60 protein-coding genes and 2 pseudogenes (1 of these 62 running past the window's edge) are annotated in these 57,671 nt (G+C 42.4%); 50 read left to right on the forward strand and 12 right to left on the reverse strand.

Features of this window, described 5'->3' with window-relative positions; genetic code table 11:
• Positions 1-80 precede the first annotated feature (80 nt).
• From ALT761_RS11675 to ALT761_RS11775, 19 genes are all read left to right on the forward strand, one after another.
• Positions 81-626: a hypothetical protein gene (locus ALT761_RS11675; protein ID WP_129738885.1), complete on the forward strand. Its 546-nt coding sequence runs from the start codon at positions 81-83 to the stop codon at positions 624-626.
• A gap of 1,770 nt (positions 627-2,396) precedes the next feature.
• Positions 2,397-2,669 (forward strand): hypothetical protein, encoded by a 273-nt coding sequence (locus tag ALT761_RS11685; RefSeq protein WP_129738887.1) that lies wholly within the window; start codon positions 2,397-2,399, stop codon positions 2,667-2,669.
• Between the two features lie 147 nt (positions 2,670-2,816).
• The gene (locus ALT761_RS11690) at positions 2,817-3,278 is read left to right on the forward strand and encodes a hypothetical protein (RefSeq protein ID WP_129738889.1); all 462 of its coding nucleotides are present in this window, start codon (positions 2,817-2,819) and stop codon (positions 3,276-3,278) included.
• 62 nt (positions 3,279-3,340) lie between these two features.
• Entirely contained in the window at positions 3,341-3,727 is a 387-nt protein-coding gene (locus ALT761_RS11695) for a hypothetical protein (protein ID WP_129738891.1), read from the forward strand.
• A 543-nt stretch (positions 3,728-4,270) separates the two neighbouring features.
• Positions 4,271-4,822 (forward strand): hypothetical protein, encoded by a 552-nt coding sequence (locus ALT761_RS11700; protein ID WP_129738893.1) that lies wholly within the window; start codon positions 4,271-4,273, stop codon positions 4,820-4,822.
• A 120-nt stretch (positions 4,823-4,942) separates the two neighbouring features.
• Positions 4,943-5,452 (forward strand): hypothetical protein, encoded by a 510-nt coding sequence (locus ALT761_RS11705; RefSeq protein WP_129738895.1) that lies wholly within the window; start codon positions 4,943-4,945, stop codon positions 5,450-5,452.
• A gap of 145 nt (positions 5,453-5,597) precedes the next feature.
• Positions 5,598-6,350, forward strand: coding sequence for a hypothetical protein (locus ALT761_RS11710; protein WP_129738897.1), 753 nt, complete (start codon positions 5,598-5,600; stop codon positions 6,348-6,350).
• Between the two features lie 551 nt (positions 6,351-6,901).
• Entirely contained in the window at positions 6,902-7,183 is a 282-nt protein-coding gene (locus ALT761_RS11720; RefSeq protein ID WP_129738899.1) for a hypothetical protein, read from the forward strand.
• Positions 7,184-7,198: 15 nt separating this feature from the next.
• Positions 7,199-7,456: a hypothetical protein gene (locus ALT761_RS11725; protein WP_129738901.1), complete on the forward strand. Its 258-nt coding sequence runs from the start codon at positions 7,199-7,201 to the stop codon at positions 7,454-7,456.
• A gap of 142 nt (positions 7,457-7,598) precedes the next feature.
• Complete coding sequence (locus ALT761_RS11730) at positions 7,599-7,889, forward strand: hypothetical protein (protein ID WP_129738903.1); 291 nt, start codon at positions 7,599-7,601, stop codon at positions 7,887-7,889.
• 492 nt (positions 7,890-8,381) lie between these two features.
• Complete coding sequence (locus tag ALT761_RS11735) at positions 8,382-8,765, forward strand: hypothetical protein (protein WP_129738905.1); 384 nt, start codon at positions 8,382-8,384, stop codon at positions 8,763-8,765.
• 166 nt (positions 8,766-8,931) lie between these two features.
• Positions 8,932-9,210 carry a type II toxin-antitoxin system RelE/ParE family toxin gene (locus tag ALT761_RS11740; RefSeq protein WP_129738907.1) on the forward strand — a complete coding sequence of 93 codons (279 nt, stop codon included), beginning with the start codon at positions 8,932-8,934 and terminating at the stop codon, positions 9,208-9,210.
• Positions 9,210-9,506 (forward strand): HigA family addiction module antitoxin, encoded by a 297-nt coding sequence (locus tag ALT761_RS11745; RefSeq protein WP_129738909.1) that lies wholly within the window; start codon positions 9,210-9,212, stop codon positions 9,504-9,506. The genes ALT761_RS11740 and ALT761_RS11745 overlap by 1 nt, the downstream gene beginning before the upstream one ends.
• A gap of 134 nt (positions 9,507-9,640) precedes the next feature.
• Positions 9,641-10,069 carry a hypothetical protein gene (locus ALT761_RS11750; protein ID WP_129738911.1) on the forward strand — a complete coding sequence of 143 codons (429 nt, stop codon included), beginning with the start codon at positions 9,641-9,643 and terminating at the stop codon, positions 10,067-10,069.
• A gap of 63 nt (positions 10,070-10,132) precedes the next feature.
• Positions 10,133-10,672, forward strand: a complete 540-nt coding sequence (locus ALT761_RS11755) for a GNAT family N-acetyltransferase (protein WP_129738913.1) — start codon at positions 10,133-10,135, stop codon at positions 10,670-10,672.
• Positions 10,673-10,819: 147 nt separating this feature from the next.
• Complete coding sequence (locus ALT761_RS11760) at positions 10,820-11,239, forward strand: DUF6326 family protein (RefSeq protein WP_129738915.1); 420 nt, start codon at positions 10,820-10,822, stop codon at positions 11,237-11,239.
• Between the two features lie 105 nt (positions 11,240-11,344).
• Entirely contained in the window at positions 11,345-11,959 is a 615-nt protein-coding gene (locus tag ALT761_RS11765) for a DUF6988 family protein (protein WP_129738917.1), read from the forward strand.
• Between the two features lie 108 nt (positions 11,960-12,067).
• Positions 12,068-12,577 carry a hypothetical protein gene (locus ALT761_RS11770; protein ID WP_129738919.1) on the forward strand — a complete coding sequence of 170 codons (510 nt, stop codon included), beginning with the start codon at positions 12,068-12,070 and terminating at the stop codon, positions 12,575-12,577.
• Positions 12,578-12,671: 94 nt separating this feature from the next.
• Positions 12,672-12,992 (forward strand): hypothetical protein, encoded by a 321-nt coding sequence (locus ALT761_RS11775; protein ID WP_129738921.1) that lies wholly within the window; start codon positions 12,672-12,674, stop codon positions 12,990-12,992.
• 296 nt (positions 12,993-13,288) lie between these two features.
• Here ALT761_RS11775 and ALT761_RS20625 read toward each other — a convergent pair whose 3' ends face one another.
• On the reverse strand, positions 13,289-13,492 hold the full coding sequence (locus tag ALT761_RS20625; RefSeq protein ID WP_172602880.1) for a hypothetical protein: 204 nt from the start codon (positions 13,490-13,492) through the stop codon (positions 13,289-13,291).
• A 473-nt stretch (positions 13,493-13,965) separates the two neighbouring features.
• On the opposite strand from ALT761_RS20625, the gene ALT761_RS11785 reads away from it, so the two are divergent.
• From ALT761_RS11785 to ALT761_RS11800, 4 genes are all read left to right on the forward strand, one after another.
• Entirely contained in the window at positions 13,966-14,412 is a 447-nt protein-coding gene (locus tag ALT761_RS11785; RefSeq protein ID WP_129738923.1) for a hypothetical protein, read from the forward strand.
• 160 nt (positions 14,413-14,572) lie between these two features.
• Entirely contained in the window at positions 14,573-14,974 is a 402-nt protein-coding gene (locus tag ALT761_RS11790) for a hypothetical protein (RefSeq protein WP_129738925.1), read from the forward strand.
• Positions 14,975-15,126: 152 nt separating this feature from the next.
• Positions 15,127-15,921 (forward strand): trypsin-like serine protease, encoded by a 795-nt coding sequence (locus ALT761_RS11795; RefSeq protein ID WP_129738927.1) that lies wholly within the window; start codon positions 15,127-15,129, stop codon positions 15,919-15,921.
• A gap of 126 nt (positions 15,922-16,047) precedes the next feature.
• Positions 16,048-16,503, forward strand: a complete 456-nt coding sequence (locus ALT761_RS11800; RefSeq protein ID WP_129738929.1) for a hypothetical protein — start codon at positions 16,048-16,050, stop codon at positions 16,501-16,503.
• A gap of 412 nt (positions 16,504-16,915) precedes the next feature.
• Here ALT761_RS11800 and ALT761_RS11805 read toward each other — a convergent pair.
• Positions 16,916-17,470: pseudogene (locus tag ALT761_RS11805) on the reverse strand (transposase); the annotation flags it as partial.
• Positions 17,471-17,785: 315 nt separating this feature from the next.
• Positions 17,786-18,940, reverse strand: a pseudogene (locus tag ALT761_RS11810) (IS110 family transposase).
• Between the two features lie 114 nt (positions 18,941-19,054).
• Between ALT761_RS11810 and ALT761_RS20795 the strand changes: the two are divergent.
• The 18 genes from ALT761_RS20795 (at position 19,055) to ALT761_RS11900 (ending at position 29,572) form a co-directional block, all read left to right on the forward strand.
• Positions 19,055-19,402, forward strand: coding sequence for a hypothetical protein (locus ALT761_RS20795; RefSeq protein WP_232043443.1), 348 nt, complete (start codon positions 19,055-19,057; stop codon positions 19,400-19,402).
• A 127-nt stretch (positions 19,403-19,529) separates the two neighbouring features.
• Complete coding sequence (locus tag ALT761_RS11820) at positions 19,530-19,949, forward strand: hypothetical protein (RefSeq protein ID WP_126872735.1); 420 nt, start codon at positions 19,530-19,532, stop codon at positions 19,947-19,949.
• Positions 19,950-20,091: 142 nt separating this feature from the next.
• A complete protein-coding gene (locus tag ALT761_RS11825; RefSeq protein WP_129738933.1) occupies positions 20,092-20,289 on the forward strand; it encodes a hypothetical protein in 198 nt (65 codons plus the stop codon).
• Positions 20,290-20,351: 62 nt separating this feature from the next.
• Entirely contained in the window at positions 20,352-20,807 is a 456-nt protein-coding gene (locus tag ALT761_RS11830) for a DIP1984 family protein (RefSeq protein ID WP_129738935.1), read from the forward strand.
• Positions 20,808-21,136: 329 nt separating this feature from the next.
• Complete coding sequence (locus ALT761_RS11835) at positions 21,137-21,640, forward strand: hypothetical protein (protein WP_129738937.1); 504 nt, start codon at positions 21,137-21,139, stop codon at positions 21,638-21,640.
• A 99-nt stretch (positions 21,641-21,739) separates the two neighbouring features.
• On the forward strand, positions 21,740-22,045 hold the full coding sequence (locus ALT761_RS11840; RefSeq protein ID WP_197724977.1) for a hypothetical protein: 306 nt from the start codon (positions 21,740-21,742) through the stop codon (positions 22,043-22,045).
• Between the two features lie 159 nt (positions 22,046-22,204).
• On the forward strand, positions 22,205-22,468 hold the full coding sequence (locus ALT761_RS11845) for a hypothetical protein (protein WP_129738939.1): 264 nt from the start codon (positions 22,205-22,207) through the stop codon (positions 22,466-22,468).
• Entirely contained in the window at positions 22,465-22,902 is a 438-nt protein-coding gene (locus tag ALT761_RS11850; RefSeq protein ID WP_129738941.1) for a hypothetical protein, read from the forward strand. Before ALT761_RS11845 ends, ALT761_RS11850 begins: the two co-directional genes overlap by 4 nt.
• A gap of 51 nt (positions 22,903-22,953) precedes the next feature.
• Complete coding sequence (locus ALT761_RS11855) at positions 22,954-23,457, forward strand: zf-TFIIB domain-containing protein (protein ID WP_129738943.1); 504 nt, start codon at positions 22,954-22,956, stop codon at positions 23,455-23,457.
• 134 nt (positions 23,458-23,591) lie between these two features.
• Positions 23,592-24,620 (forward strand): serine hydrolase domain-containing protein, encoded by a 1,029-nt coding sequence (locus tag ALT761_RS11860; RefSeq protein ID WP_129738945.1) that lies wholly within the window; start codon positions 23,592-23,594, stop codon positions 24,618-24,620.
• Between the two features lie 101 nt (positions 24,621-24,721).
• Complete coding sequence (locus ALT761_RS11865) at positions 24,722-25,411, forward strand: VIT1/CCC1 transporter family protein (protein WP_129740625.1); 690 nt, start codon at positions 24,722-24,724, stop codon at positions 25,409-25,411.
• 223 nt (positions 25,412-25,634) lie between these two features.
• On the forward strand, positions 25,635-25,913 hold the full coding sequence (locus ALT761_RS11870) for a hypothetical protein (protein ID WP_129738947.1): 279 nt from the start codon (positions 25,635-25,637) through the stop codon (positions 25,911-25,913).
• A 33-nt stretch (positions 25,914-25,946) separates the two neighbouring features.
• Positions 25,947-26,183 carry a hypothetical protein gene (locus ALT761_RS11875; RefSeq protein WP_129738949.1) on the forward strand — a complete coding sequence of 79 codons (237 nt, stop codon included), beginning with the start codon at positions 25,947-25,949 and terminating at the stop codon, positions 26,181-26,183.
• A 76-nt stretch (positions 26,184-26,259) separates the two neighbouring features.
• Positions 26,260-26,499, forward strand: a complete 240-nt coding sequence (locus tag ALT761_RS11880; RefSeq protein WP_129738951.1) for a hypothetical protein — start codon at positions 26,260-26,262, stop codon at positions 26,497-26,499.
• 198 nt (positions 26,500-26,697) lie between these two features.
• Positions 26,698-27,531 (forward strand): acyl-CoA thioester hydrolase/BAAT C-terminal domain-containing protein, encoded by an 834-nt coding sequence (locus ALT761_RS11885; RefSeq protein ID WP_129738953.1) that lies wholly within the window; start codon positions 26,698-26,700, stop codon positions 27,529-27,531.
• A 157-nt stretch (positions 27,532-27,688) separates the two neighbouring features.
• Positions 27,689-28,030 (forward strand): hypothetical protein, encoded by a 342-nt coding sequence (locus ALT761_RS11890; protein WP_129738955.1) that lies wholly within the window; start codon positions 27,689-27,691, stop codon positions 28,028-28,030.
• 19 nt (positions 28,031-28,049) lie between these two features.
• Positions 28,050-28,781, forward strand: a complete 732-nt coding sequence (locus tag ALT761_RS11895) for an SDR family oxidoreductase (RefSeq protein ID WP_129738957.1) — start codon at positions 28,050-28,052, stop codon at positions 28,779-28,781.
• Between the two features lie 326 nt (positions 28,782-29,107).
• A complete protein-coding gene (locus tag ALT761_RS11900) occupies positions 29,108-29,572 on the forward strand; it encodes a hypothetical protein (protein WP_129738959.1) in 465 nt (154 codons plus the stop codon).
• A gap of 69 nt (positions 29,573-29,641) precedes the next feature.
• Here the strand turns inward: ALT761_RS11900 and ALT761_RS11905 are convergent, their stop codons facing one another.
• Positions 29,642-29,941 (reverse strand): hypothetical protein, encoded by a 300-nt coding sequence (locus ALT761_RS11905; protein ID WP_129738961.1) that lies wholly within the window; start codon positions 29,939-29,941, stop codon positions 29,642-29,644.
• Positions 29,942-30,229: 288 nt separating this feature from the next.
• On the opposite strand from ALT761_RS11905, the gene ALT761_RS11910 reads away from it, so the two are divergent.
• From ALT761_RS11910 to ALT761_RS11920, 3 genes are read left to right on the forward strand one after another with little or no spacing between them, the layout of a single operon-like run.
• Positions 30,230-31,039 carry an SAM-dependent methyltransferase gene (locus ALT761_RS11910; protein ID WP_129738963.1) on the forward strand — a complete coding sequence of 270 codons (810 nt, stop codon included), beginning with the start codon at positions 30,230-30,232 and terminating at the stop codon, positions 31,037-31,039.
• Positions 31,040-31,078: 39 nt separating this feature from the next.
• Complete coding sequence (locus ALT761_RS11915) at positions 31,079-31,288, forward strand: hypothetical protein (RefSeq protein WP_129738965.1); 210 nt, start codon at positions 31,079-31,081, stop codon at positions 31,286-31,288.
• Between the two features lie 29 nt (positions 31,289-31,317).
• A complete protein-coding gene (locus tag ALT761_RS11920; protein ID WP_129738967.1) occupies positions 31,318-34,107 on the forward strand; it encodes a tetratricopeptide repeat-containing hybrid sensor histidine kinase/response regulator in 2,790 nt (929 codons plus the stop codon).
• Between the two features lie 205 nt (positions 34,108-34,312).
• Here ALT761_RS11920 and ALT761_RS11925 read toward each other — a convergent pair whose 3' ends face one another.
• Complete coding sequence (locus tag ALT761_RS11925) at positions 34,313-36,700, reverse strand: zinc-dependent metalloprotease (protein ID WP_232043592.1); 2,388 nt, start codon at positions 36,698-36,700, stop codon at positions 34,313-34,315.
• A gap of 419 nt (positions 36,701-37,119) precedes the next feature.
• On the opposite strand from ALT761_RS11925, the gene ALT761_RS11930 reads away from it, so the two are divergent.
• From ALT761_RS11930 to ALT761_RS11945, 4 genes are all read left to right on the forward strand, one after another.
• Entirely contained in the window at positions 37,120-38,328 is a 1,209-nt protein-coding gene (locus ALT761_RS11930; RefSeq protein ID WP_442858126.1) for an aminotransferase class I/II-fold pyridoxal phosphate-dependent enzyme, read from the forward strand.
• A gap of 193 nt (positions 38,329-38,521) precedes the next feature.
• Positions 38,522-39,697 (forward strand): saccharopine dehydrogenase family protein, encoded by a 1,176-nt coding sequence (locus ALT761_RS11935; RefSeq protein WP_129738971.1) that lies wholly within the window; start codon positions 38,522-38,524, stop codon positions 39,695-39,697.
• 393 nt (positions 39,698-40,090) lie between these two features.
• A complete protein-coding gene (locus ALT761_RS11940) occupies positions 40,091-41,935 on the forward strand; it encodes a peroxidase family protein (RefSeq protein ID WP_129738973.1) in 1,845 nt (614 codons plus the stop codon).
• 239 nt (positions 41,936-42,174) lie between these two features.
• A complete protein-coding gene (locus ALT761_RS11945; RefSeq protein ID WP_013783695.1) occupies positions 42,175-42,438 on the forward strand; it encodes a DUF7218 family protein in 264 nt (87 codons plus the stop codon).
• A 156-nt stretch (positions 42,439-42,594) separates the two neighbouring features.
• Here the strand turns inward: ALT761_RS11945 and ALT761_RS11950 are convergent, their stop codons facing one another.
• The 3 genes from ALT761_RS11950 to ALT761_RS20630 all read right to left on the reverse strand — a co-directional run bounded on the left by ALT761_RS11950 (position 42,595) and on the right by ALT761_RS20630 (position 44,865).
• Positions 42,595-43,779: a pyridoxal phosphate-dependent aminotransferase gene (locus ALT761_RS11950; RefSeq protein WP_129738975.1), complete on the reverse strand. Its 1,185-nt coding sequence runs from the start codon at positions 43,777-43,779 to the stop codon at positions 42,595-42,597.
• A gap of 317 nt (positions 43,780-44,096) precedes the next feature.
• A complete protein-coding gene (locus ALT761_RS11955; protein ID WP_129738977.1) occupies positions 44,097-44,618 on the reverse strand; it encodes a CPBP family intramembrane metalloprotease in 522 nt (173 codons plus the stop codon).
• 82 nt (positions 44,619-44,700) lie between these two features.
• Complete coding sequence (locus tag ALT761_RS20630; RefSeq protein WP_172602881.1) at positions 44,701-44,865, reverse strand: hypothetical protein; 165 nt, start codon at positions 44,863-44,865, stop codon at positions 44,701-44,703.
• A gap of 138 nt (positions 44,866-45,003) precedes the next feature.
• On the opposite strand from ALT761_RS20630, the gene ALT761_RS11960 reads away from it, so the two are divergent.
• Positions 45,004-45,531: a hypothetical protein gene (locus tag ALT761_RS11960; RefSeq protein WP_232043444.1), complete on the forward strand. Its 528-nt coding sequence runs from the start codon at positions 45,004-45,006 to the stop codon at positions 45,529-45,531.
• Between the two features lie 148 nt (positions 45,532-45,679).
• Here the strand turns inward: ALT761_RS11960 and recD are convergent, their stop codons facing one another.
• From recD to recC, 3 genes are read right to left on the reverse strand one after another with little or no spacing between them, the layout of a single operon-like run.
• Positions 45,680-47,863, reverse strand: a complete 2,184-nt coding sequence (gene recD, locus ALT761_RS11965; RefSeq protein WP_129738979.1) for an exodeoxyribonuclease V subunit alpha — start codon at positions 47,861-47,863, stop codon at positions 45,680-45,682.
• Positions 47,860-51,933: an exodeoxyribonuclease V subunit beta gene (recB, locus tag ALT761_RS11970; RefSeq protein ID WP_129738981.1), complete on the reverse strand. Its 4,074-nt coding sequence runs from the start codon at positions 51,931-51,933 to the stop codon at positions 47,860-47,862. The genes recD and recB overlap by 4 nt, the downstream gene beginning before the upstream one ends.
• Positions 51,930-55,541 (reverse strand): exodeoxyribonuclease V subunit gamma, encoded by a 3,612-nt coding sequence (gene recC, locus ALT761_RS11975; RefSeq protein ID WP_129738983.1) that lies wholly within the window; start codon positions 55,539-55,541, stop codon positions 51,930-51,932. The genes recB and recC overlap by 4 nt, the downstream gene beginning before the upstream one ends.
• 592 nt (positions 55,542-56,133) lie before the next feature.
• Here recC and ALT761_RS11980 point away from each other — a divergent pair.
• A complete protein-coding gene (locus ALT761_RS11980; RefSeq protein ID WP_129738985.1) occupies positions 56,134-56,787 on the forward strand; it encodes a dUTP diphosphatase in 654 nt (217 codons plus the stop codon).
• A gap of 107 nt (positions 56,788-56,894) precedes the next feature.
• Here ALT761_RS11980 and ALT761_RS11985 read toward each other — a convergent pair whose 3' ends face one another.
• Positions 56,895-57,671, reverse strand: partial view of an AMP-binding protein gene (locus ALT761_RS11985; RefSeq protein ID WP_129738987.1) — the 3' end only. The gene runs 903 nt beyond the window's last position; 777 of the gene's 1,680 nt are visible here — the last part of the coding sequence; its start codon lies beyond the right edge, outside the window; the stop codon is at positions 56,895-56,897.

Raw genomic sequence — 57,671 nt, forward strand, 5'->3', positions numbered from 1 at the left:
CCATTATGCCCCACGCAACTGCGCCGCTTAGCTTAAAGTTAGTTCGCACTTAAATTTCGTGGAATGGCAAAACTCAATAGATGAAAGTAGTAGCAATAAGTGGTATGTCTGGAAGTGGAAAAACTTCCCTTGTTAACCAGCTGTCTAATTCTCTGTCGTGTCCATCAATTCTCTTCGACGACTTTGTAGATGGACAGACATATCCCACAGATATGAAGAAATGGTTACTTGACGGTGCGAATATCTCAGATATTAAAACACCTAGAATGGATAAAGCATTACTGAATTTAGTATCAAGCTCCAAAGCTGAGTTCATCTTTGTAGAAGAACCATTTGGGAAATGCAGGGCACCTATTTCTTCACTAGTAGACAAGGTAGTATTGCTGGATATGCCTATTGATATCTGTCTTTCTCGCATTATTTCCAGAAATATAGCGCAGTCAGAAGAAGGCGCATTTAAAAATATAAGTCAGTACTTGGTCAAATATAATGAGTTTTTAAGGGATGTTTATATTGAGACAAACACCCAAACACGTGGTACAAGCGATTTAATTATTAATAAAGTGCTATCTGCACAGACGTTAGAGGATACTGTTATTCAGTGGCTCAGAGCAGGTGCGAACTAACAAGCCGCTGTAATCGGTCGCAAGCTCCCTGGGACAATAACACGTGGCCTCAGTCGCTTCGCTCCAAATTTTAGCCCACGTGTTATTGCCCCTAAGCGGGGTGTTAGAACGCGTCAGCCTAAACTACGTTTGGCTTTATAAAAATATCAGTTCAACCGCCCTCACCTACTGTTGCAAAAATCGCTCTGGCTTTTAGTGGTTTTAACTTCGCCGCATTAACTTCAAAGGTTGCGCAATAGGCGCTTTATCGCCAAATTCTTATTTTACTCGGTAAGCGCCATTGCGTTTGCTAGTTCAAATAGCGGCTTGCTTCAGTCAGAGCAGCAACATCACTGCGCTGGCATTTTGCTTGTTTGCTTTAACAATCAATCGTATGCTGGCTTTATTAGTTTTTAAAAAAGCCAATGGAACAGGCTCTGTTTCTAACAAAGCGCTTAAGCCTCTCCCTTCGGTCGCTGGGACGCCTATACGCGGGGCGGCTTCGCCATTATGCCCCACGTATCTGCGCCCCTTAGCTTAAAGTTAGGCGTCATTTACTTACAGCATTAAAATGTTGGTTCAGTTATGACATTCCAGCATCAAGGTTATTTCGCTAGGTTGTCTTTACGGCTTACTTTCTCATTAGTTTCAACGGCTTTAGCAACGCGCTTTTCATCAACTCAGCAACGCCAGCATTCTGCATCTCCAGTTGTTTAAACTCGCTCTTTTTTCCAGCATTACCGTTAACATCTAGCTTTTCGCACAGGGTTGTTTTATCTTAAATTCAATAATTTAAACGCGCGGCCTAATTGGCTAGTGGTGGCAGCAAAGCTGCGTACTTGCAGTTGTACGCCTAACAAAACGCTGTTGGCACTCCCTCCGGTCGCTGGGACGCTAACACGGGGCCGCTTCGCGATTATAGCCCCATGTTAGCGCCCCAAAGCTTAGTGTTAGGCGTCATTTACTTACAGCATTAAAAAGTGGGTTCAACCGTGACATTCCCACATCAAGGTTGTTTCGCTAGGTAGTTTTTAAAGCTTGCTTTTGTGGCATTTTTTATGGCTTTAGCAACGCGCTTTTCGTCAACACCGCAACGCCAACATTCAACACTACAAGTTGTCTAAACTCGCTCTTTTATCCAGCAATGCCCTTAACATCTGGCATTTCGCACAAGGTTGTTTTATCTTAAATTCAATAATTTAAACACGCGGCTCATTTGGCTAGTGGTGGCAGCAAAGCTGCGTACTTTCCGTTGTACGCCTAACAAAACGCTGTTGGCACTCCCTCCGGTCGCTGGGACGCCTATACGCGGGGCGGCTTCGCCATTATGCCCCACGCATCTGCGCCCCAAAGCTTAAAGTTAGGCGTCATTTACTTACAGCATTAAAAAGTGGGTTCAACCGTGACATTCCCACATCAAGGTTGTTTCGCTAGGTAGTTTTTAAAGCTTGCTTTTGTGGCATTTTTTATGGCTTTAGCAACGCGCTTTTCGTCAACACCGCAACGCCAACATTCAACACTACAAGTTGTCTAAACTCGCTCTTTTATCCAGCAATGCCCTTAACATCTGGCATTTCGCACAAGGTTGTTTTATCTTAAATTCAATAATTTAAACACGCGGCTCATTTGGCTAGTGGTGGCAGCAAAGCTGCGTACTTTCCGTTGTACGCCTAACAAAACGCTGTTGGCACTCCCTCCGGTCGCTGGGACGCCTATACGCGGGGCGGCTTCGCCATTATGCCCCACGCATCTGCGCCCCAAAGCTTAAAGTTATGTGCCTAAAGGTTTAATGTGACTACTGTCTATTTTATAGTTGGTTTTACTTGTCTACATTTGGTCTTAGCGTTTGTTAATGCCATAGGTATCAAGAGGGCATTTTTTAAAAAACAAAGCTCAATGACTCTTTGCTTAATAGTTAATTGGCTGGTGCCGGTTGTTGGCCCAACCATTACTTATTTCGTTGTTAGAAGCTCTTTTTCTAACACATCAGCAGGCTTACCTGTTTCAGATCAATCCGGAAGTAATGGATTATATACAGGAGCTGAAGGACGAAGTGATGATTAATTTTTATTGCAGTTTTCTGGGATGTTTCGAGACGGCATATAACAACTCAATAAACTCACTCACTTCGTTCGCTGGGACGCATACACGCGGGGCGGTTTCGCCATTATGCCCCTCATGCCTGCGCCCGTTATTGAAAAGTTAAAGCTTATGGACTCATTGACGGAAGAAAGATACGTATTTTATAGGCTTTGCGCTGGCGACATTCAGGAGTGTGTAAAATCTCTTGAGATGCTTAGCGATGCAGTTAGCGACCGGATGCGAGTGGTGCTTATAAAGGCATCAATCGTGTCTTACGCGCGGCCATTCTCTGGAAATGAATCCCAATATAGAGATAAAGGGAAGTGGCGTCTTGATAAGAAATATGTTCCAAAAGAATTTTGTGAAGTCCATAAGCAAGCGATTGAGTATAGAGACAAGTTGATCGCGCACAGTGATATTCCTCATAGAAGCCCAGAACTTCTAAGAGGTGGGCCACATTTTGCTATCGGTCATAATGCGCCATTGGACGAAGAGTATGTCGAGTTTTCAAAGGTGCTTTTTCCAGCAAGTGCTGCGCTCTTGAAAGAACTGTGGGACCTTATAATAAGTTATGAAAAGGAATCGCTTTAACAAGGCCGTGCACGCGACAAGCGCGTGATTGCGGCGTTATACATACACGGAAGGTTAGTCGATTGCCCATCATCATTTATTTGTATCTTGCTATAAATATTGGCGTAACGGTATATGCCTATAAATATTGTTATTTTAATTTATCAAAATATGGCGAAATCCTAGAGGGGTTTGCTATAACGGGTGTTTCAATATTATTGGTGTTGGCATATTACTATCCCAAGATAGGTGATTTTCTAGGAGGTTATATATTTATACTTGTTGCATTGGGAAGTGCATATCACTTTAAATATAGGCACTCATATATTTATGAACCAGAAGAAGATGTGACAGATCCTCAAGAAACTAAGTTTCATAAGTATTTTAACTTTGTGTTAATAGCTACAAATCTATTGCTTATCTTGCCAGCTTACATCTTTGGGATATTGTCTGGTGTAAGGTATGTATAACAAAAAAAATCAAGCTCGCCCGCTACGCGGTCTGGGACGCTAACATGTGGGCTGACTCGCTTCGCTCGGATTTTAGCCCACAAGTTTGCGCCCCTTATTTAAAAGTTAGCCGTCATTTACTTACAGCATTAAAAGGTAGGTTCAGACGTGACATTCCAGCATCAAGGTTGTTTCGCTAAGTTGTCTTCACGGCTTACTTTTTCCATAGTTTCAACGACTTTAGCAACGCGCTTTTCATCAGCATCGTAATGCCAGCACTCAACATCACCAGCTTTCTAAACTCGCTCTTTTATCCGGCAATGTCGTTCACATCTGGCATTTCGCACAGGGTTGTTTTATCTTAAATTCAATAATTTAAACACGCGGTCTAATTGGCTAGTGGTGGCAGCAAAGCTGCGTACTTTCCTTTGTACGCCTAACAAAACGCTGTTGGCACTCCCTCCGGTCGCTGGGACGCTAACACGTGGGCTGACTCGCTTCGCTCGGATTTTAACCCACGTGCTAGCGCCCCAAAGCTTTGCGTTAGATGGCACGGAGACTTAGGTGATTACTGTAATCGTTGCAGATATTTTTGGTAAAACACCAGCTCTTGAAGAGTTGGCAAATATTATTTGTAAGAACCATCTCATCGTCGACCCGTATGACGGTCAATATAAGATGTTCCAAACTGAAAGCGATGCATATGAGTATTTCTCCTCTAATATCGGCTTGGGAAATTACAGCAAGCATTTGATTAACTCGCTAACCAACTTGGATTCTTCTGTAAACCTCGTCGGATTCAGTATCGGTGCTGCTGCCATTTGGAACCTCTCAGGAAGTTTTGCACCTTCACGCATAAAAAAAGCCATATGCTTTTACGGGTCTCAAATAAGAAACAACCGAAAAGTTGTTCCACTATTTCCAGTTACTCTTGTTTTCCCAAAAACAGAAAAACACTTTTCGGTATCAGAATTAATCTCGGAATTGCGCAACACAGAAAGAACCAAAATTAGACAGGTGCCATATTTTCATGGTTTTATGAATAGGTGCTCAACGAATTTCAACTTGCAAGGATACGAAAGTGAGCTTCGAACACTTGCGGCTAATGCCATCTAACAAAAAAATTAAGTCACTCACTTCGTTCGCTGGGACGCATACATGCGGGGCGGCTTCGCCATTATGCCCCACGTGCCTGCGCCCCTTATTTAAAAGTTATATGTCAATCAAGGAATGGTTATGAATTTGGAAATAGAAAAATCTAATTATTTAGAATGGGTTAAGTTAGTACAAAGGGCATACACTGTAGGATATGTAAGCTCATTAATTATTCTTTCCCATATCTTAACTTTGAACAGTGCTACAGATAAAGACACTTTAAACATATCTTTGTTGAGTGTTTCTTTTCCAAGAATTCCAGCAGTACTATTCACTCTCTTTATTTTCATAGTTGCAGGGGCGTTTGTAATATACGCATATGCTAAGTTGGAAAAACTATGTGACGTAATTGATGAAAATAGCTTATCTTCTCTAAAAAACTTTCCTTCTTTTGCTCACATTCCTGTAAAGGGAGACTGCTTTCTAGTTGGCGGCTTATTAATTATCTATTTTATGGTTTTTAAATTTGGGCAAGGTGATGGTACTTGGATAAACGCGATAATTAATTCTATTCTTGTTTGCTCGACATTTATTATTGCAAGCGTGTATAAGGCTTACGACAAGCCGTTAGAAAAAAGTAGTGAGGACTAGCGAAACATATAACAATCACATTAAGCCGCTCGCAGGCTCGCTGGGACAGTAACACGTGGGCTCTGTCGCTTCGCTCGGATTTTAGCCCACGCATTACTGCCCCTTATGTGGGTGTTAGCTTTTCCTCTAGCTCTGGTTATTATTGATGCTTCAATATGAAAATATAATTAGTTTGTTAACAAATGCTTTTGAGTTTCTAGAGCAAAAAATAGCACCACCTATTAAACAGGAATTTGGTGGCGGCTATGTTTATCGGTACAGTGAAAAATCTTACCAACAAGCTGTAATTCAAAAGCTTGCTAGAACAATTACAGGTTTAAGGGCATTACTTTTACTTAATCAAAATGGTCTTCTTCAAGAGCAAGCCTCTCTACAACGAGTATTAGACGAGCTAGATGAAGATATAATGTTTCTTACTTTCCCGTTTTTATTTGACGACCTAACTGAATTACATCAGAAATATTTAGACGTTTTCTACGAAGAAGAGTTTGATATCCCAGAGAGTGCGATTGAGTCAACTCAAAAAAGACCTATGATTTCAAGAAAAAAAGTTAGAGCTTACATAAGCAAACCTCGTGGTGATGAATCAAACCAAAGTTCTTCTATCGAGACGTCAAGAACTTTGAGTAAAACCTATTCTGGATATGTCCACTGTGCATCGCCTCAAATAATGGAATTATACTTTGGGACACCGTTAAAGTTTCAAACCACAGGGAACGCAACATCGCCTTTTTACGAAGACCATAAAGACGATCTATTTAATAATTTCTTTCGTGCTATTCATTCTTTTGGTTTCGCGTCCATGATGCTTAGGCAAAATGAGTTATTTGACCAACTACTTAGCTATTCTAAGCAGTTTGCGTTTGAGCAAGGTAAAGGAAACAACGTGGCTTGGTAAAAAGCTAACAATCACATTAAGCCGCTCGCAGGCTCGCTGGGACAGTAACACGTGGGCTCTGTCGCTTCGCTCGGATTTTAGCCCACGTATTACTGCCCCTTATGTGGGTGTTAGAAGGCGTCAGCCTAAACTGCATTTGGCTGTATAAAAAATATCAATTTAACCGCCCTCACCTGTTGTTCCCAACATCGCCCTAGCTTTCGGTGGTTTTAACTTCGCCGTTCTAAATTCAAAGGTTGCGCAATAGGCGCTTTATCGCCAAGTTCTTATTTTGAGTCACGAAGCGCCATTGCGTTTGTCGGCTCGAATGGCAGCTTGCTTCAGTCAAATCAATACCATCACTGCGCTGTTGTTTTACTTGTTTGTGTTAATAATCAATCGTATGCTGACTTTATTAGTTTTTAATAAGGCCAAGGGAACAGGCTCTGCTTCTAACAAAGCGCTTAAGTCACTCCCTTCGGTCGTTCGGACGCAGTTACGCGGGGCGGCTTCGCCATTATGCCCCACATGTCTGCGCCCGTTATTGGAAAGTTATATTACAAGGCGGATTCATGCTTGATCTGATCTACGATATTGTTGGTTATAATGACGCTGGGCAGAAGTGTCACCCTTTCAAGGGTAAACAAGGAACCAAAAAAGGTTTCTACAGTTACACACTCCTTAACGACAACAAAACTTTCAAGCCAATTACAGAAACAGAACTCCGTAAGAAAATTGAAGACGGTCACTTTACCGGAGTTGGCCGTATACGCATGATACCTGAAGGTACTACAAAGACTTCAGGGGCCGGTGCTTTATCGGTCCATTCGTATTTAGGAAAAAGGTTGGTCTGAATATAGGTAATCAATTTGAGTCTTAAAGGTTATAAAGTAGCTGCTGGATTAGTATCGATAATTTTAATATTTGTATTATTGATAGCGCCTCTTTTTATCTATGCGTTTATCATGGGCTTAACTTGGGATGACAATTCACCTCTGCCAGACTGGTTAATGTGGTTTATCATACTGGGTGGTGTTATTGGGACAGCTTTACTTGTCCCTATTCATCGTTTCATTATTTGTAAAATCGGTGGTTACCCAAAGTATTCCGCAAAGATTAATTGGTAAACTGTGCGAGTGAAATATAACAAACAAATTATGTCACTCGCTGCCGCTCGTTGGGACGCAAACACGTACGCGGCTTCGCCATTATTGCACACGTGTTTGCGCCCCATATTTGGAAGTTATGCGTTGCGAGGATAATTAAATAATGGATGTTGAAAAAGCAAAGGAAAAAAGCCAAATCAAGCAACTATTGTTAACCGTCTTATTTGGTCCGCTAGGCTTGTTCTACTCGAACAAAATTATTGCTATTTTTCTTTCAATATTAATCATCCCATCTATTTTAGCGTTTGGTTTAGGCTTATTCCTCGGCTGGCCATTTTCAATGTTAGTGGGCGTCATCTGCGTTAGGCAACACAACCTTAAAACACAGCCGTATTTGGCATTTCAAAAAAGAAAAGCTCAGTACGAACAAGGACGTATTAATGGCAACGTATAACAAAAAAATCAAGTTCGCCCGCTGCGCGGGCTGGGACGCAAACACGCAGGGCGGCTTCGCCATTATGCCCTACGTGCCTGCGCCCCTTATTTAAAAGTTATATGTCAAGGAGTAGACATTGATTCCAGAACCTTTTAATACTCTTATTGTGGTCATTATCTGTATATCAGCAGTCCTCTACTTTAATGGTTACTTATCCGCATCAAATCGGTCTGTAAGTGTTACTTGGTTGAAATCTAAAAACCCTATTTATCTAAGATTTTTGACTGTACTTTTTATTTTTGCCGCATCATTAAAAGTTTTAATGCTAGTGTTGTAACAAGACTAAACTAAGGCAGTTTACAAACTGACTTATAACAAAAAAATTAAGCTCGCCCGCTGCGCGGGCTGGGACGCAAACACGCAGGGCGGCTTCGCCATTATGCCCTACGCGCCTGCGCCCCTTATTTAAAAGTTATACACCCAAGGGAATAAATCATCGATACAGAGTTTTTGGTCAAAGCAAGGAAACAGTTTCAATTCTTAGTTAGCTCTTATGGATTCAAAGAAGTTAACTCCAGTGAGTTCGAGTTGAACTATGCGAAGACAACCATCAAAGTTCGTGTAGAGGGAATTAATTGGGGTCTTAACTCAAGAGTTGCTTTTGGAACAACAACTGATACCTTTGAAGATTATGATTTGTTTGACATTATCCCTTATTACGGTTGTTTTAAGATAAAACTCAAACCCAACATTGGGCAACAAGAACAATTACCTATACTTGCATCATTAGTAGATGCTTATGCTAGACCAGTTCTTCGTGAAGACATATCTTCATTTGTATTTGCAAAAGCCCAGCAAGAAAAGCGAGCAAAGCAGTTTCGTGCTCTTATTTAACCGGGTGTATAACAAAAAAATAAAGTCACTCGCTATCGCTCGTTGGGACGCTAACACGCAGGGCCACTTCGCTATTATGCCCTACGTGCCAGCGCCCCTTATTTATAAGTTATGCGCTCAGAAAATTACGCTAGCAATTCGTAACCCTTAAGGTTACAATAAAATCATGATTAAGAGTTTTATACATAAAGGCCTTCAGAAGTTTTACGCTAAAGGAGCCACTTCAGGAATTCAGAAAAAGCACGAAAAAAAGCTTCGTCTTATTCTGTCGAATCTCGATCAAGCTGAAACACCTGATGACATGGATTTACCCGGCCTTTATATGCACAAACTCAAAGGTAACAGAAATGATATTTGGTCTGTTCGGGTAAGTGGAAACTGGAGAGTTACATACCGCTTTGTTGGACGAGATGTTGAAATCGTTAATTACGAGGATTACCACTAATGAATATGCATAACCCTGCGCATCCCGGTGAGATACTCAAAGATCTTGTTATTGATGCTCTAGAACTGACTATTACTGATGTAGCGCAACATTTAGATGTGAGCCGTAAAACATTATCGAAAGTTCTTAATGGCAAAGGGGCTATTACTCCAGAGATGGCTCTTCGTCTTGAACTCGTTTTCGGTAAGCCTTCTGCGGCCCATTGGCTTCGTTTGCAAAATGCATTTGATTTGTGGCAAACAAGACAATATCAAAGCTCTTTACATGTCTCACCGTATAATTTGGCTAAGGTATAAAACGCGCATAACAAAAAAATCAAGTTCGCCCGCTGCGCGGGCTGGGACTCAAACATGAGGGTTGACTCGCTTCGCTCGGATTTTAGCCCACATGTCCGCGCCCCTTATTTAGAAGTTATGCATCAGGAGTAGTCATGGAGCGAATGCCTCTGTCAAAAGAGCCTCTCAGCCAGTATTTGCTGTCAAAGATGGCTACATCAGATACGTTTAGCTTAGCAATTTCTTCGGCTATGCTTGGAAGCGCTTTATCAACAATTCGCCCTGAAAGCTTGCTCTGGGGCATAGCTGGCTTATTTTCATTGTACCTTTTCATTAGTGACTACATAGGAGAAAGTGAGGTCAATATTTTAATTAAGAATATTCCGTCGTTTAAAACATACTCAATTCTCACTTATATCTCAGTCGCTCTTTCGGGCTTTCTTTTAACTTTTGACGCAACGCTTCTTTTTACTTTCGTTGTGATTTTTCCTGTCATAATTAATGCATTCATGGTCCGTCCATTTGTATTCGTCAACTTATATAAGAAAAACTATACTAGGTTGTTTGGGGTTATTGATGCATAACAACTCAATCAACACTCTCACTTCGTTCGCTGGGACGCATACACGCAGGGCGGCTTCGCCATTATGCCCTACGTGCCTGCGCCCGTTATTGAAAAGTTATGCTCTTGGATATCTATGCTCTTCGAACCATTAAATGAATCTCACGTAAGTAAATTGCTGGCGTTCGAGTTAGAAAACCGAAAGCACTTTGAGTCTTTTATCGAACCAAGGAGTGAAAGCTTTTACTCTCTTTCTGGTGTTCAAAAACACATAGTAGATCTTCAGAACCTTTCGGGAGAATCATTCGTTCTTCTCGCAAATGGCGTTGTCTTTGCCCGGGCCAACATTAAGAGCATTCAGTCCAAAGGAAACGCAGAAATCGGTTATCGCGTTGGAAAACGCGCAACAGGCAAAGGTATTGGTACTGCATGCGTCAAACATCTTGTCAGCGTTGCCAAAGAACTCGGCCTAAATTGTCTTTCCGCTTTTGTAATCAACAACAATCCAGCTTCAGAAAAAGTTTTGTTAAACAATGGATTTCATTTAGATTTATGTATACCAAATGGTTTCAAGCATCAGGGAAAATCATTTCATGGTTTTAAATATCTACGCGCAGTGGCATAACAACTCAATTAACTCACTCACTGCGTTCGCTGGGACGCATACACGCAGGGCGACTTCGCCATTATGCCCTACGTGCCTGCGCCCGTTATTGAAAAGTTATGCGCTACTCGGCTTGTAGTTTTAATTTATAGATGGAGAAGTATAGGGATGTTTGAATGGAATGGAGATAGAAAGCAGCTCCTGTCAGTGTTATGGATATTTCTTACAGTTAACTACATTTACTGTGATATTTTTTCACTTCACCACGCACAGACCTTACAGGCGTTTCTAACAGGTAAGGTTGGTGGAATGGTGTTAACAGAGGAATTCCTCTTGTCATTCGCATTTATTATGCAAATTCCAATGTTAATGATCCTTCTCTCTAGGTTCTTAGTGTTTAAATTAAACAAGTACGTGAATATAGCGGCAGCTCTCATAACAGGTTCAATACAAAGCTACACGTTGTATATGGGAGGCACTCTTCACTATGTCTTTTTTAGTATCTTTGAAATTAGCACTGCTGTGATTATTCTTTACTTCGCAAGCACTTGGAAACAGTGTGATGCTCAACCAACACGTAGCGCATAACAAACAAATTATGCCACTCGCTGCCGCTCACTGGGACGCAAACACGTGCGCGGCTTCGCCATTATTGTACACGTGTTTGCGCCCCATATTTGGAAGTTATAAGCCATGAATCGAACACTGATAGAAACAGACAGTCTTTCAAAAAGTATTGACCAACTATTGGCACATAAAGGGTTTAGCTTAGATAACCGTAAAATTTGTGCCGTAGGATCACTATCTTCTAGCTTGGAATATCACAATGCAATTTTGATTCTTTGTGAAAAGAAAAAATATGGTTCTTCGATCGCTTTATTACGTTCACAGTTTGAATCATTTATCAAAGGAACGTGGTATTTCCATTGTGCATCCGATGAAGAAATAGATGATGTTTACAATGACAAACTAAACAAAACATTTGGAAGTATTCTTAGTGAACTTAAATCACAAGATGTATCTGCGTGGGAAGATAACCTTTTAATTAAGAATCAGTTCTGGTCGCAATTGTGTGGTTTTACGCACACTGGAGCACCACAACTCGGGAGACGTTTTAAAGATGGGAATATTTCCCCAAACTATAGTGACGAATTAATTGAGTCAATGCTCAATCTATCAAATCTATTAGCATTTAAAACGTTACTTGAAATGCTTCTGCATGTCGATGAACATGTGCCTAAAGAAGAAATTGTGCAGGTTATATCGTCAAATCGCATGCTAAAAGACCTCTATAATGACGGCTTATAACAAACCACTCAAGGCACTCGCTTCTCTCGCTGGGACGCTAACACATGGGCTGCGTCACTTCGTTCCTAATTTTAGCCCATGTATTATCGCCCCTTAGTGGGGGGTTATGTGAATAAGGAGGTTCCTTTGAGATTTTTGATCATTGCTACAATCGCACTGTTTCTAGTTGGTTGCCAAACTACTGTAGCAGAATACAACTCACCAAAATCATTTACTAATTCTCCAAACGCTGTTGAAGTTTGGATGAACGACGATGGTGTGAATAGCGCAGTATTGCTAAAAGTGAATGGTGAGGAATCGTGGCAAAGAAAATCGATGCAAGGGGCTGCAATGTCTGTACTTTTACCTAGCGGTAAAAATGATTTTTCAATTCGTATGGTCTACCAAGAGTTTATGGAGTTTCCGGTAGACCAAGTTTTAAACACTGAGATTGCATTAGATCCTAATTTTAAATATGTATTCGTGTCCAAATACGATAAAAGTAAAAAGTCCTTTTCTTATCGCTTTGAAAAAATCGATAAAGAGGCAAAATGTGAATATGGTCCAACAAATATGAAACGCATTATTACAGGTGAATTATCTTGTAGTAAGTCTGGCTCGGTATATAAATTCACATAACAAAGCCATTAAAGCGGACACGTAACAGTTGGCTCGGTTCCGCTTCGCTACACATTTTAGCCAACTATTACTTAGCCGTTTATGGCGGCGTTAAATGCCAATGGAAGCTACGAAGACAACATCATTTATAGCTGGTGCATTAATGGCTCTCAGCGAAGCAGTTATTAAGTTTTATTCTCTTCCAGAGGGCGTTTTTTCACTTGTTATTTTCTTTTTAATTATTTTTTTAGTTCTTGGTAAGCAAATTACTAGAGAATTTGAGCGCCAAATCCACGGAAGGCACAAACTTGATGAAAACCCATGGAAAGACACTGAAAGTTGGCGTTTTAACTTCAGTTTAATTGCACGTTTATTGCTTTTTTGTTTAGGTTTTATATCTGCAGCAGAATTAATAAACTTAGCAAATGGCATTTAACAAACCACTCAAGGCACTCGCGTTGCTCGCTGGGACGCTAACACATGGGCTGCGTCACTTCGTTCCTAATTTTAGCCCATGTGTTATCGCCCCTTAGTGGGAAGTTAGAAGGCGTCAGCCTAACCTATATTTGGCTTTATAAAAATATCAGTTCAACGTACCTAACCTGCTGTTTCAAAAATCGCTCTGGCTTTTAGTGGCTTTAACTTCGCCGCATTAACTTCATAGGTTGCGCAATAGGCGCTTTATCGGCTAGTTCTTATTTTCAGTCAGCAAGCGCCATTGCACTTGGTAATTCATGGTGCAGCTTGCTTCAGTCTAATCACCAACATCACTGCACTGGCATTTTGCTTGTTTGCTTTAACAATCAATCGTATGCTGGCTTTATTAGTTTTTAAAAAAGCCAAAGGAACAGGCTCTGCTTCTAACAAAGCGCTTAAGCCTCTCCCTTCGGTCGCTGGGACGCCTATACGCGGGGCGGCTTCGCCATTATGCCCCACGTATCTGCGCCCCTTAGCTTAAAGTTAGGTGAAACCGGAATGTTTACCTTTGGATTGAAGAAAAAAGATATCGCTTGCTGTTTGCTTTGTTACAACGAGGCAGAATATGTCTTTTCAAAATGTATACGGAACTCGCTTCTTTCGCTTGCACTAATGCTGTATGCCATTACTTTTTTAGCCTTCGTGCTTTTTGCGCCTTCATTCTTGTATGTGTTTATTATAGGTATTGTTGCTTCCGTTTTTGGTATTTTCACCAAGCTTTTTATGCATGTAGAGCTTCGTTGTAAAAAATGTAGAAATTCATTGCTAATCTAAGTCTAGGTTGTGTTAGCTTTTTCACCTAACAAACGCATAAACACTCGCTTCGCTCGCAGGGGACAAATACACGTAGGCTCCCCTCGCTCTGCTCGGTATTTTAGCCTACGTATATTTGCCCGTTATGCGGGAAGTTATGTGCTTAAAGGTGTAAGCAGATGAAAAAGGTTTTAAATGGATTTCTACTAGGATTGGGATTTTCGATTGCTTTTGCATTGTTCATGACCATTTGGGCTATAACAGCTCAACCTAGAATCGAAGCCATGTTCGAAGAATCGTATAGCAAAGTAAAATCTGATTTCGATTCTTCTTTTATTGATAGCATGGGTTTAAAAATCGATAAAACTGTGATTCAAGACCAATCAGTTTTAATAAACTACAAAGTTAATAATATTGGTTCAGGTCTTGCGTCGCTATACTTCGTGAGATTCACCTTGAAAGCTTCAAATGGTCAATTTATGGGTAACTGCGACCATCAAATACCTGAGGCTTTTACTAATAATAACTTTATTTTTCTTTCAGTCCGCTGTTCGGATCTGCAGCTTCCAGCTAACGAGTTTGACGTTGCCATTGCTTCGGTTATTAAAAACCGACAACAATTTTAATTTACAGTAAGTTTAAATCGAAGGTTGAGTTTTGAACGCACATAACAACTCAATAAACTCACTCACTTTGTTCGCTGGGACCCATACACGTAGGGCGGCTTCGCCATTATGCCCCACGTGTCTGTGCCCGTTATTGAAAAGTTAGCTGTAAAGGAAAATCATGCTGCTTCGAGCAATGATCAAGAAAATGGATGAAAGTTTTCCAGAAATTAAATTTACTGTAAATGAAAAGGATCATCTAATATCAGTACCTGCGAAGCATGAGGATGTGGGTTCAGTGCATATTCAAGATGATTTCGACGAGCTTACGGTGTTTGTTGGCAATTTCACTCATTGGCATGTTGGCTGCTATGAAGAAGGCCTAAATGAGCAGCAAAAATCAGATTCAATTGCTGAAGATGTATCCGAGTTTTTATCAGACTTATTCAATGACAAAATAGTTATGTGGGGTGGCCATAAAAAAGGTGGTGGCTTTTATTTAAAAGGCGAGAAACCTAATTCAAAATCATGGTTAGGTGCACAACACAAAGAATGGGTGTGGTCTGGGCCACTACACAGCTAACAAGACTGTCAACTGGACGCCTTTTCCGTTGCTCGTTTTTGTGCTTGAATAGCACAAAAACAACCAACTACAAAGTCGCCAGTTACAGCGGCGTTATATGCCTATATGAATGATTTCTTCGATTTTATAAAAGTACGAATACGGATATAAAAATGACTCTAATCAAATATTGTTTCTTCGCCTCAATACTAACTCTCTCTTTAAATTGTTGGTCTATAGTAGTCCGTCATGATGTGCAACCTAGTGAATATGAAATAGAGAAAGCTCCGCCCTTTTTTGCTGATATGCCCAACGGTGGGCATGGTGCTCTGATAGCTCCCAATTGGGTAGTTACAGTTGCACACCTAGTATCAGCTGACATTAAGGGGCAATTGATAAAGATAGGGATGCATCAAGTTGAGGTGGAGAAAGTAATCATTCATCCAGGTGTAACTGAGATTCCTGAGGACATTCTTGCTGGAGATGCTTCAAATTTGATGGAGCTTATGATGAGCGCTCACGATATCGCCTTGGTTAAGTTGAATACGAGATTACCTGATAACGCCCCTATTGAAATTTATTCTAAAAATAATGAACTAGGCAAGATAATTACCGGATATGGCAAAGGCACTACAGGCAATGGAAACACAGGCTCTGTTAGCGGAACTCAGGGAGTCCTTAGGCAACTACAGAATAGAATTGAAGAAACCCACCCTAATTGGCTCTCAATAACTTTTGATTATGGTGAAAATGCTCTTGAACTTGAAGGTATCGATGGCTCGTGGGACAGTGGGGGACCTTTGATTTTTAACGTCAATAGAACGAGCTACTTAGTCGGACTTTTTTGTTGGGACTACATTGAAGGAAACTTAGAGGAATTTGCAGCAGCTCATTATGGCATGAAATCTTATCAAGTTAGACTTTCCAATTATAGTGAGTGGATAAAAAAAACAATAGCTACGAATTAAGGTTCGAGTGTTTGGTCGCGGCATATAACAAGTTTATGAAATATCGTTTCGGCCAAAAGACGGCCTTCACTGGACGCGCAAAAAACGCGCGCCATTTATAAAAAGCGTTAGAAGCCAAGGAGAATCATGGCTCGTCGTTCAGAGTTCAAAGGAATTGTAAGAAACTTTGCTCACATGCTAAATAACCGCAATAACGATCATCTTGGTTACTGGGCTACAGGACAACTATGCTTGCTCGCACAGCAACAGAACATCTCTTCTATATCAATTAATCTGTTAGAAATAGAGCATAACAGCGTAAAAAAACACCTCGAACCTTTTGCTAAAAGCATGCGGAAATCACTCATTAATATGCTGAACTCTCATAAAATTCCCTCATCATGGCTTACGTCAGCTACTGTTACTTTTAGCTTTAATGAACAATATCAAAAGCAGTATCACTATTGGCGTTCGGCTCTGGGCTCCCCCTATCTGGTAACGTTGGAAATCACGTCAGACTTAGGCAAGGTGTATAAACAAACATTTGGTGGTAATGTAAATCCACACGATCCTCTTAAGGAACAACGGCGTGCAGGCTTCTAACAAAAAAATTAAGTCACTCACTTCGTTCGCTGGGACGCATACACGTGGGCTGCTTCGCATTTTAGCCCACGCGTCTGCGCCCCTTATTTAAAAGTTGGTATGACTCCCCTTGTCAATAAAAACCGAGCGTAACCCTGACACTCTTTCAGCCCATAATTAGCTTTTTTTCTCACTTAAAATAAATGAGCTAACGCACCGGATGAGGCAGTAATGTCGTCGGTTGTCATGCTGGTATTCGTGGATTATTCATCTCTCAATGAACAGCGCCTACCTTACTCACTCCGCCGTGGTCACCTTCTCATCAGTCTATGTTCGTGGATCAATAACCGTTAAGTTATTGCCGTCATAACGCCCTCGTAGGTTGTGCCACATTCCGCGGCCTGATCCGAATGCATTAGCTCAAACTCTTTTATCATGCAGGTACTCTGCTCAATCTCAATTTTGGATTAACTGGCGTAAGCACCACTTCTTTAGCGATAGCCCATATGTAGGCTGCCATCTCTCTGGCTATTGCGGTGATAATGAGGTTGTAATGCTTACCTTTTTTACTCATTCGCTGGTAGCGTTTGCACAGACGAAGCTGTGCTTTCCAAGCAATATCGACGATGTCTTTGGGTAAGCCTTCCTGTCGTAGTTGAATATCCGTCGAGATATTGGCTGGATAGCGATAACTATGTGCGCCCTCAATAAGTAAGCGCCTGGCTCTACCATTCCCACATTTGGTTATTGCGCCTAAGTGCCGTTTTCCGCCTGAGGAATGCTCGCTTGGTACCAAACCTAAATAAGCCATGAGCTTTCTAGGGTGGTCGAAACGATTTAAATCACCAAGCTCAGCAACAACCCCAACCGCCACTAGCAGTCTCACACCACGCATGGCTTGAATCGCTTTAACGACAGGATAATACCGCCACTGGTGAACGTGATGGGTTAATTCATTATCTAGCCTTTCTAGCCGACGAATGCGCTGGTATGACTCCCCTTGTCAATAAAAACCGAGCGTAACCCTGACACTCTTTCAGCCCATAATTAGCTTTTTTTCTCACTTAAAATAAATGAGCTAACGCACCGGATGAGGCAGTAATGTCGTCGGTTGTCATGCTGGTATTCGTGGATTATTCATCTCTCAATGAACAGCGCCTACCTTACTCACTCCGCCGTGGTCACCTTCTCATCAGTCTATGTTCGTGGATCAATAACCGTTAAGTTATTGCCGTCATAACGCCCTCGTAGGTTGTGCCACATTCCGCGGCCTGATCCGAATGCATTAGCTCAAACTCTTTTATCATGCAGGTACTCTGCTCAATCTCAATTTTGGATTAACTGGCGTAAGCACCACTTCTTTAGCGATAGCCCATATGTAGGCTGCCATCTCTCTGGCTATTGCGGTGATAATGAGGTTGTAATGCTTACCTTTTTTACTCATTCGCTGGTAGCGTTTGCACAGACGAAGCTGTGCTTTCCAAGCAATATCGACGATGTCTTTGGGTAAGCCTTCCTGTCGTAGTTGAATATCCGTCGAGATATTGGCTGGATAGCGATAACTATGTGCGCCCTCAATAAGTAAGCGCCTGGCTCTACCATTCCCACATTTGGTTATTGCGCCTAAGTGCCGTTTTCCGCCTGAGGAATGCTCGCTTGGTACCAAACCTAAATAAGCCATGAGCTTTCTAGGGTGGTCGAAACGATTTAAATCACCAAGCTCAGCAACAACCCCAACCGCCACTAGCAGTCTCACACCACGCATGGCTTGAATCGCTTTAACGACAGGATAATACCGCCACTGGTGAACGTGATGGGTTAATTCATTATCTAGCCTTTCTAGCCGACGAATGCGCTCTTCTATGGTTTGCTACTGTTCTTGCAAGACAATTTGCTGAGCCGGATGAGGCAAAATCAGTTCAGTGAGCCAGCGAAGGTGCTTCTTCGACCAGTTGGCAGTGCCTTCATAACGAATGTTGTTGCGCAGCAGTAAGGCTTTAAGCTGGTACTTAGCTTCTTTTAAATCTTTCATTGCTGCTTCTCGGGCGCGGGATAAATCCCGAACAGCTTCATCCTCCGGCTCAGGCACATAAATGGGTGTAAGATCTTCCGACTTTAGCAACTTCACTAATTTAAGTGCATCACGGCGGTCAGTCTTAATTCGTTCTCCAGGCTTTTTGGGTATAAGAGAAGGCGCGACGACATAACAACAATGCCCTAAACTCGTTATCAGCCGATAAATCCAATAGCCACACGGCCCTGCTTCATACACCACGTGAATTGTTGCCCCAGGATATTTCGATTCAAACTGACGGATAAGCTTTTTAACGCTGACTTTTGAAGAAGGAATGCGGCCATAGTGCACCGCACTTGCTCCACGCTGCTCTTCACAATAAGCCACTTCGTGAAACTCTTTATGCGTATCCAACCCTATAAAAATCATGCTATGTTTATTCATGCTAGCCTCCAAATGATTTAGTCTTAAGCAAACTAATTATGGCACTGGCTTTCAGCTAACCCACGAAAATGCGGAGGCTAGCATTTCTCAGGGAGTCATTGTGTCTATGTGCACATGAAAATTCAAATACTTTCAGTTTTATTATTACTAAACGGATGCTCCAGCATCGACAATAAAATCAGCTATGGAGTGAACTTCGAAATTCCAATTGAAGCGTCGTGCCTTATTAGCACAATCAATGAGTATGAGCCGTTTCAGCCTGTTACCACTTTAGGCTCATCTTTAGAATTCACATATTTGGAAAATAGTACTAGTTTAAGTCTTCACTCTAAGAGTTTAATCGGTGGTTATCAGCTAACTATCGACGGCATGTTCCTCGGAAAGAGTCATCAACAATTTGTTCAAGAGGCGGAGCAAACATCAAAATTAGTTCAGCGCCTTGTAAGTCAAGGTTGTTCTTAGTGAGTGCACATAACAAAAAAATTAAGTCACTCACTCCGTTCGCTGGGACGCATACATGCGGGGCGGCTTCGCCATTATGCCCCACATGCCTGCGCCCCTTATTTAAAAGTTATGCATCAGGATGAACATGCAAAATAAACTCTTTTTTGTCGCTCTAATATTAGTAGCCGTATTTTCGTTCTTAGCAGGTAAATATTTTACACATTCAAAAAAGAGTTCAGAATACATAGATGCGTTAGTTACGACTGTCAATTTGTCTTCCGATCGTTGGGATGAAATCCAGCTTCTTACTGTTTTATATGAGGCCTCATTGCAGGACAAAGAAGCTGCGAAATTTCAGTATATTCTTGCAGTGTCGCTCATGTTTCGTGACGATATTCGCCTAAGAGATATCTATAAAAATGACTTTGGTTTAAGTACCGGAACCTACAGTACCAATAACGCCGTCATTGAATCTTTGAAAAAACACGGTTTTACAGAGTGCGCTAACCTAGATGGCGCAAATTTAGTCCAATGCAACTTGGATGTTTTAGAGAATGATGCATAACAACCCAATCAACACACTCACTGCGTTCGCTGGGACGCATACACGTGGGGCGGCTTCGCCATTATGCCCCACATGCCTGCGCCCGTTATTGGAAAGTTATACGTTTAAATAGAAGACAAAAGATAAGGAGTTCTTTTTTAACATGAGTATTTGGCAAATTATTATTTTTATTGTGCTTTTCGGTCTAACGCTTTTACCAGTATTAGTTGCCTTAACATCAAAGAAAGCTAAGGGGGTACACAAATTAGTTTGGTGCCTCGTTTCACTATTCTTTTCATGGTTAGGCTTTTTAGTTTATTACTTCTTTGCTGTCAGAAGTATGAGTGAGCGCAACGCATAACGAGCCAATCAACGCACTTACTGCGTTCGTTATTGGAAAGTTTGGCATTTAAGGAGAATCAGTTGAAACTTGCAGAAGCATTGAACATTAGAGCGGACCTTCAACGGCGCTCACATCAGCTTAAAGAACGAATCTTACGTAACGCAAAGATTCAAGTGGATGAGAAACCAGCAGAAGATCCGAATGAACTGCTCAATGAATTAGAGCAAGTGAATACTGAGCTGGTTCAGCTCATCAAAGCAATTAATAAAACTAATTGCAGTATTCGTTTCGACGAGCATCAAATGCTCTCTGATATATTATCCGAAAGAGATTATCTTTCTAAACAGATAGAGCTATATCGGGAACTTGCCAAACAAGCAACCGTTACGCAAGATAGGTATAAGAAACTAGAGATTAAATTCAAACCTTCCGTCGACGTTAGAGCAATACAACAGGAAGCCGATAAACTTTCAAAGCAATTTCGAGAGTTGGATATGAAAATTCAGTCAATTAACTGGACTGAGGATTTGATTTAAAAAGAACGGTAGGCCTGTTTGCGGGCGAATATTTTCCGACAACTGGGTAAAGTTGTAACTAGGTTAGACGTAGGGGCAAGTCTAGAAGGTTCGATTCCTTCTCAAACATTTATCCCCTGTACAAGTCACACTAGAATTTTGTACGTTTTATTGTTACTACCTTAAATATTGACGCAAACTAGGCTGAGGGTGGGTTCGGGGTTCTTATAAGCAAATGCCTAACAAGCGCATTAACACTCGCTGGGGACAAAAACACGTAGGCTCGCTTCGCTCGGATTTTAGCCCACATGCCTGCGCCCCTTATTAAAAGCTAGGTTGGCACACGGAATATGAGAAAATTTCGCTCTGTAAATAACGCCATTCGAAGGACGTTGGAATGCTCTTTTTCAACATTAACTAATCCTTTAAAAAAGAAAATCCCTGAAGACTATACACCTTATGCTATATCTGTCTTTGAAGGCAGACTAGATGAAGAGCAATCAGAAAAATTATTAGTTAACGTAAGTTTCTCTGTAGGCAAAGAGCGAATAAGTAAATTAAATAAATTTAGTATTAGGTTAATGTCGGAATTCGATGCCTATTCCTTCAAGCTTGCAGGTATCAGAAAAAAGAATATTTTGTACAAAGAATTTACTTCTAAAAATGCGAAAATTGAGTATGTCACTCAAGTTAACATGGGTAATTTCAAAGTGTTATTACCTGAAATTGTCGCTGCATATTATGAAGGATATGACTATACAAATATTCTTTGGCTTAAAGGAAGAAATGACAATTTGGCTAAAATAGAGTATTTGGCAAATGAGTATGGACTGTTTCTATGGAATGCATCTTAACAAGCGCCTAAACTTTGACATGGTTATGTTGTCTTGGTTTTGGCAAACAACGCAAAAAGCCACACCAACTCATTGCGTATTAGGCATCATGGAAGGCCAATGAAAAATTTCACTATAAATGCTATATTTTCCGCACTTTTAGGCGCAATCATTTGGTTTTTGTCCCCCTTTATAACTGGCGAAGTAGAGCCTTGGGATGCTTTCCCTTTATTCTATTTAGTATCTCTGTCCATCGTAGGCTTTATCGCTGCAATACCTAAGAGCGCTTCATTAACCAGCATTTATGTCGGTGTTATTGTTGGTCAGTTCCTATACATGTTAGTTTTCTTACCAGTCGGTCCACTAATACTTATTGGCGTTTTTAGTTTAGCGCTTTACAGCTTACTCACACTAATTGGACCTTAAGTAAAACGAAAGAACACTAGTGCCTAGCAACTCAATGAATTCACATACTTCGTTCAATGGTGCTCCACTGCTTCGCTTGGTATGGTTTTCGCTGTTACACTAAAAATACCAACCAAATTAGCTGTGGCGTAATATGCGCTCTGGAATGTTTCAAAAAGTATGAATTTAGAAAAGTGGAAAAAAACGCGTCAAAAAGGTAAAGAGAAGTATATTCTGGTAAACGGCGTGCTTGCATGGGGTATTCCTACAGCCCTGGTATGGTCAGTCACAATGGAAATTTTTCAACCATCTGAAAACATCTGGGTGCGGCCGTTAATAGCTCTCGTCATTTTTCCACTTGGTGGCATTGGATTTGGGTATTTCACTTGGAATGCTTCAGAAAAGCAATACAAAGCGAAATTTACGAACAAGGGATTGAATTGAAAACAGGGAAAACTGGTATATTCAAAGTAGAGTCAGCACTCAAGCTTCTTTTTCTTTGTGTAGTCTCAATGGGTATTTTTGTGATTGTTAAGCTTTATCAATTAACGACCATAATCAACCAGAATTCCTCTAATCAAATCCCAAAACTCTTTGTCTACTTAACCATTGGCTTGTTCTCCTTTTCGTTTTTAAGCCTAGTAATCGCTCTTATAAACTTTGATCAATCGGAGCTATTGCGAGGCTCAATAGCATTGCATGTGGTTTCCACGGTTTTTGATGTAGCTTGGATAGTAATGGTACGTAATCGAATAAATGTTATTTGGGGAGCACAGCGAGACCATAACTGCTGGTTACATCCTTTGGCTGTTTCAATATTTCATGTTATTTATATTCAATACAAAATAAACAGGCACTACTCGGCACGTGCAATATAACAACCCCCTCGCGCTGCTCGCCGGGATGCAATAGTAAGGAAGTGTTAAACGATGAAATGCCCAAGGACGCACTCAACGTTAAAGAGGGTAACCGTCGGCAAGGTTCCGGTTTACTACAGCGAAGCGTGTGGCGGTGTTTTACTCGAAAATCAAACACTGAGTAACTTTGAAAACCCTCAGGAAAAGAGAGGGAATGTTTTAGCAAAGCACCTCAGCCAGTTTCATTACGAAATAGACTCTTTAAATAAACGTATTTCTTGCCCTAAGTGCCCTGATACAGTGATGTTACGCAGGTTTTACAGCCCTCTTCATGCTGTAGAAATAGATGAGTGTCCTAACTGTGGTGCCATTTGGTTAGACACTGGTGAATTAGAGAAGATACAGTCATTGATGTTGAATGAAAAAGACCGCGCGCTTTTAAGAATAGAGTTAATGAAAAAGCATGAAAGAATCGAGGTTAAATGTATGCCTCACCGTCATGATAATTGGAATAAACGCAGTGACAAAGTAGACGCTTTTTTCGATTTAGCATCTTATATCTCCAATAGTTGGTAGGGACATCGTAGATGACAACTAGTCACTTCGTTCGCTGGGGAACATTCTAGGGGCTGTTTCGTCCCTCAAGATTAACCATGGGTTATCTGCCGCTTTTTGGGGCGTGGTGAGTAAAATTCTTAGGATCTGAAAAAATGATGAAGAAACGAAGAATACTGATTATTAGAATCACATTGCTTGTTGGAACTATTATTTCGCTATTCTTCGTGCCATGGATTTTAGTAATGGCTTGGGTTTTACCGTTACCCGATACAATTCAAGAGCAGGTAGACGAAGCCATTGCAAGCGGTTTTGATGGCATGATTGTTTATGTGGACGAAGCAGGAAAACCACCAGCATTCTACACCGGAGGCTGGAATGATAGAGAAAACAGAAAACCAGCCGACTCAAATTCTTTATTCAAAATTGCCAGTATTAGCAAGTTATATACAGCTGTTGCTGTAACCAAATTGGCCAAGGAAAAGAGATTACTCCTAGACGCCCCGCTTACCGATTACCTTCCAGAACTTAAAGGTAGGATCGTAAATTCAGAAAAAATCACTTTGAAAATGATGGTACAACATCGGTCCGGCATTCCCAATTTCACTGATAATCCTGCTTATTGGCAGAACGAAATGGAAAGTAATCATGAAGCCCTTAATTTTGCCCTCGACTTACCACCTAGTTTTGAGCCCGACGAAGGCTATCAATATTCCAATACAAATTATTTGCTGCTTCGAAATATCATGGATAAGGTATTAGGATATAGCCATCATCAATATATTAAGGACAACATATTGATTCCCCTAGGATTGAATAACACTTATTTTTCGCTAAACGAAGTTAACCTGAATAATGTTATGAGTGGGTACTACGTTGGATATGAAGAAGATTTCAAAGCTCGCGAGTATGGAATGTTAGCTACAGCAGAAGATGTGGGTATCTTCTTACGAGCTTTAAACGATGGTTCAGTATTTGAAGATGGGGAAGAGGAAATCTATCCTTACGTCTACGAGCATGGTGGCTTGGTTGTCGGCTATCAGAGTCTCGCAAAATATAACAAAGAACTAGATGCGGTAGTGGTTCAATTTATTAACACGACTGATTTTGACGGGTATGAATGGAATTTATCTGAAATTACAATTAACCGTATTATTAAGATATTAGGAAGAAAAAAAGCCTAAGTTAACAACTTAAGTGCAACAAGCACCTAATGTAATAAATGAAGTACAACAAGTACCACGGCAAAACCTTATTGGGTAACGAAGATTCATCGAGAAAATTTATGGTTCATAGTGAAGTACATCGGTCACAACATGTAGGTTGGTTGCGCGCAGCAGTACTTGGTGCAAATGACGGAATTGTATCTACTGCAAGCCTTATCATCGGTGTTGCCGCTGCGAGTACTACCCATGAAGGCATTCTTCTAGCTGGTGCTGCAGGTTTAGTTGCTGGGGCTATGTCTATGGCTGCCGGTGAATATGTTTCAGTTAGTTCTCAATCAGATACAGAAAATGCCGATCTCGCCATTGAGCAAAAATCACTGGATCAGAATTTTGAATCTGAAAAAGAAGAGCTAGCAACAATATACAAAGGTAGAGGCCTTGAACCAACTCTGGCTAAACAAGTTGCTGAGCAGTTAATGGCTTTCGATGCACTTGGCGCTCATGCCAGAGATGATATCGGAATTTCACAAAGCGCTAATGCGCAGCCCATTCAAGCGGCCTTCTCGTCGGCAGGTGCTTTCACAGTAGGCGCTGCACTTCCTTTAGCGGTTGCCTGGTTAGTGCCAGAAGAGCTACTTATACCTATCGTCGCAGCTTTATCTTTACTGTTCCTCGCCGCTTTGGGTGCGATCGCAGCGCATGTTGGCGGTGCATCTATTACCGTGGGTGCAATCAGAGTGACTTTCTGGGGTGCGCTTGCAATGGTATTGACAGCAGTAGTAGGTCGCATCTTTGGAGTAGTTGCATGACAATGGGTTTATCTTCAATAGCTGCCTATTTACAATTTAAACTCTCATGTAGGAATTGGAGTGAATTAAAAGTATGAGTCAAGCGCAAGAATACGTTTCAGGGTTGGAAAAAATAGAACTGGGAACAGTGTGAGAAATGTCTTGTGACAATCTGCTGTACCCGCTAAACACGCCTTGGGTGCTATATTTCTAGTTAATTTGATCAGGGAGGTTATATTAATAGATGGACAATATTGATGCTGAATTAGCTTTACAGAAGATAACTAAAATTCAGAACTTAGAGAAAAAATTTTCTCGTGTCTACTACGTTCCTGGTTTTGCGTTTCTATTCGTTGTCATTTTTATCTTCATCAACAACGTATTTATCTCCCCTATTGATAATAGTTATTTAGCCATTTTATTGGCCTCCAATATCTTTGTAACGGGAAATGCTGCAATGCAAAGAACAGAGTACCTTAGACAAATAATCGCGCTGAAAGAAAGCGAGTGCATTGCACGTTAGCATTCTTGGCTAGTTAGCAGGTAAACAAGGCTAGTGGAACAATTGAAGTTTATTTTTATCGTTCTCATTATCATATTTATGGGTGGCTGTACCACAGGTAAGCTTTACTACATCGACAACAGTGGCAAGCGCAATTTAGGCTGTGATGTAGCGTTTACTGGTTTACCAAGTGTAGATAAATATGCTGTGGAGTATGCGCTTAGCTTGTGCGCGAAAAGCTTCATTGCTAAACGCGCAGATAACATCGGGATTGAGATATTAGCAAGCTAGGGCACAAATACGGGCGCTGCTTCTTACTATAGCGCCGCTGTTTTACCACTTTTTAGATACAAGTTAAGGGAATTAGATGAAAACCAAATTAATCGCCATTTTGATAGCGTCAGCTATTTCATCAGGATGCGCATCCACCTCTAACAAAACGGTGGGTGATTTTCTTGACGGTGCATCTTCTAGTGCAGAGAAAAGAGAACAAGAAGAATCAAACGCAATGCACGCTAAAAAGAATTCACCCGAAACCGATGCTATAGAAGACACTATGTCAGGTGTATTTACCGCCCTTTTTCGTGGCATATTTGGCTCACAGTAACGCCAGCATTCACTAAATATATTACATATAAAAAGTACGAGACAGGGTTTTGCCAGAAACATTTCCTAAAACTTTTTGGTAAAAGGCCCTGCTGATTTACTTTATCATAACCCTTTAATTCTTTTATAAAATGCTTAAGGTTCTAGGATATTTTCAGCATTTGAGCTATCAAGGGTATAACAAAATATGAAGTTGGAAATGAAGCATTTTTTACTATTTTTATTCTCGTTCGTACCAGTATTTACTTTAAGTGCAGACCCTCAAGCCCTTAGCGTGGAACAAGATGGTATTGTGGGTCACTATTATCAGCAACCCGCTAATTCACACAAGCAGCCAGTTATTGTGCTTGGTGGTTCAGAAGGCGGAATTCCTACAAAGCTTGCCAAAGTCATCGCCGAAAATGGCCACCCAACATTAGCCGTTGCTTATTTTAAAGCCGATACGCTTCCCAAAGAGTTAGAGAAAATTCCCCTCACCTATTTCGAAAAAGCAACAGCGTGGCTTCAACAGAAACACCCCGCACAAAAACATATCACGCTGGTTGGGTGGTCTAAAGGCGCCGAGTTGGCGTTGCTGCTTGCGTCCCGCGACACTGTATTTGATCGTGTTATCGCCATTGCGCCCAGTTCAGTGGTGTGGGCAGGTATTTTAGCTGATTGGCAGACGGTACCTGGCTCCAGCTGGAGTGAAAACGAAAAGGAATTACCCTTTGTTGCCTTTAATCCTACCGGACCTGTTGAAGGCTTGTTAGACCTGTATTCTCAATCTTTAGAAAATAGAAATGATGGCGGAAGTGCGACAATCCCTGTTGAGAATATTCGCGGAAATGTTGTGCTATATTCGGGGGGAATGGATGAAATATGGCCATCCTCTTCTATGGCGATTTCTATCTGCCAAGGTATGACAAAAAACGAGTTATCTCGCTGTAAGCATGTTGATTCCCCAAAATTAGATCACCTTCTAAATTACAAGATGTTAGCGCCCTCAGAAGACTTGTATAAGCAGTTTATTCAAAGTGTCGACGGTAAATAATATTTAGCCTCTTGAGTAGCAGCCATCAACTGGCAGTAGCGTTAATAGCTCGAAATATGGATGAATTTCATGTACGTTAAATAAGCGCAATTCATGAAAGGGTTCTAGTTTGAATACCATTGGAAAAATAGCTATTGTCATATGTGTGATCGCCTCCATGACTTTTTACAATTGGCTTCCTGATATGTGCGGTAACGATATTTATTCTGAAACGTTGTCTCCTGATGGCGAACTAAAAGCAGTAATTTTTCAAAGAGATTGCGGGGCAACCACAGGTTTTAGCACTCAGGTTTCTATCTTGGACACTGATGAAACCTTGGAAAATGATGGTGGCAATATCTTTCGTATGGATGGGCACCCTAACGATGCTGCCCCCATTATTTCGTGGGAGTCAGATTCAGCACTTACTATTAAAAAGACGGTAAACAATAAAGAGTACTTCGCTGAATCTACCTATGGTTGGTTTAATCCAATTCAGATACGCTACAGTGGTTCGTAAAACTAGTAAGGACTCAAATTTGTCCAAAGTTGCAATAATAACTGGGGCCAGCAGAGGTATTGGTGCCGCTACCGCTTTTACGCTATCTAAACAGGGTTATCGCGTTTGCATTAACTACCTTAAAAATAAAAGCCATGCAGAAGCTTTGTGTACTTCAATTAATAACAACGGCGGCGTTGCACTTACTCATAAAGCGGATGTCTCAGTGGAGGCAGAAGTTCAAAATATGTATAACAGGGTCAACGCTGAATTCGGCGCCGTTACGCATCTGGTGAACAATGTAGGCGTGCTTTTTACAAAAACTGCATTTTCAGAAATTAGTGCCGAGCGCTTCAAAACAATTTTGACTACGAATGTACTAAGCGCTTTTCTTTGCTCGAAAGCTTTTGTAAAACAAGTTCAAAATGATGGCGCAATTGTAAATGTCTCTTCGATTGCGTCTCGTACAGGTGCCCCGTTTGAATACGTAGACTATGCAGCATCGAAAGGTGCTATGGATTCGCTCACCACAGGTATGTCCTTAGAGCTTGCTGGCCAAAATATTAGAGTCAATAGCGTGCGCCCAGGCTTTATTGCCACCGATATACATGCAGACGGAGGTGAGCCAGATCGCGTAAATCGCCTAAGCTCACAAATTCCGATGGGACGCGGAGGCAATACGCAGGAAGTAGCAGATGCTATCGCATGGTTATTATCAGATGAAGCATCTTACGTTACAGGTTCATTTATTGATATTGCGGGTGGTAGATAAATTACAATAATCATAGACTACATTTATGCGATTAATACGCAGTAAAAAAATCCGAGTGAATTTCCCCTTGATAGATAAAAGCTATCTCCAATTACTATTGCTAACTGTAGCCAAACATTTAAGCTGCAAGTGTGATGATATCACATAACAAAAAAAGACAATTTGTATTACAGTATCTGTTTTTTAACGCATTTATGTGTTTCGTTTATATTTCTAGAACGTGCGAAAATGTTGCTGGCGTTTTGTGCAAAAGACGAAACCGTTTTAAAATTTGGTAACCAGCTTTAAAACCAACTCAACGATATTCTAAAAGAGAGGTATACATTATGTTTACTAAAGAGATGGTGCATACTGCGCTACAAACGTGGTGCGACAATGTAGTAAAAGTTGGGAAAGTACATACCGAAGGTGGAGACGTTCAAGCGTTTTCTCTTCAGGTGCTTACTGACAGCTATGATTACGACAATGGTCATGTATTGTTTAAGCCTACTTTGACGTTTGGCCAGCAAACGTTCCGCCCTACCAAAGAGGGCGCGCTTTCTTATTTTGTAGGTGGAAACAGTGACTACCCCAACGACAACGGTTTCAAGCTCAAGCCTTGGGTTAAAGTCTGGTACAGCAAAGAAGATTTTATTCTTAACGGCGAACTAGCCATTGTGCAGTGTAATGTTCACTTTATTGGGGATGACGACAGTCACATTTTTGTGAATAAGAGCTTTGTTTTTAAGCAATGTGACGATGGCAAGGTGCGTATTATTTTGCATCAATCCTCACTGCCTTATCAGCCATAAGTAGATTATTGAACATTAACCCAGCGCGTTGCATGTTATCAAAAAAATAAATGCAACGCGGTATTAGCGCTATCGATTACGCCTGTTATCTTCGAGCTCACTTTCAAGCACGCCTTCACGCTGATTGACCGGAAGCATTTGCTGGTCAAATTCACTATGAGGATTGGTTTCGTTATAAGCCAGTGGTTCATTTTCGCAATTGAGTGAGTTCGTTAAAACTGCTACACAAACTGGCTTCTCGGCTTTGGCACTAGGATCGTGACTAAAAGTACAAGCAGACACTGTGGACAATGCGCCTAGTGCCACTAACCATAAAGCTGCGCTTCTTATAACTGAACCGGTTATCGTTACACCATGGAGTTTAATCATTGTAACCCCCTAAATTAACTAACGTTATTTACCAATTTGGTATACAGTATTTAGTTCTCTTTTAGTACAGTATCATTTTTAAATTGGGTGATAAAGCGCTTTGAAATAACCCTGTTTTAGATACATATTTTGGTCGCCAACGAAAGTTTATCAATATTTATTGATAGGCCCTGGTTCACAGCTTCGAAACCATAACGGTTATAACCACAAAGTAATTAACAATGGATATATTTTCCTTTATATTCAGTAAAGGCTATACATAGCCAACTCTCAATGGAAAGGGATGAAATGAACTTAGATAAAAAAGGATCTTTGGTGGTTGTAGGTACAGGTATTACTGTATCTGGCCAAATGACCTTAATTACGGAAAGCCTACTTAAAACAGCTGATATTGTATTGAGCGTTGTAACACAGTCGGCGCTAATCAATCTGCAAATGATTAACTCGAATGTGGTGTGTTTACGCCACCTTTACGAGCAAGGCAAGTCTCGGGCACTCACCTACCAAAAAATGACGCAACGCATTGTTGATGAAGTCAAGGCAGGAAAAAAGGTGGTGGCGGCGTTTTATGGTCACCCTGGGGTATTTGTAAATCCCTCACATGAGGCCATCAAACAACTAAAAGAAGAAGGTTATAATGCCGAAATGCTACCGGGGATTTCTGCCGAAGACTGCTTGGTTGCTGATTTAGGCCTTGATCCCGCACATTATGGATGTCAGTCGTATGAGGCGACTCAGTTTCTGCTAAGACAGTACACCTTAGATCCTCATATGATGCAGATTATCTGGCAGATTGGCAGTATCGCCGATTTCACGCATAACAAACACCGTACCGCTCACCCAGGCTTAACGCAGTTAAGAAACGAATTGTTGAAATATTTTTCTCCTGAGCACACCATTATAGTTTATGAAGCCTCTACCATTCCCATTGCGGCTCCCCGAATAGAATACCTTGAACTAAAAAACTTAGCGGCAGTAATACCAAAACCTATCACTACGTTGGTTATCCCTTCTAAAGGATTACCAGATTTTGATATGAAATCGATGGCAGAACTAGATTTAACCCCTGCCCTTTTTGAACAAAAGTTGTTTGGCTAAAACGTAAGTATCTAACCACATAAAATAAAGGAATAAAAAATGAACGATTTGTTAGTAAAGTTTTTGATTGCCATGGATAAAGATGAAAAGTTAAAACAGCAGTATGTCAGCGATCCTAAGGGTACTGCTGAAGCTTTTGGTTTATCTAACGAAGATGTCCAAATATGCGCAAAAAACGATGTTGCAGCGATAAAAAACCGATGTGAAGCTGAAGGCGCAGACAACTTAGAAATCAGTCACTCTAAATAAGTTGATACTGGTTATATGGATTTAATTTTATGAGATTGTGGTGTCTTTTGTGGGTAGTGCTTTTAGCACTGCCCAGTTTTTCTGTGTTTTCTCAAGACGTAACTGTCGATATTGAGAAGGTATTGCAAACTGCCGATAAGAATGTATTTGTTAACCCCACGCTCGCAAAGAAACTCCTTAATCAAGCCGAAAAGTATCTAGCAGACAAAGACCTTCCAGCCTATGAAGCTCACTTGCTTAACCTAAAAAGTCATTCGTATATTCTTGAGGGTAATTATAAGCTGGCTTATGAAATGGCCACCCAGGCAAAAAAACTAGCCACAGAAGCTAATAACCAATTGCAACTTGCCGAAGCGTTAAGACGACAAGGAATAATCACTTATTTCTTTGATTTATATGGTGAATCTCTAGAGTTACTGCTTAACAGCCTGAGTATTCATCAGTCGTTAGACACCAGCTACATACAAAACACGTTGCAAGCCATCGGAAATTTGTATTCTAAATCCAATCAATGGGCCGATAACTTAATAAATACAGGTGAACAACTGGTCGCCGAATCAATTAAACGCGGCAACACCTATTACGAGGAACAAGGCTACGGTTTCATTGTGTCTGGCCTACTGGCTAAGGGAGAAATAGAGCAAGCGAAGTCGTTGATTGACCGAGTAAATACTAACCCCGACAAATTCGCGCCTATCTTGAATTTCTATTTGGCAAAAACTTACCTGCAATTAGGTAACCATGAAGAAGCGCTTGCGGTTACTAAAAATATTATCGAGCATGCAATTGCTGGGAAGCAACGCCAACGTGAGCTAGCGGGACTTGCATTGCAGTCTGAGGTTTTACTCAAATTAGAACGCATTGATGAAGCCGCCCAAACGGTTTTGAAGTTCTTATCCATTGCACAAGATTTAGACATTACTGAATATCAGTATGAAGGCTTAAAGATGCAAGCCAACATTGCGCTACTTAAGGGCCAATATCGCGATGCCTATCAATTTCTTTTGCAACATTCAGAATTGAAGCAGCAGGTCTTTGATACCCGCCAATCGGAGCAACTAGCGTTTAACAGAGCCCGTTTAGAAACCGATCAAAAGATACAAAAAATTACTGAATTAGAACTTAGTCAACAACTGTCAGAACAAAATAGTACGTTTCAGGTGTACATCATTGTCACGATTTGCTGCGTCGCTATTCTTTTATTTTTTATGTTTGTTATTACGCTTAAACAGAAGCGAGAATTGCGGGAGCTTGCGTTAAACCTACAAAATGCCACCGACGCGAAATCAGAATTTTTAGCCCGTATGAGCCACGAAATTAGAACACCAGTGAACGCCATAGTGGGGCTTACAAAGCTAACGCAAAAATCTGTTGTTAATGAAGAACAAAAAACCAACCTATCCCAAATTGAACAGTCGTCACAAACCCTACTAGGGGTAATTAACGATGTGCTAGATTTTTCAAAAATTGAAGCGGGAAAACTTAATATTGAATCTGAGGTTTTTGAACTCGACAAGCTGGTCGAGCAAGTCATTCGGTTACACGGGATAAATGCTAAAGAGAAGCGTATTGAATTGTTACAGTACGTGGCAAGGGACGTTCCCCTTCAAGTCTCTGGTGATGCCCTGCGTATTGAGCAAGTGCTGAATAATCTGCTAAGCAATGCCATTAAGTTTACTGACGAAGGAATGGTGTTCGTATCGGTTAATAAAAAATACTCTGAACACGGCGTTTTACTTGAGTTCTCAGTAAAAGATACGGGAATTGGCCTTTCAACAAATCAGATAGAATCACTGTTCGATGCCTTTACGCAAGCTGATGAATCCATTACCCGTAAATATGGCGGAACGGGGTTGGGCTTATCAATTTGTAAGCACCTTGTTTCGCTAATGGGCGGGGAAATATGGGTAGAGAGTAAGCTTGGTCAAGGCGCTACTTTCTTTTTCACTGTGTTAGTTGAGCAGCATAATCAACTGCCACAACCCACTACGTTAGGAAACCTAACGTTATCCGACCTAAAAGTGTTGGTGGTTGACGACACTATGCTTTCAAGACAAGCAATAGCGGAAGCGTTACTGCGCATCAATATCAACCCAGATTTGGCCACTGGTGGTAAAGAAGCGCTTATGTACCTGCGTACCGCTGTGGCAAGTAATGTACCGTATGATTTAATCATTATTGATTGGAAAATGGCGGACATTGATGGCATCGAGTTAGCCTCAATTATTAATCAGGAGTTCAGTCAAGGTAAGCCTAATATTGCGATGTTGTCAGCTTATGATATTGAATCACTTAAAACCCTCGGGCGACCAGTGGGCGTAGAGTACTATCTACAGAAACCGGTTAATAGCAGCTCGTTGCAGAATTGCTTACTGAGAATGTCTACTCGGGGCAAACCTCAAATGGCATCGTTAGAAAGTGAAGCTAAAGCGCCACCCGATTTTTCTGATAAAAATATCCTTTTGGTAGAAGATGATGCGATAAATCGCAAAGTTGCCAAACTGTTTTTAGCCGATACTAAGGCCAAGGTCAGTGTTGCAGAAAATGGCTTAATTGCTATGCAAATGTTGGAGCAAGAGAACGTTTTCGATCTTGTCTTGATGGATATGCAAATGCCTGTGATGGACGGGTTAACTGCTGCTCAAAAAATCAGAGAAGAGTTAAAGCTAGATGTTCCAATTGTGGCGATGACAGCACACGCTATGCAAACAGAGATAGAAAAAAGCTTCGCCGTGGGCATGAATGCGCATATTGTAAAACCCGTTAAGCCTGAATATTTGTACCATGTATTAAGTGAGCAGTTTGTAAAAGAAGCTTAAGCCTAACATTTAGAAAAAACCGAGCCTCAACAAGCTCAATAACAACCTTAAGTTTAAGAACACAAACTCAAACAACGCTAGGAACAAAAAAAAGCGGTTAACCTGTTTTAGGTTAACCGCTTTTTATTAATGTTTACGTGTTAGCTGTTGAGTTTTAGGCGTTAGCAAAAGTACACACCTAAATTTCAGCGTTGTTGAAATAAAACTATATAGGTGAACCCGGTGGTAACGGCTTCACTTCAAACGCCCCAGACCAATGACCTGATTTCCAGTAAGTATCGAAGTACTTATGCAAAACTTCATCAGCGTCTCTATCGCTATCATCATCTAGCCATTCATCGAACTCAAGCAACGCACTGTGCATCGCCATTTTAGCTTCTGGTGCCAATGCTGGGTTTGTTACGGCTTTCATTATGGCATTCAATGCAACTAACTGTAGACGTGAAGCAACCAAATCGCCTTTAGCCCCGCGTTTGTGTTTAACGCGATACCAATGCACGTTTAATATCTGGCGCACTAGCCCTTCCACACCCACGAGTGCTTTTGTTCGGCTACTTTGCCACGCTAAACGATTTAAACGCTCTGGGTGTAGTAATAATGACAATGCAAAATCACTGGCAGAGGCTGCTGCTGATACTGGGTCGAGCATAAGCCCCATTTTTCCCTGAAAATGCTCACGGGTAACATCATCACCGTACGCAGTGGGCGGAATGAGTGCTAATACGCTTTCAGGAATAGTTAAATAAGGCACGGTAGTGGCAGTAATAAGCTGCTGCATGGCACGTTGCTGTAGCTGTGGTGCAACGTCTTGCTGACCTTGTGGCGTGGTGTAATCGCCCTTACGCTCGTATTCGTAAATCAAGCCTCCCACTTGTTTTGCTACCGCTTCTAATTGAAAGCGATGAAGCAAATAAATTGGCACTAATGCATTTTCTAGTGACGACAAGCTAGCATTGGGTTTCAGAGTATCCATTCCCAGTTGTTCAAGCGCATGGCGTCTGACCGCAGAGATTTCATCGAAAGCATCTAGCGGATCGGCACCGTTTTCCCACATGTGTCCATTTGCCGAACTATGACGCGAACTTCGGGTATCAGAATCTGACTTAAATGCCAGTCCTTGATTACGAGTTTTAACAATTTGCTTAGCCAAACCTTCGGCTTCTTCATTGAGAGAACCAAATTCTTGATAGCCATAAACAATAGCGTGTTTATCCCAGGCACCTATGCCCTTATCGTAAGCCCCTTCAAGGCTAATTTTATCGCCTTTTAGGGTAATGCGCGGGTGTGGATAATCCATCACGGAAGCCAAGTCGTTTTCACTGGCCGCAAAATTGTGTGCTATGCCCAAGGTATGCCCTACTTCATGGGCAGAGAGCTGCTTGATGCGATCTAACGCCATGGCTTCTTGTTCAGGTGAGCTAGCATTGTCACCAGAAAATGGGCTGGTAAGCCCTAGTGCGATTAAATAGTCTTGGCGAACACGCAGTGAGCCCAGCGTCACATGGCCTTTAATAATTTCACCCGTGCGAGGGTCGACCACGGACGAACCATAAGACCAACCTCGGGTAGCCCGATGCACCCAGTTAATCACGTTGTAACGGACATCCATGGGATCGGCATCTTGGGGCAACACTTTCACCTGAAAGGCATTTTTATAACCTGCCGCTTCGAAAGCTTGGTTCCACCAGCTGGCGCCTTCTTTTAATGAGGACATCACCGGTTCTGGAATACCTGGGTCTAGGTAATACACAATAGGTTCAACCGCTTCGCTCATAGGCGCATGTGGTGATACCTTGGCGAGACGGTGGCGTGTAATAAAGCGCTGCTCCGTAGGCTCATTGATTGCCGTAGAGTAATCGAAATAGCGGAATTTCCAATAACCTGAGTAGGGATGATAAGCCCGTGGTGTATAGCCATCGTCAGGTAATGCAACAAATGAATGATGAAGGTGTACCGAAAGGTTTTCTGCATCTGGCGCGACATCTGTCAAATAGTTACCCGGCTTGCTGCCAGCAAACGTGACTAAAGCTTCAAGCTCGGTGTTTTTCTCAAACCCCTTTGTGCGAGGTAAATATACTCCGCTACGGCTTTTGTCTGCTTTAAAGCTGCCTTGTTTTTTAGCTGCTAGCCGGTTACCGATGCCGTGAATATCGCTGAACAAGAAAGGTGTGTAGTCGATTAAATTCGCATTATCACTTTTCGCAACTATCACAAAACCTGCTAATACCGAACTTGCAAAAGCTTCACTAATACTTTGTTTTTCAGCAGCGCTGCCATGGGCTGCACGGTACTTAGTATTTAACTGCTTCAGCATCAGCTTATTGCCAAAGCGTTCGAAGGCAATTAAGCGAGTGCGCCCTAACTGGCCTCTATCTAAACCAATATCGTTAGAGCCTACGCCGTAAGGTAAGCTGCTTTGAAATAAAAACTGCTGCTCATCATTAGGTATCGATAAATACACTTTGTCAGTTTCATCATCATAATACACGGGGATGAGGCCATCTTTGGCTGACATCTCTTTGGTAAATTCGCTAATGGTGGGTAACGCTGCCCACACAGGTGTCGCGAAAACAGCAGACACGACCACAACCATGAACCACCGTATAGCGCTGCACGAGAAGCGCTTCTCAACCCTAGCCTTTTTATTACTTTGTTTGTTTTCGACCAACACGACTGATTTCCTTTTAAATAACGCCAACGCTGTATTTTACTTTTTATATCATCTCAACTTATACCTCTTCTACCCTATCGTAAGTGTTTGATTATGCATATGGCTATTCATCGAAAAACACTGACTATTGCGTGAATTTTTAATGGATAAGGTTCTAACCTAGTCGCAGATGGTTAATGCTTGTATTGATTGCTATTAAAAATCGCGACTAGAACCGCTATTGGTCATTGCAGCTGGCTAACGCTACCTGCTTTTGCTATTAGATATGGCGACTTTGTTGGTAATTAGGCTGGCACAATTGATATAGTACGGGCATTGTTACCCCCACGTTGTAAGAAAGTATGTTGAAGTACGCTACCCGAGCCACCACCCTATCCCCTTTTTTAGCCATGGCCTATGGTGAAAAAGCCACTGCGCTTAGCAATCAAGGGCATGATGTTATTCGGTTAAACTTGGGTGAGCCTGACTTTGGCGCGCCCACGCCGGTTGTTGAGGCTATGAAGCAGTCGTTGTCTCAAGCTGATTACCCGTATACTTCAGCATTAGGCTTGCCTGAACTTAGAAGCGCCATTGCCCAGTTTTATAAAACACAGCACAACGTTGATATTCCAGCTTCGCGCATTGTAGTTACCGCTGGCGCATCAGCGGCTTTATTATTAGTGAGTGCAGCGCTCGTTGAGAACGGCGATAAGGTAATACTTGGCGATCCTTCATACCCTTGTAATCGTCGATTTTTAAACACCTTTGGCGGCGAAGTTACGTTAGTGCCGACTTCTAGCAAGCAACAATTTCAGTTAACCCATGACGATGTAACACACCATTGGGATAGTAAAACCAAAGGCGTGCTTATCGCTAGCCCGGCTAACCCAACTGGCACCGCTATTGCAGAAAAGGAACTATATAGTATTGGTGAAACCTGCAAGCAAAATGATGGATTTCTTATTGTTGATGAAATTTATCTCAACTTAGATTTACGCGATAGCTCGCCTTCTGCTGCAAAGCAACCTGCCCCACTTAACACGGTTTTGGCGAACGAACGCTTGCACAACAATACTATTGTGATTAATAGCTTTTCCAAATACTTCGGTATGACAGGCTGGCGCTTAGGTTGGTGTGTGGTACCCGAAGGTATGACCCAAGTTATGGAGCGATTAGCACAAAACCTATTTATTTGCCCCTCTACCCTAGCCCAGCAAGCTGCGCTAGCGTGCTTTACACCGGAGTCACTTGCCCAATGTGAACAGAAAAAAGCTCAACTGAGAACACGTGCTTCGTTTGTGCTGGACGCCATTGCAGACATGGGCTTAAGTATTGACGCTACACCAGATGGCGCGTTTTACGCGTACATCAATATTGAACCTACCGGTCTTACCGCCATTGAGTTCTGTGACCGTTTATTAGAAACCGAATATGTGGCATTAACACCCGGTGACGACTTTGGCGAACATAATGCTACTCGTTATGTAAGGCTGTCGTTTGCCACAGAGATAAGCCGTTTAAAAGAAGGCTTAACCCGTATGAAACGATTTGTTAAACCCTACATTCGCTAACCGCTATTTATTCGCCTCTGTCTATTTTGTTTTAGCAAGTACTGCGCATTAAATACTGGGTGGTAAATTACGTGTGCATTCACACCCAAATCAATACTCAATTATTACCTAAAAAAATAATTTAACCTGAATGGATTGCGTATATTGGTTGCACGTAAGTTTTCCATGAAAAATAAAATAGGACACGATATTTATGAGTGATCAACGGGAATTCGATGTAGTCATTTTTGGTGCTACGGGCTTCACTGGTAAATTGGTAGCTGAATACTTCCAAAGCCAGTATGGCAGCGACAGCAGCGTAAAATGGGCTATTGCCGGGCGCAACGAAGCCAAGCTTGCGGATGTTAAAGCAGAGTTAGGTATTAGCGAAGATGTGGTAAGTATTATTGCAGATGGTGATGACGACGCTGCACTAGATTCGCTGACTAAGCGCACATCAGTGGTATTAACCACAGTAGGGCCTTACCAAATTTACGGTGAAAAATTACTCTCTGCCTGCGTTGACAACGGCACGGGCTATACCGACTTATGTGGTGAGCCTGCGTGGATGCACCAGATGATCAATAAATATGAAGCCAAAGCAAAAGACACGGGTGCCAATATTGTTTTTTCGTGTGGGTTCGACTCTGTACCTTTCGATTTGGGGGTTCACTTCTTACAAGAACACGCTAAAAAGCAAACCGGCGCCGCGATTGAATACGTAAAAGGCCGTGTGAGAAAAATGCAGGGTACGTTTTCTGGTGGTACAGCAGCCAGCTTAAAAGCCACTATGGTAGCAGCACATAAAGACAAATCGATTATGTCTGCACTGATTAATCCGTTCTCGCTTGCAGATGCTAGCCAAAGTCACCCACAGCCAGATGGCACCAAGCCATACTACGACGAGTCTTTAGGTTCGTGGGCTGCGCCATTTATTATGGCGGCTATTAATACCAAGAACGTACACCGTTCTAATTACTTGGCAAACTTCGCCTACGGCAAAACCTTTCAGTATGATGAGATGATGCTTACTGGCCCTGGCGAGAAAGGCGAAGCGATGGCGAACCATGTTGCCCAAGACAAATCATTAGGTGGTGAGGGTGGCCCTAAGCCTGGTGAAGGCCCAAGTAAAGAAGAGCGGGAAAATGGGTTTTACGATGTTATGTTTATCGGTGAAGCAACTAATGGCGATACCCTTGCGGTATCAGTAACTGGTGATAAAGACCCGGGTTATGGCTCAACCAGCAAAATGATTTCAGAATCTGCCCTTTGCCTTTGTAAAGATGTGTCACTTTCTGGCGGCTTCTTTACACCTGCATCTGCATTGGGTGATAAGTTGATTTCTCGCCTCACTGAAAAAGCAGGGCTTACGTTTAACATAGAGAAGTAAGTTTCTTTTTTAAAGAAATGCTTTTAAAACGCCGCTGCGGCTCGCTCTGCACGCGGCGTTTTTGTTTTTCGAAAGTTTGCTCTTTATCCCTCAGCGACATTTTTATTTGTAAGCCCTTCTACTGTTTTCCTCTCTGCCCTTCTCAGTTACTTAAAGCAAAAATTGTCAACAAAGTGTAAAGTTTTGAACAGATTTCGTCTTATTCACTCCTAATCTTTGAACAACAAGATGCCTGCCCCCTCGCCGCTCCTTGCCCTCGGTATGCAAACGTCTGAAGAAATTAAAAGTAATTATAAATGCTTCAAAGGATTTGAAGGTTCAAATAGCAATCAATCTCCCCATTTTTTTGAACGAGCATGATTGTTTTTTAAATAAGCAGTTACAGGACATATTATGAAAAAATTAGCGTTTTTAGCCGTTACGTTAAGCAGTTTATATGGCTGCGGTTCAGACAACAACGACGATGAGCAAACCACTAATGCCACATTAACATCCCCTGATGTTGATACCATTTCTGATGCAAATAATGATGGCGCCGACAACGATGAAAACTCGGGCAACAACAGAAACAATGCTGATAATAACCAAAGAGGCAGATCTGCTCAGGGAATTGACGAAGATGTAGATCAAGAACGCCAAAATAGCCGGGATAGAGAAGGAAGAGACGATTTTGTCTTCAATACCCAAGGAGGTAGAGAAATACGCTCTTACGATGGCAGTAGTAACAATCAAGATAACCCCGATTGGGGTGTTACCTTTAGTCACCTGCAACGTATAGCCCCTGCTTTTTACACTGACGGCGTGTCAGAAATGGCCGGTTCAGCACAAAAAAGCGCACGTGAAATAAGCAACTTGCTGGTGATGCAGGCTGAGGGAGAAAGTATACCCAACACTTATAACACCAGTGATTACTTATGGCAGTGGGGACAGTTTATTGACCACGATATAAGCCTTACAGACGGAAGTACCCTAGAAGCGGAACACATCATTGTGCCCACAGGCGATGTATTTTTCGACCCTAACAGTACAGGGAGTGTCACTATTTCATTTAATCGTGCAATTTACGACCCTGACACAGGCACCGATACGGATAACGTTCGTGAACAGGAAAATGAAATTACGAGTTGGATAGATGGCTCGATGATTTATGGCTCTGATTCCGAACGTAATGAAGCGTTGCGCGAAGGGGAACAATCGCCCTTTTTAGCTACATCTGACAATAACTTACTGCCAAGAAATCCTAACGGATTTCCGAATGCTAATGGCTTTGTATCTGACCCTAGCGTGTTATTTCTCGGCGGCGACGTTCGGGTAAATGAACAAGCTGTGCTTACCGCTATGCATACTATTTGGGTAAGGGAGCACAACCGCATTGCGACTATTCTACAGGCGCAACAGCCCCAAGCCGATGTCGAAGATATATACGAACAAACTAGGCGTCTTGTTATTGCCAAGTTGCAGATAATTACCTACGACGAGTACCTACCTGCTTTATTGGGCGAAAACACAATGCCTGATTATCAAGGTTATAATGATGGCGTAAATCCAACCACGTACAATGAGTTTTCAACCGCAGCCTATCGGCTTGGTCATAGCGAAGTCAGTGACAATATACTTCGCTTAGATGCCGACAATAATCCAATAGATGAAGGCAGTTTGGCGCTTCGTGATGCCTTTTTCACAGGGATAGGGCTCTACGTTGAAGAAGATGATATTGACCCTGTTCTTCGCGGCCTGGCAAAACAACGTCATCAAGCTATCGATATTAAAGTGGTAAATGGACTACGTAACTTTTTATTTGGTAGGCCTGGCAGTGGAGGCTTTGACCTTATCTCTTTAAATATTCAACGGGGACGAGATCACGGGCTAGCATCCTATAATGATGTTCGGGAAGCCATGGGGCTAGAGCGTGCTGAATTTTTCAGTGACATTACTTCAAACACCACGCTGCAAACTGCACTGTCCAACGCCTACAATTCGATTGATGATGTTGAGCTATGGGTAGGCGGGTTATCTGAAGATCCTCAAACTGAAACGGGTTCTCAGTTAGGTGAATTATTTACTGCTATTAATGTTAAGCAATTCGACGAACTTCGCGAAGGTGATCGGTTTTGGTATCAAAGATATTTGACCGATGACGAGCTTGAAATGGTAGAAGGCACTACGCTAGCAGAGGTAATTCGAGCGAATACTCACATTGGTGACGAACTACAGTCTGAGGTTTTCTTTGTAGAATAAGGTATAAAACGCGGATTTACCCTACTTGCTTTATGGATGAAGAACGCAGTACTAAGACCCAGGAATAAGTAGGGTCTATTCCGCTTATTAGCTCATGTATTAGCTTCTGTATTAGCTCATTACCTTTTATCTATCAGTGCACCAAAATTGCCAAGTTGAAGTATAAAAAGTAAGACTTAATTAACCTTATCGGCTTTTCTGCTACCTACCGATGAGAAAAATTAGTAAAGGAGATTACTATGGCTAAGCAACACGCCGCACAGATTAAGAACGACGACACGTATGAAGCGCTTCGGGATAAAGGCTACAGCAAAGAAAAATCAGCCAGAATTGCCAACGCGCAAGCCAACGATGAGCAATCGCCCTCGAAAAAAGGCGGTGAAAGTAAAAAATATGAAGAACGTACCAAGAAAGAGCTTTACGACAAAGCTAAAGAAGTAGGTATTTCAGGTCGCTCAACCATGAGTAAAAGTGAGCTGATTGATGCGCTACGACATCATTGATACTGCGTTGAGGGTGCTTTACTAGAGAAAGCGTATTTTGAATTCTAATGCGTATTAGTACGGTAAGGGTAAAAGGCCGATGGTTTTGCTGTTGTCGTACCCCATAGAGATATCAACAAAACCACCAGCATTTAGTCTTTATATTGCGTTACAAACTTATGCTAAAACCGTTTTTAATGCTTTTACGCACGCATCCGTTTCTTCAGGAATACCTACACTGATTCGTGACCATGTGTCGTAGCCAGGCCATGTACGGCCAACTACTTTAATTCCTTGCGCTTTCATTAACTTTGCAAACTCGTCGTGCGGCATACCGGTATCCATATAAATGAAGTTGCCTTGCGGGTTTTTCGCATAAGCCTGGCCTAGCGATTCAGCAGCGGCCGTTAGCTTCTCACGTTCTACTTTTACCCTTGTACGCATGGTATTTAGGTTTGCATGATCTTCCATGCTAGCCATACCCGCAACTAATGCTAAGTAGTTCACACCACCCATACGCAACATGCCACCTAATTGTTTTGCTTGTTCAGCGGGTAGAATGGCATAACCTAAGCGTTGGCCTGCCATGGCATGAATTTTAGAGAAGGTGCGGCAAATAACTACATTATGCCCTTCGGCCACTAACTTTGATTGTACATTAGCCGGGTAAGCGTCTGACATTTCGATATACGCTTCATCGATAAATACCTGCGCTTTTTTAGATACACGCTTCGCAAACGCGGTAAGTTTAGCCGCATCTACCACTGTACCCGTTGGGTTATTAGGATTACAAATATACACGGCAGTGGTGTCTTCAGTAACCGCAGCTTCAATCGCGTCTAAATCGAAATTCATATCAGCATCTAGCGGAACGTAAGTTACGTCAGCGCCCATGAATTCTGCGCCACGAGGAACACCCTCGTAAGTAGCCATAGACGTTACCAGTTTATTACCATTTTTTGTAATCCAATCGGCGTAGCCAAATAAAATGGGAGAAGAGCCATTGGTAACAATAATTTGATCTTCAGATACCCCTTCTTGTGCAGCAATTTTACTTTTAAGCACATCAACCGTTGCATCTGAGTAGCGCGCTAAGTTGAATAGTTCACCTTGCATGGCATCTACTGCTTTAGCTGAAGGGCCAAAGGCGTTTTCATTAGACGATAAACGAACAAGACCGTCGCTTACATTAGGGGTAGCAGTAGGAAAGTGATCCGTTTTCATACCTGCTGCGCTAAGTTCTTTAATGCTAGAGTCTACGCATGCTGTTAGTGCAACTGCACCTGCACCTATACCTACTGACTTTAACCAATTACGACGTGATGAATTAACTGAAGGATTATTTTTTATTTCTTGTTTCATTTGCCACTATGCCTAATAAATACACCGAACCTTAGACTAATGGGTAATAAGCGGGCATGCAAGAGAGATTTTTCAGTAACCCACTGAATTAATTGCACTTATTTAGTGCGCGCAATGCTCAAAAATAGGCATGGATGCATTCCATTGTCCACTTCAGTGTTTGCCCTTACATGCTCAGGGTACGTAAAAACGCAGTAACTTAATGGTAAAAATAGGCTTAAATTCTAATAAAATCAATATCACTATCAAAAGCAAATGTAATACTATTTTTGTAAAAAGCTTAAGTTTTCATCTATAACCAACAGCGGTAAATTTTGCTACTTAATAGTGCATAAAAATAAGGCAACCGCAAGAGAATTACACAGTACATGCAATGCAAATGATAAGAAAAAACCTTTATAAAAACTTTGTTTATTACCTATTTGATAGGCAGTACAGAAAAACAGAAAAGCCCATAGGGCGGGGAAAAAACGTACCGGGTCTACAAAGCAGTGAAGTGATGCAAAAAATATCGCATTAATTCCTAACATTCTTCGCTCGCTTAAACTAAAAGAATTACAAATGCCATAGGCTAGCGCAATCATAAGTGTTTCAAGAGCTGGGGCAATAACCGTAATGATGATGAGCATGCCCATACTGTTTTCCATAGTGCTCCCAATTCGATGATTAAATACAATATCTACAATTGTTCCAAATATAATCACGGGAACTTGTATAATTAAAAGGAGTTGGAAAGCTCTTATGAAAGGTTTTTTTGAATATTCAAAACAGTTTTTTGTGATAAACCGATATAAATAACTTAGTGGATTTTCATGTATTTTGTTAAGTGCGCCTATCATCGTTTCACCCTACCGTATTTGTTTAAATGCAAAATACACACAGGCTCGAAAGTCTGTGTGCATGACCTGTCAACTGAATTTGTTACCAAACCGTTGTATGCTCAATGCTTCGCCCACTACCAACGTAGTTACTATAACCTCTGTGTGACATCGATAATGTTCCATAGAGTACTTCGGCAAAAGTCAGCCAGTTATCGATACCGCCTCCACTAACAGTATTAATTTCCTCTGCATTTAATGTTCTCATTTTCATAATCCTTATATATGTAAAAAATTGTTGTTCTCAATAAATATTGAGGCTCCCAGATTACTCTGTCTGCTTATATTTAATAACTGTACGATGTACCTGAATGCAGCTTAATAGGTAGTAATTTGGATATGACCTATGAGTAAGAATCTCGAACCAAAAAGAGATTTACCCCATTTTGATCCATATCAACGCTATTTTAAGAGACTTAAACCACACTACAGCTATCCTGAGACCAACAAGACTACGTGTATGCTCTCGCTAGTAAATAACAGCAATACAAACCACGACATTCGTCCTGAACATCATGGCTTGTATAAACTTAGCTTAAGCCCTAATGCGGATATTGCGGTGGCGAGCAAGCCGGTCTTTGGTGCGAGTATTACTTTTCACGCAGACCTACTCGCTCACAACAGCTTCATTGTTAAACCTGACAATTTATTAGGGTGGGTAGATATGAGGGGACTCGCTTATTTTACGATTTGTTCAGGCCAGCATCCACTAGGCGTCAATAACGTGAATGGCAATGCAACCACACTACCTTCACAATTTATAAGCGCGGAAAATGGCATGCTGCGCTTCACGTCAGCACTTCGCATATACCTACTGGCAAAAAAGCCCAGAGACATTCAGGAACACGGGTTATGTTACTTCACCCCAGTATGATTAAAGACATATAACTACGCGCAGACAGATCAGCAAGAATGGTATCTCTTACTAAGACTGCGCTTTTAGCTACTGCAGCTACTTTTTTTGAGTTGCCCGCTTTTGCTACACGGTTTGTTTTGGGACTGTAATGGTAAACAGCAACACGTTATTCACCTTCTAAAACACACATCTTAATCGCTTCTGACAAACCTGAAAAACGCTTATCTCGCCGTTCTACCATAGCGCTAAATGTGGTGGTGTTCGCTATAATCAAACACCCTTCTTTCGCCCGCGTTAGGCCAGTGTACACTAAGCCTCGATGAAACAACCCTGCGGCTTTTTCACTTTCCGGTTTAGGCAGTAATAACACCACGTATTTAAATTCTGAGCCCTGCGATTTATGTATTGTCATTGCAAATACGGTTTCAAACGCAGGAACCCGAGATAACGAAATTGAACGTAGGTTGCCGTCTTGAGTTTCAAACCAAGCCAATAGCTTTCCATTAAGGTCAGGCCAGATAATACCCACCTCACCATTTGATAAGCGCTGTGGATGATTGTTTTTCACAATCATAATGGGCTGGCCTTGGTAGAAAAAACCTTCGCGGCGTTTGATATTGTGTTTAATCGCATCGAACACCAGGGCATTCAACCCTTCTACACCCATGTCGCCTTTTCGGACCGGGGTCAACCATCGCACGCGATTGAGCATACTAAGGGCTTCTTTCGCGCTTTGCGCTTGAAACACAGGTTCGTAGCTTTCTTGTGCTAACTTTTTTAACGCGCTGGTTGTGAACTTACTTTCAGGTTGAATAAATACACCGTCTTGTAGCCAATGGTTTTTTTCGCTAGGGCTTCTAGGCGTTTGGCTGGGAGCGTTTTCTGTGAGTAGCTTTTCGGTGGCAACATCTGAATGCATAGCATCAAGCGCCTGTTTACTTTTTCCTGCCTGAATAGCGGTGGCGACTTCAGCTACCTGCCCTTTAAATCGCTGAGGTGCTTGAAGGGTATGCACCCAGGTTTTGGCATTTTCGTTAAGCGGAAGTAAAGGCAGATGTGGGCAGAGGGTGGCGATATGCTGACGTAGTTCGCTAGTCACTGCGCCTAGGTTATTTTCAGATATACCCGTTTCGGCATACTCTGCTTCTTCGCTATCGTGCACAAGTTGCTCAAGTACATTCCCCAGCTCTACAGCAGGCAGTTGATCGGCATCTCCAATAAAATACAAACGCGCATGAGGCGGTAGAGCGCGAATAATTCTAGCCATGAGCGCCAAATCGACCATGGACGCTTCATCCACTATAAGCACATCAAGCATTAGCGGGTTGTGCTGATTATAGCGTGTGGCGATGGTGTGTTCACGTAGGCCTAACAACCTATGCAATGTGACCGCATCAGTAGGTACACTGTCTAATAATTTGTCATCCACCTTACCCCGTAAGGTTTCCAAATTACTTACAATAGACTCGGTCATGCGCTGCTGCGCTTTACCTGTTGGGGCGGCTAGTACTATGCGTTCATTCTGGTTACACGCTTGAAGCGCTAATAACAGCCTAAGTACGGTGTAGGTTTTCCCTGTACCAGGGCCACCGTTAATAACACTAAATTGTTGCACTAAACTTTTGGCCACCGCAACTTGTTGCCAATCTTGCTCATCAATGGTGTTGGTTGGAAACATTGCTGGCCACAGGGCTTTAACCCGTGATAGCCCGTCTTCACTTAGCGCTGTGATATGAGTTCGATCAGCGATACTGGCGGCTATTTCTTGTTCAAAGTTATAGTAGCGCCGACTATACAATTTGCCTGATTGATACACAAATAGTGGGGATATCTTGTTATTTTTGTCATCCTTTTCACTGCCCAGTGCCTTTTTAATTACACTGATCATTTCGGTAAGGCCGGGAAATTTGTAGCCTAATTTACGAGATGACGTAACTGAATCTGATGTTGTAGGTTCAGGTTGTAAATGCAATACCTGAGCAGACTGGGGCTCAGCTTCGGTCCAAAGTTGTGAATCAGAATCGATTTCTTGTTCCAGTTCTAATTCAGTTTCTAATTCAGTTTCTAATTCGGCTTCTGATTCGGCTTCTAGTTCAGCTTCTGATTCGGCTTCTAATTCGGCTTCTAATTCAAGAGAGGGCTCAACAAACAACCGAGTTCCCGCGACTTCAGTGAGTAACAAGCAACTATGACCGCTGCGCTGCATAAATGACAGCGTCACCAGCAGGTGTAACCAAATGACCTGTTCAGCGTCGGTTAGACTTTCGCAATTCGCGAACTCCAGTGCCACAAAACGATCGATAGCTTCAATGCCGAAAAGTTGTTCTAAGTACTCGTGACTATTTATCATAAGTCCAACTCCCCTTGCACTGCATCGGGCGACGGGTCATCTGAGGATTGCTTGTTTGAAAGCGCTTCGCTAGAAACCGTTTTTCCTGAAGGTTCTTTTTGTTCTTCTTTGTCGTCGATGCCTTCGTCTGCAATCTCTGGCGCAATCTCTGAGCCTGAAAATAAGCAATCCAATGCTTGTAGCGTTGCGCTATCTATGGGCGTGAAAAAGACGCCCTCCCCGTTCGTATTGCTTGGGTGCATGCCTCGCAAATACAAATAATACACGCCTCCAAAATGCGCTTCGGGCGTATAGTCGGCAATGACATTCTTTAAGTATCTATGCAGTGCTAAGCAATAGATTAAGTACTGCAAGTCATATAGATGGTGCTGATTATTAGCATTTAATGCTTGAGGCATATAGTGAGACACACTGTCGCCTAGCCACGTAGATTTATAATCGGCAACATAGTACTTACCTTCATGGGTAAATATTAAGTCGATAAACCCGTGCATCATGCCTTCAAGTGCCGACATCATTAAAGACGGAACAGGCTCTGCTGTAGGCAAAATTGTGGCCGATTCGCCACTGTTATCTAGTGCAAGCTGCTTTGCTACAGACTTTCTATGTTCGAATAATATGTGCTTTAGTTCACTCCATTTACTTTCGTTCATGGGAAAGTAAAACTCCGCTTCCCGAAGGGTTTGCGGTAGTGAAAGGTCTGATAATGTTAAATGACTCGGCGACTGCTTTGTACCCAATGGCGTAGCCAGCACTTCGTCTAACCAGTTATACAAATCGTCTGTACGCGATGCTTCTAAGCCAAATCGAACGGCAAGCTCAGCGCCATTTTCATTCCACTCAGGCGCAGAAAAGTCGTTTAGCTCAAGTAAGTCATGCAATAAATTACCTGCGCTAGCCCCCTTTTGTAGCGTAAAGCGTATTTGGTTCTGAGAAACAACCTCAGCAGAGGTAACCTCAAAACCATCATCTAGTGTTATCTCTTCGTCTCGTACGGTTTGCATAACGGGTATGCTGGGTACTGTTTGGTTAACATTTTTTGGTGCTTGTGCGGCTGACATCACCGTCATGCGGCTAATGGCCGAGAAAGAATATAAGCGCCAATCTTCGCTGCTTGTACCTGCAAACGTTAGCGTAGCTAAGGGGACAACCGTTTCTGTGCTGTCAAAGCTTGAGTACTCATGCGCCATCGAATCAGCACTAATGTGAGTAGCGTGAGCATCGGGTTCACGAGCAATCGCGTCTAACATGGTTACCCAATCACGACCTTCATCGTCATTGATGTTAAGGGCGTGGGCCAAGGCGCTTTTTTCATGCCCGTCTAGTGGTAATACGCCCATATAACAGCGATGAGCCGCACGGGTAACGGCTACATAAGCCAATCGCATTTCTTCAGCGTCGCCCTCTTTGCGTACTCGTTCAATTGCCGTATTGGTGCGCCCTAATTGCAGCTGCAATTCTTGGCTCTGTTCATCGTAATAGGTGAATATTTGCGAGTACGACTTTCCACTTTTCGCTGGGTCTCGGTAACCCGTAGCAAAGGGAACAAATACAATGGGGTACTCTAAGCCCTTAGACCCGTGCTGGGTAACCAAGCGTATTAACTGGCTGTCACTTTCAAGTCTTAGCGTCATTTCTTCATCACTTTCAGGCTGATGAATTTGCTTGTGTAGCCAATCAAGTAATTGCTCGGGCCGCTGATGGGTTGCCCCCGCTTTTTCTAAGGTTTCCGCTAAATGTTGGTAATTAGTAAGCGCGCGCTCTACTTCTGAACCATATGGCGTGTAGTTCTCTTGCATTAAGTGCAGCAATACGCTCATGCAGCCTTTTTGAAGCCACATATCACGTAGTGAGGTAACCTTGTCATAGGCTTCATCCCATAGCGCATCGTCTTCGTGATATAACAAATTAACGAGGGTTTGCGGTGTGTACCCCCATAAAGGTGAAGCTAAACTTGAGGCAACCTTACTGGTATCAGTGTTATGCCACACACCATTAAGCAGGCGCAGTACATCTTTAGCCTCGGGGGTGGCAAATAAATTACTTCTATCGCTTAAATAAACGCAGGCTAAGCCTTGTTGCTGTAATACATATTTAATAACGGAAGCTTCATTACGGTTTTTTACCAGTATGGCAATATCGGCAGGTTTAACCGGTCTAGCGGGTTTAGTGGGCTCCTTTTCATCGACAAAAGTCACCTCGTTAAATAAGCGGTAAATCTCTTGTGCTATCCATTGCGCTAAACCACGGCGTAGCGTATTCGCATCACTTTTTTCATCTAAGCTGAAGCTCACGTAATTCATTGCATCACGTTCGTCATTAGGATCGTTAAGTGGATGGGTTGCTGCCGCGGCTTTGGATGTAAACTCAACTGGATTGTATTGAATATTAAAGCCGAACACATCTCTAGGGCTAGGCGCTTGTGTTACGGGCGCTTGCGGAACCGGCGCGCCATAAAACAACCGGTTATAGGCCTTCACCATACCGGCGACCGAACGCCAGTTGGTGTTCATTACCCAGCGGTAATCGGCCTGCTGGCCTGCTTTTAAATAAGTAAATATGTCGCCGCCCCTGAAGCGATAAATCGCTTGTTTGGGATCGCCAATCATCAGAAGCGCGTTATCGCTTTTCGAATTACCAGCACCTGTTTCGATGCCCGTATCTTCTTTGGCGTTAACATCACTATCGTGAACCGATGCTTTGGGATAGACCGCATCTAAAATAGCGTATTGCTTGGCATCGGTATCTTGAAATTCATCAATTAAGGCAACGGGGAATTTCTTTCTAAGCTCAGGTACTAAGCTATTATCAGGCTTAACCACTTCATCGGCGAGCATACGAATAAGGTCGTCAAAGTCGATAACCCCAAGTTGCTGCTTTTGCGCCGCCACATTGGTTTTAATAAAGCTAATGGCGTCGTTAACCAGAGTAAAAACAGGAATTTTATCGAGGTTATCTTGCTTGTCTTTGCATGCTGCTAATATTGCATCGGCAAAGCCTTTAATGGGTGCAAGAATTTCTTTTACCCCAGACTTATTTCTACCAAACCGGCGGCCATCAAGAAACGCGCCTCCTTCTGCCGGTAGCGGCTCATATTCACCACTTTCAAGCCAAGATTTGAGTGCAGCAAGTTCAGGCGTGCGCACTGCTTTATGATCAGGCTTTTTAAGTAGTTGATCGTGAATAAGCGCTTCGTTATCCACAATATTATTATAATGAAACGTAAACTGTGCAGGGGCTGTACTCTCGTTTTCGTGCAGGCCAGCAATAAACGCTTTTTCTATGGTTTCTTCATCTAGCAAAACCGGCGTAAGCGCGCTTCTTACGCTTGAGGAGAATTCATTTAATAGGTTGTCTGGCACATGCCAGCCTTGTTCCGCCAACAACATGAAGTCGTCTTCATTTTGGGAGACTTTTCTTATCCAATCTTGCGCCGCTTGCAAATAGAGATCGTTAGTGTCTTTACTTAAGTTCAGCGCCATTGCAAAGCCACTATTAAACGCTAATTGCCCAATCACATGCTGGCAAAAGCCATGAATAGTGAAGACAGACGCATCATCAAGTTCTAATTGCGCAGCTTTTAGCAGGGCCAAACTGTCTTTCGGTGAACAGGCTCTATAGAGGTGGGCATAGACAGGATCGGCACCATTTAATAGCGCAGCTAGGTCAGCGTTTTCCTTTAAATCTTCATTGTCGTTACTAGCGTTATCATTACCAGCACTATCACTACAAGCACTGTCATCTCCAGTACTGCCATCTCCAGCACTGGCACTAGCTTTATGAATGTCATCAACGTCTAAACAGGCTTCCCAAAACGCGGTGGCTTCTCGCAGCGTTTTGGCTACACGGCCTTTAATTTCTTCGGTGGCCGCTTTGGTGAAGGTCATCACCAAAATCTCTTTTACATTAAGTTTTTTCTCTAACAATAAGCGTAAGTACAAACGCGTGATGTTATAGGTTTTACCCGTGCCCGCGCTGGCTTCAATTAAATGCCTTCCTTTAAGAGGCATGGCTGGCACATTTAGCAATTGCGAAGCACTTGTGGATGCTTCACGGTTAGACAAGCTCATAGCTGCTCCTGTGATGAAATGTTAGCCACCAAAGCAAACAACAAAAATGCGTGTGTGGTTGGCATATCATGCCAACTCACGCCATCAGGGAATAACCATTTAACATAAGGGTTACTCGCGATATCAGCAGTAAATTGCCCTGATGACTGAAGCCAATTTTTGAGTATGCGCTCGGCATCATCACTGGCAAAAAATGCACGTATATCGGGTACTAGCGACTTGCCGGGTTCACCTGTGTCTTCAGTATCAACAACATTTCCAGTACCAACACCACCGTTTTTATCTACACTTTCACTATCTTCTATATCGTGGTCGCCAAGGCTTGCCAGAAATGTGGGTAAGGTGACTTTGTTTGCCAGAAGAGTTCCGGGGGATTTTTTTGTGCCACTGACTACCGCACTCATTAATGAGCTATATACGGGCGTTGGGGCGCTCAATACGTCAACAAACAATGATTCAATACTTAGTAAAATTTGGCAGGCTGTGGTTTTGTCTACTGACGGAAAGCTACGCTTCATTAGCTTAGTTTCACCTTTTACCCAATCGCAGTAAAAGATATCTAGCGGGTATTGTGTATAGGGTGTTACTTCATCGCTTGCGCTAAACACAAGCTGTGTCATAAAGTAACCTAACGCTCTAATGTCATTCACCTTGCCTGCGCACGGCTGCATCAAGCTGTTTCCACCTTCAAGCGCACTCGCGGTAAACGTAAAGTGGTTGCCTGCAAATTGCGCCCGTTTGGGTTCAGCATCATGAGGCCCCATCGCTTGGGTAAGAGCTACCGCGCTTTCCTTCCACAGCTCAAGCTCCTCTTGCGCCACCGGGTTATTGGGAATGTCACCACGAAGCGCGGCGAATTGCACTACCCTATCGCTGTGCTGAAGGGTTGCTGCATTAGCATCATCAAATGAAGCACTGGAAGAAAACATAGCATCGAGTACTTGGTAGCGTACTAGTGCGTTGGTTTCAAAAGGTTCGCTATTGTCTAGCAAAGTCACCGATTGGGATAAATTTACCCCCAATCGCTGCTGAGAAAAGAACGCTAGTGGGTCGCTAAACGCTCGTGCCACTTGCATACACTGAAAGCTGGTATTTTCAGGTGTGCTGTCTACCGCTAAAGGCGCGAGTGAATGTTCTTGTTCCCCAGCTTCTTCGCTGCTTTCTTTGCTGGTGTCATTGTTGGGAGCACTGGTAGCGGCGTCACGTAGTGATTGGGCTAGACGCAACCAACCCGTTTCATAGCTTGGAAGTGTGCCGGTAAAAGCACTTTCGCTAAACGGGTGCAACGGGGCATGTTTTAAATAATGATCAATGTTTACTTGATAGCCGGTGTCTAACATATCGAGAAATTCGCCTAACACTAGGCTGGGCTGACGCTCACTGTTATTTTTTACATCGTTGCCTTGATAGCTTAAATACAGGCTTTCTCTGGCCGAAATAATCGCTTCTAAAAAAAGATACCTGTCTTCTAAACGACGCGAACGATCGCCCACTCTTCTATCAGGTCCAGCCATTAAATCGAGTCCTAACGGCGTAGACTTACGCGGAAACTCGCTGTCATTAAGCCCTAATATGCACACTTTTTTGAACGGGATACTACGCATAGGTAGCATGGAGCATACCGTGACTTGCCCCGTCATGAAGTGGTTACCCGCATCAGGAGAGGAGAATCGACTTAACAGTAATTCCCGCACCTGACGCAAACTTAAATCGTAGGTATAATCGGCTTCTTCACATCGAGCAGACAAATCAGCGGCAACTTTAGCAATAAGATCCCAGCTGTGTTCTTGTTCTTTGGTTGGCGTAAAGCAGGTATCACGCAGTGCTAATAAATCGGCACCCCATGCATTCGGACTTCGCGGGGTATTAAGCTCAGTGGCAAACTTCCCTAGTAACTCAATAACATGGATAAGCTTACCTAGCGTTACCGTCGACTGACCTTCCACGTCAGGGATGGTCAGCATGTTGTCAATAACACCTTCGCTATCTGGCGCTAACATACCTAATAATAAACGCTTAATTCCCCACCACCAGCTGTAAGTGTTTTCATGGGTGGCTCCTGCCGATACATTGGCTTTGTGGCTGCCATTTAATCCCCAGTGAATATGGGCTTGCTTAAGCCATACCGTCATTTGATCAATATCGTCTTGTGCAATACTAAAGCGCTTTTGAACCGCATCAAGTTGTAAGTAATCCACGATATCTGATACGCCAAAACGGCTGTCAGGTAAATGAAGTAGCGTCATGTAAGCAGCAATAAGGGGCTCTGCATCCATGGGGCTTCTATCTGCGATAGAACATGGCAAGCGTACAGGCCCATTGCCCCCTAAGGGTTTGGTTCCCACTCTATGAAATACGGTATCAACAAATGGGGCGTAGTTTTCTATCGCCGGGCACATCACCAGCACATCGGATGGCGTTCTCGATGAGTCTTGCGATAACCAGTGCAGTAAATGATCGTGCAACACCTGAACTTCACGTAGCGCCGAATGCGTACACATAATGGTAACACTGTCGTCAGCGTTATCGGTGGTGTCTGGTTCTGTGCTCTGTATGCTTGCGAAAGGCATAGCAGGTAACGCTTCCAATATATCGTTGTGAATTTGGTTCAATAGTAACGTTTCACCCGTTTCACTATCTGCAGGAATAGGCGCGTCGAAGGCACTAACTTCAAACGTCTCTAAATCGGTGAGCAAATTAAAAAGCTCTCTGCCCTGCTGGCCCAAATTACCTAATAGCGGGTTACTTTGGTCTTGCTGCATCCATTTCTCTAGGCCATCTATGCGCAGCTGCCTTGCGAGTTCACTATCGCTTTTCGCATCGCCCCAATAATTCACACTTGGGTTCAGATGAAAAATATGAATATCAATGTGCGCCGCTAATGCATCAAAAAAGGCAATTAACTGCGGCGCCATGGTGTTTATAGCGAACACCACAATACGTTTGGGTAATTCGTTATCACCACTTTTTAGATGATCGCCGTTATTTAACGCAGTCAGGGTGAGTTGGTGCAGTCGTGCAGGATGTAAAGGTTCTTGCTTGGCTAGATGGCGCCATATTTCACTTTGCCAAATTTCAGATTCATCATTGGTTTTACGCTGGTTTTCTTCCCATGCAAACAACCAATCTGGACGATATAACAAATATTGCTCGTACACATCGGCCAGCGCCGTTGCCAATTGCAACCGTTGTACGCCCTGCTCTTGCTCACTTCCCGCTTGTAACCAGTACTTATTAACTTGCTCGAACGCTGCCATCGATTGCAGAGATGTCTCTCGTCCTGATCCCTCTAGTCCCGATGCCTCCAGTAAAAGTGCATCAATGCGCCAGACGAGGACTTCACGTCGATAAGGCGACTGCTTAGGCACTTTATCTTTACCCAACACCAGCCTTGCCGTGTTCCACATAAATCGAACCGGCAAAGGAAAATCAAGATTCATCGCCACGCCCTGCTCTTTGGCAAGTTGCATACTTACCCAATGCTGCATACCAGGGCTTTCAACTAATATCGTTTCAGGGGTAAAAACACCATTAGGTTGATGCTTGATTAGCGTAGTAAGAAGGAAGCTGAGGTGTTCAAGTTTGTTCGATGGATAAAGCGCGAGCAATCGGAAAATCCTTTGTCGTATTCAGCGGGCGTTATGATAATGAGTGTATCGTAATTCAATGAATAGGTAAGCTGAAATTAAACAGATTTAAGCGATATTATTACGGGATGGTGTTTAGTAGATGGCTAATAAGGACAGACAAAAAAAAGAAAAAAACCCATACAGGCCTCAGGACACGAAAAACCTGTATGGGTAAGGTTTACGGGTTACCCAGTAGCAACGTGAATAAACGTTGCCTGGCGCTCATTCACGTTAGCGCTACTGCATAACACAGTTAACAAAATTGATTTTGCAGGTTAAGTGCCAACTTTTATTCTTAATTAAAACAACAAGTTAATCAAACCTATAATTTATATAAGTCTTTCCTTAGGTTACTAATGGTGCAGATGCACCATTTATGCACCATGAATTAAGCTTCTATCAGGCACTACACGAGCGACTGCCCCCCTGAACCAGCAATGGATTTAAGCTAAATAAGTCATCAATAAACATTCACTGACTCTTCGCATTGCAGTACAATTTCCTCAATTAGAAATTAAGCATAACGCAACCAAATGCTTAATTTGATAGAGACTTAGCTTTAGGAATAATAATGCTTACACAACAACAACTTGCCACCATGCTTGCGCTGCAAGATAAAATGAACACAAAAGTTAATCCCGATTGGATTAACGCAGGCTACGGTTACTTACGAGCAGCCATGGTGGAATCCGTTGAAGCTATTGAGCACCACGGCTGGAAATGGTGGAAAGCACAGCAAAAAGACTTGCCACAACTGCAAATGGAATTAGTTGATATTTGGCACTTCGCTCTATCTGCTTGCATCATCGATTCTGAAGGTGAAGTCAGTACTGCTGCTGAAAGCATTGCCGCACAATTGGCTTTAGGTGATGTTACCGTGACGTTCGACGGTAACGACTACCACCCCAAACAACAGTCGCTGCTAGACAATTTAGAGTTGATGACAGGGCTTTGTGCCGCTAAACGTTTTAGTGTGCCGCTTTTCATGGAAATTGTTGAGCAGTGCGATATGCATGCCGATGAACTTTATCGCCAGTACGTGGGCAAAAACGTTTTAAACTTCTTCCGTCAAGATAACGGTTATAAAGAAGGCACATACAAAAAAGAGTGGCAAGGCCGCGAAGACAACGAACATTTGGTGGAAGTCATGAATGACTTGAACCTGTCTGACGCCAGTTTCAGTGACAACGTGTATAAAGGGCTTCAAGCAAGATACACTGCGTAACCTAAATGACTTAATGCTAGTTGCGCTTTACCTAACAGCACCTACAAAAAAGCCGAGCATAGTCATGTGCTCGGCTTTGTTATTTTTGATGCTGCTAAACTGATAAGTTAAGCATCTACCCATACTAATTTTTCTTTGTATTCACCTTGAATAACAATATCAAAGCGCTCTTCAAGCACATGACGTTTTACCTTAAGTGTAGGGGTAAGTAAGTCGTTCTCAATGCTCCACTCATTTTTCATGATAACTACGCGATCCATAACCTGATGGCTCTCTAGCTTCACATTGATGTGTTCGAAAGTCTTTTTAAGGCTGGCTTCAACAGTTGCCTTATCATGTTTCTGCGCTTCTTCACTTAATACCAACAAGGCGACAGGTTGAGGCAAGTTATTCCCCGTAACACATACCTGCTCTACAATTGGGTTTTCCATGAATTTAGCTTCAATAGGTGCGGGTGCTACGTATTTACCTTTGGCTGTTTTGAAAATATCTTTCAATCGGCCAGTAATTTTAACGTAACCGTCTGCATCAATAACACCTTTATCGCCCGTACGAAGGTACTTATCTTCAGTAAAAACTTCTGCCGTTTTATCGGGTTCTAAGTAGTATTCCAGCATATTACAAGGCGCTTTAACCTGAATCTCACCTTCTTCTGAAATGCGAACATCAACGCCATCATAAGCTTTACCGATACAACCAATTTTGTCGTGGCGGAAAGGTACGCTGCTAGTACCGTAGGCACTGTTTTCCGTCATACCCCAACCTTCCGAGATATACACACCAATTTTAGCGAACCATTCGATAACGGCAGGCGCTAATGGTGCTGAACCACTGGCCCATAATCGCGCGCTGTCGATACCAATTCCTTTACGTACTTTCTTCGC

This window comes from Alteromonas sp. 76-1, from assembly GCF_900654235.1.
Classification (GTDB): Bacteria; Pseudomonadota; Gammaproteobacteria; order Enterobacterales; family Alteromonadaceae; genus Alteromonas; species Alteromonas naphthalenivorans.

What these genes read in the sequence shown, in the direction of transcription:
- ALT761_RS11675 (WP_129738885.1), top strand. Translation starts at nt 81, where the DNA reads ATGAAAGTAGTAGCAATAAGTGGTATGTCTGGAAGTGGAAAAACTTCC.
- ALT761_RS11690 (WP_129738889.1), top strand. Translation starts at nt 2,817, where the DNA reads ATGGACTCATTGACGGAAGAAAGATACGTATTTTATAGGCTTTGCGCT.
- ALT761_RS11705 (WP_129738895.1), top strand. Translation starts at nt 4,943, where the DNA reads ATGAATTTGGAAATAGAAAAATCTAATTATTTAGAATGGGTTAAGTTA.
- ALT761_RS11710 (WP_129738897.1), top strand. Translation starts at nt 5,598, where the DNA reads ATGCTTCAATATGAAAATATAATTAGTTTGTTAACAAATGCTTTTGAG.
- ALT761_RS11720 (WP_129738899.1), top strand. Translation starts at nt 6,902, where the DNA reads ATGCTTGATCTGATCTACGATATTGTTGGTTATAATGACGCTGGGCAG.
- ALT761_RS11730 (WP_129738903.1), top strand. Translation starts at nt 7,599, where the DNA reads ATGGATGTTGAAAAAGCAAAGGAAAAAAGCCAAATCAAGCAACTATTG.
- ALT761_RS11740 (WP_129738907.1), top strand. Translation starts at nt 8,932, where the DNA reads ATGATTAAGAGTTTTATACATAAAGGCCTTCAGAAGTTTTACGCTAAA.
- ALT761_RS11745 (WP_129738909.1), top strand. Translation starts at nt 9,210, where the DNA reads ATGAATATGCATAACCCTGCGCATCCCGGTGAGATACTCAAAGATCTT.
- ALT761_RS11750 (WP_129738911.1), top strand. Translation starts at nt 9,641, where the DNA reads ATGGAGCGAATGCCTCTGTCAAAAGAGCCTCTCAGCCAGTATTTGCTG.
- ALT761_RS11755 (WP_129738913.1), top strand. Translation starts at nt 10,133, where the DNA reads ATGCCCTACGTGCCTGCGCCCGTTATTGAAAAGTTATGCTCTTGGATA.
- ALT761_RS11760 (WP_129738915.1), top strand. Translation starts at nt 10,820, where the DNA reads ATGTTTGAATGGAATGGAGATAGAAAGCAGCTCCTGTCAGTGTTATGG.
- ALT761_RS11765 (WP_129738917.1), top strand. Translation starts at nt 11,345, where the DNA reads ATGAATCGAACACTGATAGAAACAGACAGTCTTTCAAAAAGTATTGAC.
- ALT761_RS11775 (WP_129738921.1), top strand. Translation starts at nt 12,672, where the DNA reads ATGCCAATGGAAGCTACGAAGACAACATCATTTATAGCTGGTGCATTA.
- ALT761_RS11785 (WP_129738923.1), top strand. Translation starts at nt 13,966, where the DNA reads ATGAAAAAGGTTTTAAATGGATTTCTACTAGGATTGGGATTTTCGATT.
- ALT761_RS11790 (WP_129738925.1), top strand. Translation starts at nt 14,573, where the DNA reads ATGCTGCTTCGAGCAATGATCAAGAAAATGGATGAAAGTTTTCCAGAA.
- ALT761_RS11795 (WP_129738927.1), top strand. Translation starts at nt 15,127, where the DNA reads ATGACTCTAATCAAATATTGTTTCTTCGCCTCAATACTAACTCTCTCT.
- ALT761_RS11800 (WP_129738929.1), top strand. Translation starts at nt 16,048, where the DNA reads ATGGCTCGTCGTTCAGAGTTCAAAGGAATTGTAAGAAACTTTGCTCAC.
- ALT761_RS20795 (WP_232043443.1), top strand. Translation starts at nt 19,055, where the DNA reads ATGAAAATTCAAATACTTTCAGTTTTATTATTACTAAACGGATGCTCC.
- ALT761_RS11820 (WP_126872735.1), top strand. Translation starts at nt 19,530, where the DNA reads ATGCAAAATAAACTCTTTTTTGTCGCTCTAATATTAGTAGCCGTATTT.
- ALT761_RS11825 (WP_129738933.1), top strand. Translation starts at nt 20,092, where the DNA reads ATGAGTATTTGGCAAATTATTATTTTTATTGTGCTTTTCGGTCTAACG.
- ALT761_RS11835 (WP_129738937.1), top strand. Translation starts at nt 21,137, where the DNA reads ATGAGAAAATTTCGCTCTGTAAATAACGCCATTCGAAGGACGTTGGAA.
- ALT761_RS11840 (WP_197724977.1), top strand. Translation starts at nt 21,740, where the DNA reads ATGAAAAATTTCACTATAAATGCTATATTTTCCGCACTTTTAGGCGCA.
- ALT761_RS11845 (WP_129738939.1), top strand. Translation starts at nt 22,205, where the DNA reads ATGAATTTAGAAAAGTGGAAAAAAACGCGTCAAAAAGGTAAAGAGAAG.
- ALT761_RS11855 (WP_129738943.1), top strand. Translation starts at nt 22,954, where the DNA reads ATGAAATGCCCAAGGACGCACTCAACGTTAAAGAGGGTAACCGTCGGC.
- ALT761_RS11860 (WP_129738945.1), top strand. Translation starts at nt 23,592, where the DNA reads ATGATGAAGAAACGAAGAATACTGATTATTAGAATCACATTGCTTGTT.
- ALT761_RS11865 (WP_129740625.1), top strand. Translation starts at nt 24,722, where the DNA reads ATGGTTCATAGTGAAGTACATCGGTCACAACATGTAGGTTGGTTGCGC.
- ALT761_RS11870 (WP_129738947.1), top strand. Translation starts at nt 25,635, where the DNA reads ATGGACAATATTGATGCTGAATTAGCTTTACAGAAGATAACTAAAATT.
- ALT761_RS11880 (WP_129738951.1), top strand. Translation starts at nt 26,260, where the DNA reads ATGAAAACCAAATTAATCGCCATTTTGATAGCGTCAGCTATTTCATCA.
- ALT761_RS11885 (WP_129738953.1), top strand. Translation starts at nt 26,698, where the DNA reads ATGAAGCATTTTTTACTATTTTTATTCTCGTTCGTACCAGTATTTACT.
- ALT761_RS11890 (WP_129738955.1), top strand. Translation starts at nt 27,689, where the DNA reads ATGACTTTTTACAATTGGCTTCCTGATATGTGCGGTAACGATATTTAT.
- ALT761_RS11900 (WP_129738959.1), top strand. Translation starts at nt 29,108, where the DNA reads ATGTTTACTAAAGAGATGGTGCATACTGCGCTACAAACGTGGTGCGAC.
- ALT761_RS11905 (WP_129738961.1), bottom strand. Translation starts at nt 29,941, where the DNA reads ATGATTAAACTCCATGGTGTAACGATAACCGGTTCAGTTATAAGAAGC.
- ALT761_RS11910 (WP_129738963.1), top strand. Translation starts at nt 30,230, where the DNA reads ATGAACTTAGATAAAAAAGGATCTTTGGTGGTTGTAGGTACAGGTATT.
- ALT761_RS11915 (WP_129738965.1), top strand. Translation starts at nt 31,079, where the DNA reads ATGAACGATTTGTTAGTAAAGTTTTTGATTGCCATGGATAAAGATGAA.
- ALT761_RS11920 (WP_129738967.1), top strand. Translation starts at nt 31,318, where the DNA reads ATGAGATTGTGGTGTCTTTTGTGGGTAGTGCTTTTAGCACTGCCCAGT.
- ALT761_RS11925 (WP_232043592.1), bottom strand. Translation starts at nt 36,700, where the DNA reads ATGGTTGTGGTCGTGTCTGCTGTTTTCGCGACACCTGTGTGGGCAGCG.
- ALT761_RS11930 (WP_442858126.1), top strand. Translation starts at nt 37,120, where the DNA reads ATGTTGAAGTACGCTACCCGAGCCACCACCCTATCCCCTTTTTTAGCC.
- ALT761_RS11935 (WP_129738971.1), top strand. Translation starts at nt 38,522, where the DNA reads ATGAGTGATCAACGGGAATTCGATGTAGTCATTTTTGGTGCTACGGGC.
- ALT761_RS11940 (WP_129738973.1), top strand. Translation starts at nt 40,091, where the DNA reads ATGAAAAAATTAGCGTTTTTAGCCGTTACGTTAAGCAGTTTATATGGC.
- ALT761_RS11945 (WP_013783695.1), top strand. Translation starts at nt 42,175, where the DNA reads ATGGCTAAGCAACACGCCGCACAGATTAAGAACGACGACACGTATGAA.
- ALT761_RS11950 (WP_129738975.1), bottom strand. Translation starts at nt 43,779, where the DNA reads ATGAAACAAGAAATAAAAAATAATCCTTCAGTTAATTCATCACGTCGT.
- ALT761_RS11955 (WP_129738977.1), bottom strand. Translation starts at nt 44,618, where the DNA reads ATGATAGGCGCACTTAACAAAATACATGAAAATCCACTAAGTTATTTA.
- ALT761_RS20630 (WP_172602881.1), bottom strand. Translation starts at nt 44,865, where the DNA reads ATGAGAACATTAAATGCAGAGGAAATTAATACTGTTAGTGGAGGCGGT.
- ALT761_RS11960 (WP_232043444.1), top strand. Translation starts at nt 45,004, where the DNA reads ATGAGTAAGAATCTCGAACCAAAAAGAGATTTACCCCATTTTGATCCA.
- recD (WP_129738979.1), bottom strand. Translation starts at nt 47,863, where the DNA reads ATGATAAATAGTCACGAGTACTTAGAACAACTTTTCGGCATTGAAGCT.
- recB (WP_129738981.1), bottom strand. Translation starts at nt 51,933, where the DNA reads ATGAGCTTGTCTAACCGTGAAGCATCCACAAGTGCTTCGCAATTGCTA.
- ALT761_RS11980 (WP_129738985.1), top strand. Translation starts at nt 56,134, where the DNA reads ATGCTTACACAACAACAACTTGCCACCATGCTTGCGCTGCAAGATAAA.